This is a genomic window from Pseudidiomarina donghaiensis (assembly GCF_900116895.1).
In the GTDB taxonomy this organism is placed as follows: Bacteria; Pseudomonadota; Gammaproteobacteria; order Enterobacterales; family Alteromonadaceae; genus Pseudidiomarina; species Pseudidiomarina donghaiensis.
The window spans coordinates 1-57671 of sequence record NZ_FPCF01000003.1; the positions used below are offsets into that span (position 1 = coordinate 1).

54 protein-coding genes and 1 rRNA gene (1 of these 55 running past the window's edge) are annotated in these 57671 nt (G+C 47.7%); 26 read left to right on the plus strand and 29 right to left on the minus strand.

The window, feature by feature from the left end; genetic code table 11:
* Positions 1–169 precede the first annotated feature (169 nt).
* The 5 genes from rrf (at position 170) to BM334_RS07115 (ending at position 4747) form a co-directional block, all read left to right on the plus strand.
* A 5S ribosomal RNA gene (gene rrf / locus BM334_RS07095) occupies positions 170–283 on the plus strand.
* Positions 284–590: 307 nt separating this feature from the next.
* Complete coding sequence (locus BM334_RS07100) at positions 591–2999, plus strand: TonB-dependent receptor plug domain-containing protein (RefSeq protein WP_092840070.1); 2409 nt, start codon at positions 591–593, stop codon at positions 2997–2999.
* 186 nt (positions 3000–3185) lie between these two features.
* On the plus strand, positions 3186–3497 hold the full coding sequence (locus BM334_RS07105; protein WP_126801844.1) for a hypothetical protein: 312 nt from the start codon (positions 3186–3188) through the stop codon (positions 3495–3497).
* Between the two features lie 48 nt (positions 3498–3545).
* Entirely contained in the window at positions 3546–3986 is a 441-nt protein-coding gene (locus BM334_RS07110) for a copper chaperone PCu(A)C (RefSeq protein WP_092840076.1), read from the plus strand.
* Positions 3987–3997: 11 nt separating this feature from the next.
* Entirely contained in the window at positions 3998–4747 is a 750-nt protein-coding gene (locus BM334_RS07115; protein ID WP_092840078.1) for a TIGR04219 family outer membrane beta-barrel protein, read from the plus strand.
* A 16-nt stretch (positions 4748–4763) separates the two neighbouring features.
* On the opposite strand, the gene BM334_RS07120 is transcribed toward BM334_RS07115, so the two are convergent.
* The 5 genes from BM334_RS07120 to BM334_RS07140 are packed head-to-tail and all read right to left on the minus strand — an operon-like array spanning position 4764 to position 8789.
* Positions 4764–5255, minus strand: coding sequence for a DUF3299 domain-containing protein (locus BM334_RS07120; RefSeq protein ID WP_092840081.1), 492 nt, complete (start codon positions 5253–5255; stop codon positions 4764–4766).
* Entirely contained in the window at positions 5252–6514 is a 1263-nt protein-coding gene (locus BM334_RS07125) for an ABC transporter permease (RefSeq protein WP_092840084.1), read from the minus strand. Before BM334_RS07125 ends, BM334_RS07120 begins: the two co-directional genes overlap by 4 nt.
* Complete coding sequence (locus tag BM334_RS07130) at positions 6511–7218, minus strand: ABC transporter ATP-binding protein (RefSeq protein ID WP_092840087.1); 708 nt, start codon at positions 7216–7218, stop codon at positions 6511–6513. The genes BM334_RS07125 and BM334_RS07130 overlap by 4 nt, the downstream gene beginning before the upstream one ends.
* Positions 7219–7223: 5 nt before the next feature.
* A complete protein-coding gene (ppa, locus tag BM334_RS07135) occupies positions 7224–7754 on the minus strand; it encodes an inorganic diphosphatase (protein WP_092840090.1) in 531 nt (176 codons plus the stop codon).
* A gap of 42 nt (positions 7755–7796) precedes the next feature.
* Positions 7797–8789, minus strand: coding sequence for a class 1 fructose-bisphosphatase (locus BM334_RS07140; protein WP_092840093.1), 993 nt, complete (start codon positions 8787–8789; stop codon positions 7797–7799).
* A 149-nt stretch (positions 8790–8938) separates the two neighbouring features.
* On the opposite strand from BM334_RS07140, the gene mpl reads away from it, so the two are divergent.
* Genes mpl through panP form a run of 6 tightly spaced genes read left to right on the plus strand, consistent with a single transcriptional unit; the run spans position 8939 to position 15080 of the window.
* Positions 8939–10291: a UDP-N-acetylmuramate:L-alanyl-gamma-D-glutamyl-meso-diaminopimelate ligase gene (mpl, locus tag BM334_RS07145; protein ID WP_092840603.1), complete on the plus strand. Its 1353-nt coding sequence runs from the start codon at positions 8939–8941 to the stop codon at positions 10289–10291.
* A 36-nt stretch (positions 10292–10327) separates the two neighbouring features.
* The gene (locus BM334_RS07150; RefSeq protein WP_092840097.1) at positions 10328–10951 is read left to right on the plus strand and encodes a flavin prenyltransferase UbiX; all 624 of its coding nucleotides are present in this window, start codon (positions 10328–10330) and stop codon (positions 10949–10951) included.
* Between the two features lie 3 nt (positions 10952–10954).
* Positions 10955–11902 (plus strand): ABC transporter ATP-binding protein, encoded by a 948-nt coding sequence (locus BM334_RS07155; protein ID WP_092840100.1) that lies wholly within the window; start codon positions 10955–10957, stop codon positions 11900–11902.
* 4 nt (positions 11903–11906) lie between these two features.
* Complete coding sequence (locus BM334_RS07160) at positions 11907–12680, plus strand: ABC transporter permease (RefSeq protein WP_092840103.1); 774 nt, start codon at positions 11907–11909, stop codon at positions 12678–12680.
* Positions 12677–13381: a tRNA (guanine(46)-N(7))-methyltransferase TrmB gene (gene trmB / locus BM334_RS07165; protein WP_241970943.1), complete on the plus strand. Its 705-nt coding sequence runs from the start codon at positions 12677–12679 to the stop codon at positions 13379–13381. The genes BM334_RS07160 and trmB overlap by 4 nt, the downstream gene beginning before the upstream one ends.
* Positions 13382–13418: 37 nt before the next feature.
* Positions 13419–15080, plus strand: coding sequence for a pyridoxal-dependent aspartate 1-decarboxylase PanP (gene panP / locus BM334_RS07170; protein ID WP_092840107.1), 1662 nt, complete (start codon positions 13419–13421; stop codon positions 15078–15080).
* Here the strand turns inward: panP and panC are convergent.
* The 7 genes from panC to sfsA all read right to left on the minus strand — a co-directional run bounded on the left by panC (position 15077) and on the right by sfsA (position 20801).
* Positions 15077–15913 carry a pantoate--beta-alanine ligase gene (gene panC, locus BM334_RS07175; protein ID WP_092840110.1) on the minus strand — a complete coding sequence of 279 codons (837 nt, stop codon included), beginning with the start codon at positions 15911–15913 and terminating at the stop codon, positions 15077–15079. The genes panP and panC overlap by 4 nt on opposite strands.
* Positions 15914–15925: 12 nt before the next feature.
* Positions 15926–16720, minus strand: coding sequence for a 3-methyl-2-oxobutanoate hydroxymethyltransferase (gene panB, locus BM334_RS07180; RefSeq protein WP_092840114.1), 795 nt, complete (start codon positions 16718–16720; stop codon positions 15926–15928).
* 51 nt (positions 16721–16771) lie between these two features.
* On the minus strand, positions 16772–17251 hold the full coding sequence (gene folK / locus BM334_RS07185) for a 2-amino-4-hydroxy-6-hydroxymethyldihydropteridine diphosphokinase (protein WP_092840117.1): 480 nt from the start codon (positions 17249–17251) through the stop codon (positions 16772–16774).
* A complete protein-coding gene (pcnB, locus tag BM334_RS07190) occupies positions 17251–18615 on the minus strand; it encodes a polynucleotide adenylyltransferase PcnB (protein ID WP_241970944.1) in 1365 nt (454 codons plus the stop codon). The genes folK and pcnB overlap by 1 nt, the downstream gene beginning before the upstream one ends.
* 92 nt (positions 18616–18707) lie before the next feature.
* Positions 18708–19580: a tRNA glutamyl-Q(34) synthetase GluQRS gene (gene gluQRS, locus BM334_RS07195; protein WP_092840118.1), complete on the minus strand. Its 873-nt coding sequence runs from the start codon at positions 19578–19580 to the stop codon at positions 18708–18710.
* Between the two features lies 1 nt (position 19581).
* Positions 19582–20034: an RNA polymerase-binding protein DksA gene (gene dksA, locus BM334_RS07200; RefSeq protein ID WP_055439665.1), complete on the minus strand. Its 453-nt coding sequence runs from the start codon at positions 20032–20034 to the stop codon at positions 19582–19584.
* 74 nt (positions 20035–20108) lie between these two features.
* A complete protein-coding gene (gene sfsA, locus BM334_RS07205) occupies positions 20109–20801 on the minus strand; it encodes a DNA/RNA nuclease SfsA (RefSeq protein WP_092840121.1) in 693 nt (230 codons plus the stop codon).
* A gap of 67 nt (positions 20802–20868) precedes the next feature.
* Here sfsA and pepB point away from each other — a divergent pair, with 67 nt between their 5' ends.
* From pepB to mrcB, 3 genes are read left to right on the plus strand one after another with little or no spacing between them, the layout of a single operon-like run.
* Positions 20869–22155 (plus strand): aminopeptidase PepB, encoded by a 1287-nt coding sequence (pepB, locus tag BM334_RS07210; RefSeq protein ID WP_092840124.1) that lies wholly within the window; start codon positions 20869–20871, stop codon positions 22153–22155.
* Positions 22156–22159: 4 nt separating this feature from the next.
* A complete protein-coding gene (gene hrpB, locus BM334_RS07215) occupies positions 22160–24601 on the plus strand; it encodes an ATP-dependent helicase HrpB (protein WP_092840127.1) in 2442 nt (813 codons plus the stop codon).
* The gene (gene mrcB, locus BM334_RS07220) at positions 24598–26886 is read left to right on the plus strand and encodes a penicillin-binding protein 1B (protein WP_092840130.1); all 2289 of its coding nucleotides are present in this window, start codon (positions 24598–24600) and stop codon (positions 26884–26886) included. Before hrpB ends, mrcB begins: the two co-directional genes overlap by 4 nt.
* On the opposite strand, the gene hemL is transcribed toward mrcB, so the two are convergent.
* The 3 genes from hemL to hemJ form a co-directional block, all read right to left on the minus strand.
* Positions 26878–28161, minus strand: coding sequence for a glutamate-1-semialdehyde 2,1-aminomutase (gene hemL / locus BM334_RS07225; protein WP_092840133.1), 1284 nt, complete (start codon positions 28159–28161; stop codon positions 26878–26880). The genes mrcB and hemL overlap by 9 nt on opposite strands.
* Before the next feature lie 47 nt (positions 28162–28208).
* Complete coding sequence (locus tag BM334_RS07230; RefSeq protein WP_092840136.1) at positions 28209–29225, minus strand: aspartate carbamoyltransferase; 1017 nt, start codon at positions 29223–29225, stop codon at positions 28209–28211.
* Positions 29226–29304: 79 nt separating this feature from the next.
* Complete coding sequence (gene hemJ / locus BM334_RS07235; RefSeq protein ID WP_092840139.1) at positions 29305–29730, minus strand: protoporphyrinogen oxidase HemJ; 426 nt, start codon at positions 29728–29730, stop codon at positions 29305–29307.
* An 82-nt stretch (positions 29731–29812) separates the two neighbouring features.
* Here hemJ and BM334_RS07240 point away from each other — a divergent pair, with 82 nt between their 5' ends.
* From BM334_RS07240 to pepQ, 3 genes are read left to right on the plus strand one after another with little or no spacing between them, the layout of a single operon-like run.
* Entirely contained in the window at positions 29813–30547 is a 735-nt protein-coding gene (locus BM334_RS07240) for a DUF6776 family protein (protein WP_092840142.1), read from the plus strand.
* Positions 30548–30605: 58 nt separating this feature from the next.
* Entirely contained in the window at positions 30606–30950 is a 345-nt protein-coding gene (erpA, locus tag BM334_RS07245) for an iron-sulfur cluster insertion protein ErpA (RefSeq protein WP_055439657.1), read from the plus strand.
* 59 nt (positions 30951–31009) lie between these two features.
* Positions 31010–32320 (plus strand): Xaa-Pro dipeptidase, encoded by a 1311-nt coding sequence (gene pepQ / locus BM334_RS07250; protein WP_092840145.1) that lies wholly within the window; start codon positions 31010–31012, stop codon positions 32318–32320.
* Between the two features lie 12 nt (positions 32321–32332).
* Here the strand turns inward: pepQ and BM334_RS07255 are convergent, their stop codons facing one another.
* Positions 32333–33457: an anhydro-N-acetylmuramic acid kinase gene (locus BM334_RS07255; RefSeq protein ID WP_092840147.1), complete on the minus strand. Its 1125-nt coding sequence runs from the start codon at positions 33455–33457 to the stop codon at positions 32333–32335.
* Positions 33457–34764 (minus strand): peptidoglycan DD-metalloendopeptidase family protein, encoded by a 1308-nt coding sequence (locus BM334_RS07260; RefSeq protein ID WP_420849455.1) that lies wholly within the window; start codon positions 34762–34764, stop codon positions 33457–33459. Before BM334_RS07260 ends, BM334_RS07255 begins: the two co-directional genes overlap by 1 nt.
* A 202-nt stretch (positions 34765–34966) precedes the next feature.
* Here BM334_RS07260 and tyrS point away from each other — a divergent pair, with 202 nt between their 5' ends.
* Positions 34967–36169, plus strand: coding sequence for a tyrosine--tRNA ligase (gene tyrS, locus BM334_RS07265; protein WP_092840155.1), 1203 nt, complete (start codon positions 34967–34969; stop codon positions 36167–36169).
* Here the strand turns inward: tyrS and BM334_RS07270 are convergent.
* The 6 genes from BM334_RS07270 to BM334_RS07295 are packed head-to-tail and all read right to left on the minus strand — an operon-like array spanning position 36166 to position 42742.
* Positions 36166–36993, minus strand: a complete 828-nt coding sequence (locus BM334_RS07270; protein ID WP_092840158.1) for a symmetrical bis(5'-nucleosyl)-tetraphosphatase — start codon at positions 36991–36993, stop codon at positions 36166–36168. The two genes, tyrS and BM334_RS07270, sit on opposite strands and share 4 nt — an antisense overlap.
* A gap of 18 nt (positions 36994–37011) precedes the next feature.
* Positions 37012–37380, minus strand: a complete 369-nt coding sequence (gene apaG / locus BM334_RS07275; RefSeq protein ID WP_177215053.1) for a Co2+/Mg2+ efflux facilitator ApaG/CorD — start codon at positions 37378–37380, stop codon at positions 37012–37014.
* Entirely contained in the window at positions 37373–38182 is an 810-nt protein-coding gene (rsmA, locus tag BM334_RS07280; RefSeq protein WP_092840164.1) for a 16S rRNA (adenine(1518)-N(6)/adenine(1519)-N(6))-dimethyltransferase RsmA, read from the minus strand. Before rsmA ends, apaG begins: the two co-directional genes overlap by 8 nt.
* On the minus strand, positions 38179–39159 hold the full coding sequence (pdxA, locus tag BM334_RS07285; protein WP_092840611.1) for a 4-hydroxythreonine-4-phosphate dehydrogenase PdxA: 981 nt from the start codon (positions 39157–39159) through the stop codon (positions 38179–38181). The genes rsmA and pdxA overlap by 4 nt, the downstream gene beginning before the upstream one ends.
* Positions 39160–39172: 13 nt before the next feature.
* Entirely contained in the window at positions 39173–40459 is a 1287-nt protein-coding gene (gene surA / locus BM334_RS07290) for a peptidylprolyl isomerase SurA (RefSeq protein WP_092840167.1), read from the minus strand.
* Positions 40460–40468: 9 nt separating this feature from the next.
* Positions 40469–42742 carry an LPS-assembly protein LptD gene (locus tag BM334_RS07295; protein ID WP_092840170.1) on the minus strand — a complete coding sequence of 758 codons (2274 nt, stop codon included), beginning with the start codon at positions 42740–42742 and terminating at the stop codon, positions 40469–40471.
* Between the two features lie 110 nt (positions 42743–42852).
* Between BM334_RS07295 and BM334_RS07300 the strand changes: the two genes are divergently transcribed.
* Genes BM334_RS07300 through djlA form a run of 3 tightly spaced genes read left to right on the plus strand, consistent with a single transcriptional unit; the run spans position 42853 to position 45382 of the window.
* Positions 42853–43908 (plus strand): aminoglycoside phosphotransferase family protein, encoded by a 1056-nt coding sequence (locus tag BM334_RS07300; protein WP_241970945.1) that lies wholly within the window; start codon positions 42853–42855, stop codon positions 43906–43908.
* On the plus strand, positions 43908–44585 hold the full coding sequence (murU, locus tag BM334_RS07305; RefSeq protein WP_092840173.1) for an N-acetylmuramate alpha-1-phosphate uridylyltransferase MurU: 678 nt from the start codon (positions 43908–43910) through the stop codon (positions 44583–44585). Before BM334_RS07300 ends, murU begins: the two co-directional genes overlap by 1 nt.
* Positions 44582–45382 carry a co-chaperone DjlA gene (djlA, locus tag BM334_RS07310; protein ID WP_092840176.1) on the plus strand — a complete coding sequence of 267 codons (801 nt, stop codon included), beginning with the start codon at positions 44582–44584 and terminating at the stop codon, positions 45380–45382. The genes murU and djlA overlap by 4 nt, the downstream gene beginning before the upstream one ends.
* Here djlA and BM334_RS07315 read toward each other — a convergent pair.
* Together BM334_RS07315 and BM334_RS07320 are read right to left on the minus strand one after the other, a co-directional pair.
* Positions 45360–46016 carry a pseudouridine synthase gene (locus BM334_RS07315; protein WP_092840179.1) on the minus strand — a complete coding sequence of 219 codons (657 nt, stop codon included), beginning with the start codon at positions 46014–46016 and terminating at the stop codon, positions 45360–45362. The genes djlA and BM334_RS07315 overlap by 23 nt on opposite strands.
* Complete coding sequence (locus BM334_RS07320) at positions 46013–48691, minus strand: SNF2-related protein (protein ID WP_241970946.1); 2679 nt, start codon at positions 48689–48691, stop codon at positions 46013–46015. The genes BM334_RS07315 and BM334_RS07320 overlap by 4 nt, the downstream gene beginning before the upstream one ends.
* Before the next feature lie 157 nt (positions 48692–48848).
* Between BM334_RS07320 and BM334_RS07325 the strand changes: the two genes are divergently transcribed.
* Positions 48849–50234, plus strand: coding sequence for a PhoH family protein (locus BM334_RS07325; RefSeq protein WP_092840183.1), 1386 nt, complete (start codon positions 48849–48851; stop codon positions 50232–50234).
* A 21-nt stretch (positions 50235–50255) separates the two neighbouring features.
* Here BM334_RS07325 and ruvX read toward each other — a convergent pair whose 3' ends face one another.
* From ruvX to BM334_RS07345, 4 genes are read right to left on the minus strand one after another with little or no spacing between them, the layout of a single operon-like run.
* Complete coding sequence (gene ruvX / locus BM334_RS07330) at positions 50256–50666, minus strand: Holliday junction resolvase RuvX (protein WP_092840186.1); 411 nt, start codon at positions 50664–50666, stop codon at positions 50256–50258.
* Positions 50663–51229: a YqgE/AlgH family protein gene (locus BM334_RS07335; protein WP_092840189.1), complete on the minus strand. Its 567-nt coding sequence runs from the start codon at positions 51227–51229 to the stop codon at positions 50663–50665. The genes ruvX and BM334_RS07335 overlap by 4 nt, the downstream gene beginning before the upstream one ends.
* Positions 51229–52176 carry a glutathione synthase gene (gene gshB, locus BM334_RS07340; RefSeq protein WP_092840192.1) on the minus strand — a complete coding sequence of 316 codons (948 nt, stop codon included), beginning with the start codon at positions 52174–52176 and terminating at the stop codon, positions 51229–51231. The genes BM334_RS07335 and gshB overlap by 1 nt, the downstream gene beginning before the upstream one ends.
* Positions 52177–52185: 9 nt before the next feature.
* Entirely contained in the window at positions 52186–52926 is a 741-nt protein-coding gene (locus BM334_RS07345; RefSeq protein ID WP_092840195.1) for a 16S rRNA (uracil(1498)-N(3))-methyltransferase, read from the minus strand.
* Positions 52927–53071: 145 nt separating this feature from the next.
* On the opposite strand from BM334_RS07345, the gene BM334_RS07350 reads away from it, so the two are divergent.
* The 4 genes from BM334_RS07350 to tkt form a co-directional block, all read left to right on the plus strand.
* Positions 53072–54913 (plus strand): M1 family metallopeptidase, encoded by a 1842-nt coding sequence (locus BM334_RS07350; RefSeq protein ID WP_092840198.1) that lies wholly within the window; start codon positions 53072–53074, stop codon positions 54911–54913.
* Positions 54914–54967: 54 nt separating this feature from the next.
* Positions 54968–56023, plus strand: coding sequence for an NAD(P)-dependent alcohol dehydrogenase (locus tag BM334_RS07355; RefSeq protein ID WP_092840202.1), 1056 nt, complete (start codon positions 54968–54970; stop codon positions 56021–56023).
* 123 nt (positions 56024–56146) lie between these two features.
* Positions 56147–57295, plus strand: a complete 1149-nt coding sequence (metK, locus tag BM334_RS07360; protein ID WP_092840205.1) for a methionine adenosyltransferase — start codon at positions 56147–56149, stop codon at positions 57293–57295.
* Positions 57296–57362: 67 nt separating this feature from the next.
* Positions 57363–57671, plus strand: partial view of a transketolase gene (tkt, locus tag BM334_RS07365; RefSeq protein ID WP_092840209.1) — the start only. It continues 1704 nt past the right edge of the window; the window shows 309 of its 2013 coding nt (coding positions 1–309); its start codon is at positions 57363–57365; its stop codon lies beyond the right edge, outside the window.

Consider the following 57671-nt stretch of genomic DNA (forward strand, 5'->3'; position numbering starts at 1 on the left):
AGTGTTTAGGGCTGTAAGCCAGACACAAGTTCGAGCTTTTATTAAAATGGATGCTACGTCAGACGTAGCCCGGCGTTACACGCCGGGGAGCGATGCTCCAATCATGTAGAGTGGTCATCATTACCTTATACAGAATACAATCAGCCTTCATATTGTTTAACAGTTTATGCCTGGCGGCCATAGCGAAGTGGAACCACCTGATCCATTCCGAACTCAGCAGTGAAACGCTTCAGCGCCGATGGTAGTGTGGGAGTTCCCATGTGAGAGTAGGACACCGCCAGGCTTTAATTACGACGAGACCCCGAGCTAACGCTCGGGGTTTTTTCGTTTCTGAAGCGAGATTCGTTACTCGTTAATCGTTGTTCGTCCGCTGCGCTGCTCGCTAATATCCAATATCTAATATCTAATATCTAATATCTAATATCGCCTTTGCTCTTCGCTCTTCGCTCTTCGCTCTTCGCTCTTCGCTCTTCGCTATTCGCTATTCGCTCTTCGCCTTTTGATCTAAGCTATAACTAATTCGTGTATATAAAATGGGCCTAAGCCAAGTACTATGACTTATACAATCCAGAACGAATAAGAGGTGTGCCATGAAGCGTTCAACTTTAAGTTTAGCTTTAGCGACAGTTGTAATACCAAGTTTTTCATTAATATCTAACCAAGCTGTAGCGCAGGAAACCAACACAGCGTCGGTGGATGAAACGATTAACGTCATCGGCTCTCGTCTATCGTTGCGAACTGCAACGGACGGTACGGCACCGGTTGATATTATTACCGAAGACGAACTTACTGCCGGTGGGTTTACTGAAACAGCACAGGCATTACAGTACGCTGTGCCAAGCTTTAATTTTCCACGTTCTTCAATCACTGATGGTTCAGACGCCGTACGCCCGGCCTCTTTACGTGGCCTTTCGCCTGACCATACGCTAGTGCTCATTAATGGTAAACGTCGTCACAGTAGTGCCTTAGTACATCTGAATGGTACGACCGGCCGCGGTAGTTCTAATGCGGATTTAAATGCCATTCCCGTTTCCTCGATTAAGCGCATTGAAGTATTGCGTGATGGTGCCGCGGCACTATATGGATCCGATGCAATTGCTGGTGTAATTAATATCGTCTTAAAAGACCAAAGTGAAGGCGGCTCAATCACGGCAAATGCTGGACAAACGTTTGAAGGTGATGGTGAGCAATACAAAGTTCATGGCAATATCGGTTTTGGTTTAGGCGATGGTGGAAGTTTCACGTTGTCGGCCGAATACCATCATAAGAACAAAACAAATCGCGCAGGGTTAGATCCGCGCCAACAATATCCGTTGGTTAACGGTGCGCCTGACCCACGTGAGGCGACCTTTAATAGATTAAATCACCACGTTGGTGATGCGTCGTTTGAGAATAAAGCGGTATTTTTTAACGCAAACCTACCAGTAGGCCAGAATGGTGAGCTCTATGCTTTTGGTGGCATGAGCGATCGGACTTCACAGTCTGGAGCATTTTATCGTCGCGCCTTAGACAATCGAAATGTTATTGAAGTTTATCCAGATGGCTTTTTACCGCTATTGAGCCCTGAGACTTCGGATGCAAGTTTGTTAGGTGGCTACAAATTTATTTTAGGTAATTGGGATGTCGATGCGAGTGCCAGTTTTGGACAAAGCGAGTTTCAATACCGGTTAGAAAACTCACTTAACGCATCTTTTGGACCGAGCACGCCGACAAGCTTTAATGCCGGTACGCTAACGACAGATGAACTCAATGCAAATATTGATGTTTCGAGATTCATTCCGTTCGTTAATAACTCAGATCTCGCGGTTGCCTTTGGTATTAGCTATCGTGAAAACTCTTACCAAATAGAGGCAGGAGATCCAGCTTCTTATGAAGATGGTGGTTACGATGGTCGTCCTGCAGGTAGCCAAGGTTTTACAGGGTTTAAGCCTGAGTCAGAAGTCGACGACTCACGCGATAACGTTGGCGTTTATGTTGAACTAGAAAATCGATTGACGTCGCAATTCCAATGGGGGGCTGCGTTGCGTTATGAAGATTATTCAGATTTTGGTGACAACACGAGCTGGAAATTATCAGGCCGTTATGATGTGACTGATAATTTTGCGATTCGTGCAACCGCCAATACCGGCTTCCGTGCGCCAAGCGTGCAGCAAATTTACTTCACCAACATTTCAACTTTGTTTGTGAACCGAAACGGCGAGTTAGTGCCTGAACAATCAGGAACATTTAATAACGTAAGTACCGTCGCCCGTGAGCTGCAATTAGGTGCATTGCAGCCGGAAGAATCACAAAATTTAAGCTTGGGCTTCGTCTGGAGTGGCAATGATGGTCTGTCATTAACGGTCGATGCGTTTCAAATCAAAATTGATGATCGTGTAATTTTATCAAGCTCATTGGTCCCAAGTGATTCACAAGCTGTTGCTGATGCACTGGCAGCGGCCGGTGCAGATAATGCACGGTTTTTCATCAATGCCGTTGATACGACAACTAAAGGTTTAGATGTCGTATTAACTAAAGATTTTGCGGTCGGCGCTGGTGATCTTACAGCTCAGCTTGCTTATGGCTATAACGAAACTGAAATCGATGGTGTAAATTTGCCAACCATCATTGGTGATTTAGAAGCCAAATTATTCGATAGTGTGGAACGTACACGGATGACCCGTTCGGTGCCACGCCATAGTGGGAACATTTCCTTTACGCACAAGCTAGATCGATTAACGAGCCGTATCGCGTTCAATTATTTCGGCGACTATGTACTTGAGAACAATGCTGGGCTGCAAACCGAATTTGGCGGCAAGTGGATAACTGATATTTCAGCTGGATATCAAGTTTCGGACAGCTTGAAAGTAAATGCCGGCGTGCAAAACCTATTTGACGAATATCCGGATAAACAAGATCCATCGAACCAATTTAACGGCATCTTTATTTATCCAAATACGAACGCGCCATTCGGTTTCAACGGTGGTTATTACTACGCTGAATTAACGTATTCATTTTAATTGAAAGACCTGTCATTTTGACTAAAAAGTCATTAAAACCCCCATCACGGATATCCGTTATGGGGGTTTTGTTTTATAAAGTACTTATAAATCAACCACAAACGATTAGGCATGACTTTTGCATATCTACTAGACATCGAACCTATAAGTTGAACAAACCAAGCGTGTGTTACTGGGAGATATATCATGAAATCAAATCGAAACTGGATGTGGATTGTTGCTGGCCTAATTGCCGTCGTGTTTTTTGCTGATGAAGTATTTGCAATTATTGGCGCGGTGCTAGGCTTAATATTTAGTGTCGGATTCACCGGGTTACTTATTCTGGCAATTGCGGCGGTCGGCTTCTTTGTTGCCATGGCGATTGGGTTAAGTGTGGGGGCTGCGGTTCTTGTTAGTTTAGGGGTGCTCGTTTTTGCACTATTCGGTTGGTTGTGGCCTTATATTTTAGTTGGGGTAATCATTTATTTGTTAGTGCGAGATCGCCCAAAAACCGTGTAGACTGAACGCACAAACTCAGCTTAACGAGATTTCTTTGAGGGGATTAAAGTGCGTACCATTGTTATTTTATTAATGGCAGTTTTTACATACTCGTATGGTGTTTATGCTTCTAGCGCTGTAGCTGCGGAGATTGAAGTGTCTGCAGCTTGGGTAAAAGAGTCGATACCTGGAACCGAGAATGGTGCTGGCTACTTCACGATCACAAATGTCGGTACCAATAAAATTACGCTTATTGGTGCGTCCACGAATTCGGCGCGCGCTACGGAAGTTCATCAGCATATTCTGCGTGATGGTATGATGCGTATGAAGAGAGTACCGGAACTAGCGATAGCGCCCAGTGAAACCTTAGTATTTCAGCCTGGTGGCTATCATTTGATGCTATTTGGTGTAAAAAAACCGTTTAGAGAGGGTGAGCAAGTTGAATTTACGCTTAAATTCAGCGATGGTTACCAGAGAACCTTCACAGCAGAAGTTAAACCCATTCGTTAGGAATTATATTCATGAAGAAAATTGCCGTAGCGATTATCACTCCAACGTTATTATTTGCTGGTACTGCACAAGCAGATACTATTTTAGGCGTTTATGCTGGAGGCCAAATTTGGGATACTTCAAATTCAGGTAGCTTCGGTTCGGGCAATGGTAGCCAAGAATTCAGCTTTGATGATGAAAAGCAGCAGAGCTTTTATGTGGCGCTTGAGCATCCCATTCCTATTTTGCCAAACATCAAAATTCGTGAAAATGAATTAAGCAGCCAAGGCTTAGTGACTTTAACACAAGACTTTACCTATAACGGGCAAGGTTATGCTGCGGGCACGGCTCTGGGGAGTACCGTTGACCTAAGTCACACTGATTTTACGCTGTACTACGAAATATTCGACAACGACTTATTGACTGTTGATCTGGGTCTTACGGCAAAGAAAGTTGACGGTTTGCTAGCCGTGCGCGACGCTCAAAGCGAAAACCGTCTGCGAAGTGATGGTTGGATTCCAACGGGATATGCGCAGGTTCGTGTGGGTATTCCGGCTACCGATTTAACCGTGTACGGTTTGGCCAATGCTATTACTGTTGATGACAGTAGCATTCGTGATGTGGAAGCTGGTATTGAGTACCGTATGATTGAAAACCTAGCGATAGATTTGAATTTACAGCTCGGTTATCGCGATGTAAAAATTGAACTTGATGACCTTGATGGAATATATTCTGACTTACAATTCAAGGGGCCATACTTAGGCTTAGAAATCCATTTCTAAGCAAAGCTTAAGTTCTTTAGTAAAATGATTTAACTGTGGCGGCTGTCAGTCGATAGCCGACCACAGCTACGTCACCTTCCACGCGTTCGACGTTTATCACGCCCTCAACCCATACAGCATCAAAGGTATCCTCGTATTTTACGCCTTCAGGAAAGTCGACCAACACAATTTGGTTGGGGGGTGGCGGTGGCACATGCACACAAGCGCCATAGTAAGGTACTAGGAGAAATTGTGTGACTTTATCCGCATCGCCTTCAAGTTGCACAACATAGCCTGGAATTTTGATCTTTTTGCCGTCGAGTGCTTCAACCATAGGGGCGTCGAGTTCTGGCTGGTTGGCTAACTCCGGGTTAGCGTCATAGAAAGCTTGGCTACGAACCGGCGGTGGCTTGTAACCTTCCGGAACCAGTTCTTTCCATTGTGTTTCTACATATTCGTCTGCTTGAAGTGGCATGGTAACCAACATGGCACTGACAGCCCAAACAAGTGCATTAAACCATTTACTCATACGCGTATTGTTAACCCATCTGCTAAAGCATTGCGGTAAGCCCGCCATGCTGGAATAAAACTTAAAATTAATGCTGCTAGAATAATGGCAGCCAGAAATGACCATTCGGTGGTCGTCAATGGTGTTGCTCGCAGCAAAATTCCGGTATTCGCCAGTAGGGCGTCTCCGCCAACGCCGATGATAAGGTAGAGCATACCTATTCCTATGCCAACGCCAACCATGGCTAAAATAAGCGCTTCACTGACGAGTAGGCCAAATATCGTGACTGGCCCAGCACCAACAGCTCTTAAGACAGCCATTTCGCGGCGTCGTTCCCTTAAGCTAGATAGCAAAGCAGTTAACATACCAAGCAAACCGGTCGCAACAACTAAGGTCGATACGGCAAGCAAGGCCTTTTCAAACAGGTTCAATGTTCGCCATAGTTCGGTCAGCGCCATGCCGGGCATAATTGCTGTTAGAGGTTCACCCTGGTAGGTGTTAATGTCGCGCTGCATACGTAAAGCCAATGGTCGGCTGCTTAGACCAAGTAACACCGCGCTAAAGGTATAAACCGGCGGCTCATGGCTGTGTTCATGTGTATGTTCGTGATCATGGGCGTGCTCATTTTCGTGAGTCGTGTCACGAACTGACTCGCCGTGCACTTGGCCTAGCCCCGATAAAGGTATGTAAACCGCTTGATCGACGGGGGTACCTGTACGCTCTAAAATACCGCTTACTTTAAATGGATGCGCATCATGATCACTAAAGCTAATACCACCACTACCATGTGAAATAGTGAACTTATCTCCAAGTTTCAGCTGTCGTCGTTTCGCAACTTCCGCACCTAATACGGCAGTTTGAGCATCGTCAAAGCTATCACCTTGCGCAAATATTAAAGCCTGTCTGTCGGCATAGCGGAAGTACTCAAAAAAGTCGGTGGAAGTCGCAACAACGGGGAATTCGCCGAAGCTATCACCTAATGCAATTGGTATGTGCCACGCGACGCCTCGAAGCCCCTGCAAATGCTGGTAACTTTGCCAAGAGAGTGTGTTGCTGAGCGCACCAATGTGGAACACACTACTGAGCAATAACTGGGTATTCCCAGTGCGTGCACCAACAATGAGGTCTGTACCCGAAATGGTATTGGCAAAATTCTCTTGGGTTTGGTGCCGAACTCGTTCTACCCCTAGTAATAGCAGTGTACTTACAGCAATCGCAAGAATGGTAAGCCAAGCACTCGCTTTACGATTTAACAGGCTTGCTAGAGCTAAACGAATCATATGTGCCCCAGCGTTGCTTGGTTGATTTCGTTTAATTCAATACTGCGCTCAAAATGGTGCGCCAAACTGCCGTCGTGAGTCACAAACAGCAGCGTCGTGTTGTGTTGCTGGCAAGCATTGAATAGTACTTGGATAAAATTATCTCGATGATCCGCATCCAAAGCAGAGGTAGGTTCATCGGCAATAATCAAAGCCGGAGAGCCAAACAAAGCACGCGCAGCGGCAACACGTTGTTGTTGCCCGACACTGAGTTGATGAGCTGGCCGAGATAGATCGCCTTTGTCTAACCCAAGTTGTAAAAGTAGTTCTTTAGCGTGTTCGCTGTGATGAGGTGATATTTCATTGACTCTGCGGCGTCGCGCGGGTGAAAACTTTGCAGCGAGCGACACGTTCGCTACCGCAGTAAGGTATGGAAGTAGATTAAACTGCTGAAAAATATAACCAATTTCGTTGGCTCGTAGTTTGTCACGTTGACGTTGTGACAGTTTCCCCATGTCGTGCTCGAGCACATGTAACTGGTTTTTTGCAGGAGCATGGATGCCAGCAATGAGGCTAAGTAAAGTGGATTTACCTGAGCCGCTGGCACCACGGAGCAATACACGCTCCCCTTGTTGAACATTAAACTGCGGAATGCTCAGCAGGGGACGTGTGGCACCTGGCCACTGAAACTCAAGATTTTTGAGTTCAATACAGGTGCCAGTCATCGCACTTATTTCTGTTTGGCGCGCTCGAATGACGACATGATTTCTTCTTTTGCCGCTTCGATGTCACCCCAACCTTCAACTTTGACCCATTTGCCTTTTTCAAGCTCTTTATAGCGCTCAAAGAAATGCGTGATTTGTGCTTTAAGCAGTTCTGGCAGGTCTTCTACGTTTTGAATATGATCATATTCTTTGGTCAACTTACTTACTGGAACCGCGATAACTTTGGCGTCTTCACCAGACTCATCAGTCATTTTCAATACGCCGACAGGGCGACATTTGATGACTGAACCTGCTTGCAATGGGTACGGTGTTGGTACCAATACGTCAACTGGGTCGCCATCTAACGAAAGCGTTTCGTTCACAAAACCATAGTTGCATGGATAAAACATTGGCGTTGACATAAAACGGTCAACCCACAAGGTGCCAGTGTCTTTGTCGACTTCGTATTTAATTGGGTCAGCGTTCGCTGGAATTTCAATGATAACGTTGACTTCTTCTGGCAGGTTTTTACCTGCGCTAACGTGACTTAAGCTCATGTGTATTCCTGTTAAAGACTAAGTTAAATATATTGGCGCGTATTATACGGTCTTGTCGCCCGATTGCGAACCCTCTAGATAGCGCAAGCAGGTTTCTACTTCATGCTTGGCGCCAAGTATAATGCCGACGCGCTGATGAATATCAGTTGGCTGAATATCTAATATGCGTTCTTCGCCGCTATGGGCCAAGCCGCCGGCTTGTTCAACCAGCCATGCCATGGGGTTACCTTCATACATTAAGCGTAATTTATACGGTTTATTTGCTGAGCGGGCATCCCACGGATATGCAAATAAACCACCACGGCACAAAATACGGTGTACATCGGCTACCATTGCTGCAACCCAACGCATATTGAAGTTTTTCGCTCGAGGGCCACTAGTTCCGGCAAGCAAGTCATCTACATAGAGTTGCATGCCCTCTTGCCAGTGCCGGAAGTTTGACATGTTAATGGCAAATTCGGAGGTCTCAGCTTCTATCTGCAAGTCTTTTTTGGTGAGTAAGAACTCACCAACCGTTTGGTCAAGTGTGAACATTCGCAAGCCATTGCCAGTCGTGAAAGCTAGCATGATGGACGGGCCATAAAGAATATAGCCGGCAGCGACTTGATTACGGCCGGGCTGCAAAAACATATCGACATCGCCTGAATTGTTCTCAGGAACTGGCAGTATCGAGAAGATTGTGCCGACCATGCTGTTAATATCAATGTTTGAACTACCATCTAGCGGATCAAAAGCAACGAGATATTTTCCATTATCGTGACCCAGTACAATGCCCTCTTCTTCTTCCGAAGCGACAGCTCGCACGTGTTGGCACTCAAGCAAAATTTCTTTGATCAATTGATTGGATAAAATATCGAGTTTCTTCTGGGTTTCGCCTTGAATGTTTTCAGACAAAGTCGAACCGAGAACGCCCGCTAGCTCACCTTGCCCAACGCGGAATGAAATTTCCTTGGCGCAAATTTGCAGTGAATTGATAACGGAAATCAGAGCTTCGTCGACCTGATCGTTGCGTAAGGTCGGAATTAAGCGTTGCATGGAACCCTCGTGAAATTTGCTAGTGGTCGAATACGAGTTTTAAACGCGGCTAAGTTTACCGCAAATTTAAGCAAATTGCCTGCTCAGATTGTCGCGCAATGAAAGCTGCGTGATACACTGATGCACATTGCAATAATGTGAGTAAAACCATGCACATTCATATTCTTGGTATTTGTGGAACATTTATGGGGGGCATCGCCGCTTTGGCGAAGGGGCTTGGACACCACGTTACAGGTAGTGACGCCCAGGTTTATCCGCCAATGAGCGACCAACTACGAGCCATAGGTATTGAACTGATAGAGGGTTACGATGCCGAGCAGCTCTCGCCGCGCCCCGACCTGGTGATTATTGGTAATGCTTTAAGTCGTGGGAATTCAGCGGTTGAAGCGGTACTTAATCAACGCATTCCATATACATCAGGCGCGCAGTGGCTGCATGACGAGCTGTTGCAGCATAAGTGGGTTCTTGCAGTAGCAGGAACCCATGGCAAAACAACGACATCGAGCATGCTCACTTGGTTACTTGAATTTGCCGGGTTGAAACCAGGATTCTTAGTCGGTGGTGTACTGGCGAATTTTCAACAGTCGGCACGCTTGGGTGAGAGTGACTTTTTTGTCATTGAGGCCGATGAATACGACACGGCATTTTTTGATAAGCGCTCTAAGTTTGTTCATTACTGCCCAAGCACGTTAGTGCTGAACAATCTTGAGTTTGATCATGCCGATATTTTTGCCGATTTAGCAGCCATACAACGTCAGTTTCATCATTTGGTGCGGGTAGTGCCGGGTTATGGGCGTATTTTTTATCCTCAGCAAGAGGCTGCGCTTGAGCAGGTTATTGAGCAGGGCTGCTGGAGCGAAACCGTGAAAACTGGGCCACAGGGTGAATGGTCAACCCGCTTGGTTAAACAAGACGGCAGTGTATTCGATGTGCTTTACCATGGTGAACTGCAGGGGCAAGTACGTTGGGATCTTATTGGTGATCATAATGTGGCGAACGGCTTAATGGCTATTGCGGCAGCGCATCATGTTGGCGTTCCTGTTGATGTTAGCTGCGAGGCGCTGTTGTCGTACCAAAACACCAAGCGCCGTTTAGAGTTGCGCGCCAATATTGCCGATATCGCCATTTATGATGACTTTGCGCATCATCCGACAGCAATAACAACCACGCTAAAAGGGATGCGCGCTAAGCAACCCAAAGCACGTATTGTGGCAGTGCTAGAACCGCGTTCCAATACCATGAAACTTGGTACTATGGCTGATGTGCTAGACACCGCATTGTCTGAGGCAAATGAGATTTTTATGCTGCAGCCAGACGCGGTACAATGGCGAGTTACGGATAAGGTACCGCGCGCTCATGTGGGGGCGTCGGTCGATGAGCTGTTAGTGCTGTTAAGCCAAAAATTACAACCCGGTGATCAGGTTGTGATTATGAGCAATGGCGGATTTGGCAACATCCATAATCGCTTAATTGACGTATTACGTCGCCAGTACACAGACTAACAGTCATTCTTAGCAGACCCAGACAGAGGACATAACATGACGCAGCCGAGTCACATCACATTGGCGATTACCGGTGCTTCTGGCGCGCCTTATGCGGTGCGGTTACTTGAATGCTTGCTGGCGCAACATCAGCATGTGCATTTGTTACTGTCGAGTGCCGCACGTGTGGTGTTTGCCACAGAGCTTGATTGGCAATTGCCTGCTGCACCGAAAGCCATGGCAGATATGCTGCGTGAACACTTTGGTGTCAGTGAGTCGCAATTGCAGGTTTACGGCAAAGAAGAATGGTTTTCACCGGTCGCGTCAGGCTCTGCAGCGCCGAAAAAAATGATTGTGTGCCCGTGCTCTACTGGCACCTTGTCAGCTATCGCTCATGGTGCCAGCGATAACTTGATTGAGCGCGCAGCAGACGTCGTGATCAAAGAGCGTGGACAGTTAATTCTGGTGCCACGCGAAATGCCATTTTCGGCGATTCATTTAGAAAACATGCACAAATTGGCGCAGTTAGGTGTGACGATTATGCCAGCAGCGCCTGGCTTCTATCATAAACCACAGTCCATAGACGATTTGGTTGATTTCGTTGTTGCACGAATTCTTGACCATCTCGATTTAGACCAAACATTACAACCACGCTGGGGTTACGGCGAGGAGAAACAATAAATCATGAAAGCATTGTCTATTCGTGGCTTAAAGAAAACCTATAAGGGCGGACATGAAGCGCTTAAAGGTATTGATTTGGATGTTGAAGAAGGCGACTTTTTTGCCCTGTTGGGGCCAAATGGCGCTGGTAAATCAACCACCATCGGTATTATTTCGTCATTGGTGAATAAGAGCTCAGGCACGGTCAATGTGTTTGGCTATGATTTAGATACCCAATTGGTCGACTTGAAACGCCAAATTGGTTTGGTGCCGCAAGAGTTCAACTTCAATCAATTTGAAACGGTGCAACAAATTGTTGTTAACCAAGCTGGCTATTACGGCGTGCCACGTGAACTAGCCAAGCAACGTGCGGAAAAATACCTCAAGCAGTTAAGCCTGTGGGACAAGCGTGATAGTCCTGCACGTATGCTGTCGGGTGGTATGAAGCGCCGTCTGATGATTGCTCGCGCACTGCTACACGAGCCGAAATTACTGATTTTAGATGAACCAACCGCCGGTGTTGATATTGAACTGCGCCGCAGCATGTGGGATTACCTTGAAACCATTAACAAACAAGGTATTACCATTATTTTGACCACGCATTATTTGGAAGAAGCCGAAACGCTATGCCGCAATATTGCCATTATTGACCAAGGTACCATTATCGAGAACACGTCGATAAAACGACTGTTAGCGACGTTGAATATGGAAACTTTTGTCTTTGACTTGGCCGTGAATGAAGGGCAGTCGAGTACGGCAGAACTAACGCTGGAAGGCTTCAAGTGGCGTGCATTAGATGACCACACCATTGAAGTTGATGTGGAAAAAAGCCAAGGCTTAAACCGCGTGTTTGAACAACTAAGCGCGCAACATTTAACGGTATTGTCCATGCGCAATAAAGCCAACCGTTTAGAAGAGTTATTCGTGAATTTGGTCGAGAAAGGCCGCAAACCAACCGCAGCAGAGGCTTAATACGATGTCATCCATTAGCTTTATTGCGCTAAAAACCATTTGGATTAAAGAGTGCACACGCTTTTTGCGTATTTGGGTGCAAACCTTAGTGCCACCAGCTATCACTATGACGTTATATTTCGTAATTTTTGGTAGCATTGTTGGCGAGCGAATTGGTGACATGGGCGGTCGGCCTTATATGGAATTTATTGTGCCGGGCCTGATTATGATGTCGATTATTACCAATTCGTATTCGAATGTCGCGTCATCGTTTTTTAGTGCCAAATTTCAGCGCAACATTGAAGAAATGCTGGTGGCGCCAGTATCACCAGCGGTTATTATCGGTGGTTATGTTGGCGGTGGTTTAGCGCGTGCGATGATTGTCGCGGTTATTGTCACCTGTGTATCGTTTTTGTTTGTTGAAAACGTCAGTATTCATCATGCCGGTATCTTGGTGCTCACCGTTATTTTAACGTCTACGTTGTTTTCGCTTGGTGGCTTAATTAATGCCATACATGCAAAGACCTTTGATGACATTTCTATTGTGCCAACCTTTGTATTAACGCCACTGACTTATTTGGGCGGGGTGTTTTTTAGTATTCAATTGCTACCAGGTATTTGGGAGCAAGTGGCCCAAGCCAATCCTGTTCTTTATATGGTCAACGCATTTCGTTATGGCTTTTTGGGCGTGTCCGATGTCAATGTGGGCGTTGCGTTAGCCGTTATTATTGGTTTCAACCTGGTGCTATTTACTTTGGCTTATACACTCCTTAAACGCGGCGCAGGTATTCGCTCGTGAATCATGAATCTAGACCGGTAACGACCAACCAACACGGTAATCATGATGATTTAACTACTGTGGTGATGCGCCATTTGCGCTCACCATTTCGTAAGCCCATTCAGGCGCACAATCGCGAAGCGTTTGAGCAGGCGCAAAAGCTGGTCGCTGACTGGCAGGGCCCAATTATTTTGGACTCTTGTTGCGGGGTTGGTGAGAGTACAGCGTGGATCGCTGAGCAGAATCCTGATGCTTTAGTGATAGGTGTCGACAAATCTGCACATCGCTTAGCACGCCATGCCCAATATGAAAAAGCTGAAGCTGGCCAGCGCTATATTTTGGTCCGCGCCGACCTTCATGACTTTTGGCGATTAGCGGTTGAAGCACACTGGCAGCTACAGCAACATTATATTCTTTACCCGAATCCGTGGCCTAAAGCTGCACACCTTGGCCGTCGCTGGCATGGCAGCCCAGTGTGGCCTTATGTTCTGGGGTTGGGCGGTCAGTTGGTGATGCGTTCAAACTGGGCAATTTATCTAACAGAAGTGGCCAGTAGCTTGGCCTTAGTAAACTGTAGCGCAACCATTTCTCCACTGTTAGCACGCCACGAGCCAATGACCCCATTTGAACGGAAGTATCAGCGCAGTGGCCAACAGTTATGGGAGTTGCGAGCCGATTTGCCGGAAGATGGTCGCTATTTTTCCGCGATCGAGGCAGAATAAGCCATATTTTTAGACAAAGCATCACAAGGATATTTGCTTGAGCGACACAACTTTTGCTGAAGTTAGCCAAGAAGCGCTACTGAAGATTTTCACTATTCCGGAAGCGCCGGACTCAACTTTAGGTAAAATTGAAAAACACTTATCTGAAAACCTCATGGGTTTTTTGGGTGAGCATATTGTCGCGCGCGAAAAACCGCTGCACGAAATTGAGCAAAATTTTAATGTGAGCGAAATTCCAGAAGAGCCACGTTACGTCTCTGATCATACCGAGTTTCTGCTCAATAACTTAGTGGCCCATTCGGTTCATACCTCATCGCCTCGCTTTATTGGCCACATGACCTCTGCACTACCTTATTTTTTGTTGCCATTGGCAAAGCTCATGGTGGGTTTGAACCAAAACTTGGTAAAAATTGAGACCTCAAAAGCCTTTACCCCACTCGAGCGCAATGTGCTCGGTATGTTGCATCACTTGGTATATCAGCAAGATGCAGCGTTTTATCAGCGTTGGATGCATAGCGCGCAGCACTCGCTTGGAGCCATGTGTTCAGGCGGTACGGTTGCCAATATTACAGCGTTATGGGTAGCACGAAACTTACTACTAAAGCCTGATAACGGCTTTGCAGGCATTGCTGCCGAAGGTCTTGCAGCAGGGCTGGCCCATTATGGTTACAAACGCTTAACGGTTATGGTCTCTGAGCGAGGGCATTATTCATTAAGCAAAGCTGCCGATGTACTCGGCATAGGGCGACGTAACCTAATTGCTGTGCCAACCGATGACCACAACCGAATTCGCATTGACGCATTGCGCGAAGCTTGTGCAAAAGTTGCTGCAGAGGGTGGCAAAGTACTGGCATTGGTTGGGGTGGGCGGTACAACCGAAACCGGCCATATTGATCCGCTCGATGAAATGGCTGACGTGGCCGAAGAAATTGGCGCGCATTTTCATGTCGATGCGGCTTGGGGCGGCGCAACGTTGCTGTCTAAGCGTTTCCGCCACTTATTGCATGGCATTGAGCGGGCAGATAGCGTGACTATTGATGCCCATAAACAAATGTACGTGCCTATGGGCGCCGGAATTGTTCTGTTCCGTGACCCTAGTATGGTGCGTGCAATTGAGCATCATGCGGAATATATCATTCGACATGGCTCGAAAGACTTAGGTGCGCACACCATGGAAGGCTCACGCCCGGGCATGGCAATGCTGGTGTATTCAGCTATGCATGTGATGGGCCGCCGTGGTTATGAACTATTAATTGATCAAAGTATTGAAAAAGCCCGCGAATTTGCACGCTTGATAGAAGCACAAGACGACTTCGAATTAATTACCGAACCGGAGTTATGTTTGCTGACTTATCGGTTTGTACCGGCCAAGGTAAAGCCATTGCTGCAACAAGCAAACGCTGAGCAAGTACGCCGCATTACGCCACATTTAAATGCGCTAACGCGGTTTATTCAAAAGCGTCAACGCGAAACCGGCCGCTCGTTTGTGTCGCGTACTAAGTTAACGCCGGCGCAATATTTTCGCGAGCCAACCGTGGTTTTTCGTGTGGTACTAGCGAACCCATTAACTACGCGTGACATGCTTGAAGAAGTATTGCAGGAGCAGCGCGAAATTGCCGCCCAAGCGATGAGCTTGCGCGGTGCGTTATATACGGAGTTGCGAGAGCTAGGGTTGGTGCGCGAGTTAAACGGCCGTTAACGCTCAAACTGCAAGTTATCAATAAGCCGCGTTGTGCCAATAAACGCGGCAACCAACACCACGAGTTCTCGGTCTGATGCGGTTGCTGGCGCTAGGTCTTCACGGCGGCGCAACTCAAGATAATCAATGGTAAATCCCGCTTTTTCAATAACGGATGCGGCATTTTGCAACGCAGTTTCAGGCTTTTCTTCGGCTTTTATGTCATCGGCAATACGTTGCAACGAACGATACAAAATCGGCGCAGCAGTTCTGTGTTCTTGGCTTAAATAACCGTTGCGTGAACTTAGTGCAAGGCCATCGCTGGCACGCTCGGTTGGCATGCCAATTACATCGACCGGCAAGCTCAAATCTCGCGTCATTAAACGAATAACTTGTAACTGTTGAAAGTCTTTTTCACCAAATACGGCAACCTGTGGTTGAACCATATTGAATAACTTTGCAACAATGGTTGCAACCCCGCGAAAATGCCCGGGCCGGCTAGCGCCACACAAAATTTCTGAAATACCCGGCACTTCAATGTAAGTTTGCTGCTCTAGCCCTCGTGGATAGACATCGGCGACGGACGGCGCAAATACTGCGTGAGCACCGCGCTCGGCCAGCGCAATACAATCGGCATCAAAGGTGCGTGGGTAACTTGCTAAGTCTTCATTGGCGCCAAACTGCATTGGGTTCACAAATATACTAACAACCACATGGTCGGCTAGCTGCTTAGCTCTATCAACCAACTTTAGGTGCCCTTCATGCAGGTTGCCCATGGTTGGTACCAAAGCGACGGTGCCGGTTAATTGCGCTCGCCATGCGCGAAGCTCTTCTAAACTAGTCAGTTGTTGCATGCTGATACTTCGCTATTCAAACGTGTGTTCTGGACCAGGAAAACTACCATCTTTTACTTGGCGAATATAAAGTTCCACAGCACTTTGTAAGTCGTCAGCGTCGGCTAAAAAGTTCTTCACGAATTTTGGTAAGTAGTCGCTGTTTAAGCCAAACATGTCGTGCATGACCAGAATTTGCCCATCGGTTTGCGCCCCAGCGCCAATGCCTATGACCGGAATATCCAGTTTCTGACTAATCAACTGCCCAAGGCTAGTTGGCACGCACTCAAGCACGAGCATTTGTGCCCCAGCTTGTTGCAAGGCGAGTGCTTGGCGTACGGTATTCTCTGCAGCACTTTGTTCACGCCCTTGAATTTTGTAACCACCCAGCACATTGACCGATTGCGGTAGCAAACCTAAATGCGCACACACGGGCACGCTTCGGTCGACCAGGGTGCGAATGGTGTCTAACAACCAATCGCCCCCTTCAAGCTTAACCATGTTTGCGCCTGCGCGCATTAATTTAGCCGCCTCAACACAGGCTTGCTCCGGTGTCGCATACGACATAAATGGCATATCGGCCATAACAAATGCGTCAGGCGCGCCACGTCGCACCGCCTCGGTGTGGTAGGCAATTTGTTCTACCGTAACGGGCAAGGTACTGGATTGCCCCTGCACAACGTTACCCAACGAGTCGCCGACGAGCATGAAGTCGATACCGCACTGCGCAAACAACTTTGCAAAGGAAGCATCATACGCAGTTACTGAGACAATTTTATCGCCCGAGGCTTTCATTTTGCTCAGTTTTGAAATAGTCATGCCCGCCATTGCGAACTCCTTTCTTTGAACCATAACAACAACCGATAGCTTTTGATTGTATCAGGTAATTTTTTGCAGGTCATGATGCGTCATTGCTTGGTAAAGGCTAGCAATATCACGACCATCAGGTAATTGTAGGTTAGGGCTTAATTCGCACAATGGCACAATCACAAAATCACGTTCGCCAAGGCCGGGGTGTGGAATGGTTAGACGTGCTTCATTGATCACAGCTTGATCATATAACAAAATGTCCAAATCAAGTGTACGCGGGCCCCAGTGCACAAGCCGTTGCCGACCAAACTGCTGCTCAATAGACTGCAACAGGTCTAACAATTCCAAGGGCGACAACTGCGTCTCAGCGCAAGCGACGGCATTCACGTAATCAGGTTGTTCAACCGGACCCATGGGTGAGCTTGCATAAAGGGAGCTAGCACGCAGATGCGTAAGCTGGGGCAGTGCCGCTAAGGTATGCAGCGCGTCGCGCAGTGTTTGCTGCGGATTCCCTAAATTGGCGCCGAGGGCAATATACACCAATGCCATTAGTTGGTATTTCCGCCTGGCTTGGACTTGTTACTGCGACGGCGTTTACCACCACGTCGACCACGACGTTTTGGCGCATGCTCTTTGTCCGCAACATGTGCAGGCAGTGATGACATGTCCGTCGTTTGCTGAAGTTTGGTCCAGAAATCAGCTCGCTGTTGCAGTACTTTTTGCTCAAGCGGCGTGGCTGTTTTGGCACGCAGTAATAAAAAGTCGTAGGCCGCCCTGAATTTAGGGTGCGTTAATAATGACTGTACGCGTTTGCCTTTTGCTCGCTCCATACGCTGTTGCAGTTGCCAAATTTCGCGGGCAGGAATACTAAAGCGCTTCGGTATCGCAATGGTTTGCACTTGGCGACCAATCACGTCCGCTGCGGCAATATTCAGTGCATCTACCGGAGGCAGGCCGCTTTCCACACTCAATTGCTCCATGCGAGCTTGCAGCGGCCACCATAACAGGGCGGCAAACAAATACGCAGGTGTAATACGTTGATCGTTGCGAACCCGTGCATCGGTATCGGCAAAAGTTTGATGTATTAATTGATAGGGGGCTTCTGTCGGTGACTTCAAATAAACTTTTAGCAACGGGAATAACTGCTGAAACAAATGGTAATCGGCTAACATTTCAAAGTTAGCTAAGCCTTTGCCCGCAGTAAATAGCTTGAGAACTTCTTCAAACAAGCGCGCCGGCGGAATATTTTGCAGTAACGGGGCAAGCTCCCGAATCGGTTTAGCGACACTGTCGTCTAGACGCATATTGAGCTTGGTGGCAAAACGAACAGCGCGAAGCATACGCACTGGATCTTCACGGTAACGTGTCTCGGCATCGCCAATCATACGTAATACACCAGCTTCACAATCACGCACACCGTCAGCAAAATCGACAATACTGAAGTCAGCAATGTTGTAGTAAAGGGCATTTACTGTGAAGTCACGGCGTTGGGCATCTTCGTCAATGGTGCCATAAACATTGTCTCGAACCAGCATGCCTTCGGCATTTTGCTTGGCAACCTTGTCGGCCGTATCTTCATCATCGTGGCTTTCGTGATGTCCCCGAAATGTTGCAACTTCAATAATTTCTCGCCCAAATACCACATGCGCCAAGCGAAAGCGGCGACCGACTAAACGGCAATTGCGGAATAGCTTACGTACCTGCTCAGGCGTGGCATTGGTGGTGACGTCGAAGTCTTTTGGGTGCAAACCAAGTAACAAGTCACGCACACAGCCGCCTACCAAATAGGCCTCATAGCCGGCGTTATGTAACCGATACAGCACCTTAAGAGCGGGTTCGGAAATATCTTTGCGCGAAATATTGTGTTGATCGCGAGGTATGATCCGAGGCTTGGCAAGTATATTTTGCGGCAAGTTTTTTGCGTTTGGTCTGCGCTTTATAGCACGCTTTGCCAAGGCTTTAATGCGTTTGATAATAACGGGTTCTCCGAGAATGTTTAAAACGGTTATATTGTATCCTGCTGAACGGTTTTGGGGAAGTCACGCGTGCGCCATTGCATAACAGCATCGCTTAGTAATTCAGCGGCATTGGCTGTTAGCTTCGGTTGCAGGTGTAAAAAGCGCATGGCGGCAGCTAGTTGTTCAATAACCTGATCATCGCGAAGTGCCGGTGCATGATTCTGTTTACTTAGTTTGCGGCCGCGCGGATCAAGCGCAAGCGGAACGTGTTTGAAGTGCGGTACGCGCTTGGCGAAAATTTGCCACAGGTTTATTTGCCAGCTGGTCGCGGTAAGTAAGTCCTCACCTCTGACAATATCGGTAATGCCTTGCTCAATATCATCAACCACCACCGCCAACTGGTAGGTGAACAGCCCATCACGGCGAAATAACACAAAATCTTCAGCCGCAAACGCAGGATCAATAGCGACCTCACCTTGCAAATCATCGACAAAACTAAGCACTGGGTGGTCGTTTCTAAAGCGAATGGCGGTATTTTCAATAGCTAATTGCTTTTCACGGCAAACGCCAGTGTAGTAGGGACCGCGCGCTTTTATTTGCTTGCGGCTACACTCACAACGATAGGTTAGGTGTTGTGCAGTTAACTGCTCCAGCGCGCGTTGGTACGCGTCGGTGCGCTGGCTTTGGTAGACAATGTCACCGTCCCAATGCAGTTCATGTTGCTTAAGTTGTTCTAAGATAATTTGATCGGCGCCGGCCACGGCACGAGGTTGGTCAACATCTTCAATACGCACAAGCCATCGCCCATTGTTTGCTCGGGCATCTAAGTAACTCGCAAGTGCGGCAATCAATGAACCAAAATGAAGAGGCCCCGACGGGGTCGGGGCAAAACGTCCGCAATAATCAGACGAGGCTCCCATATTAGGCGCCAGTCATTTGCTTCTCTTTAATTTCAGCTAACGTTTTACAGTCGACGCAAAGGTCAGCTGTTGGGCGTGCTTCTAAGCGGCGAATACCGATTTCAATGCCGCATTGATCACAAAAACCAAAATCATCGGCTTCAATTTTCTGTAGCGTTTTTTCGATTTTCTTAATCAATTTACGCTCGCGGTCACGGGTACGTAACTCTAAGCTGAATTCTTCTTCTTGCGCAGCGCGGTCTACCGGATCTGGGAAGTTCGCTGCTTCATCTTTCATATGGTGTACGGTACGGTCAACTTCTTCGCGCAATTGCGCACGCCATACTTCTAATATTTTACGAAAATGCGCACGTTGCGCCTCATTCATATATTCTTCGTCTGGACCCAGCTCGTAAGGCTCCAAGCCAGCTTGTGCCAGAATGCCATGGGCTTTTTTCGGCGTTCCTTGAGGCATTATGGATCTCCTATATGAGACGTTGTTATTAAAAAGGTCGGTACATATACCAGAAAGCCAACAGCTGCGCAATTTTATTTGACGCAAATCATGGCGCTTGGTTTTATTTCCTCGGCCGATATCTGGCATTGAATGGCATTAAATTCAACCCCTGCTTGTTTGGCCATTATGCACGCTTCGGCGTATTTAGCGTCAATATGTTCTGCAGCGCTAACTTGGCGAATGGCAGAGTGTAAAACAACATATAACACCATGGCGCGGTGGCCCTCGCTCGCCATGGTTTGCAGGCTTGCTAAATGCTGGCGCGCTCGTTCGCTAACGGTATCGGGAAAATACCCTTGTTGTTGTACAGCTAAAGTGACGCTTTTTACTTCAATAAAGGTTAAGTTGCCGTTAGCGTCGATACCTTGCCAATCAATGCGGCGGTTATCATAGCCATATTTTTGTTCGGCCGTAAGTTCTGTAAAGGGTTCTAACATACCTTGTTGCAGTAGCTCGCCAGCAATTTGGTTGGCGCGTTGGGTATTGACACAAATCATATCGCCTTCAGTTGTTTCTGCGAGCTCCCAGGTATAACGGTACTTACGTTTTGGGTTACCCGAGTCGCTTATCCATACCTTCATACCGGGCCGTGCGCAGCCGGTCATTGCGCCGGTGTTTGGGCAATGAATGGTGATAACGTCGCCATTTGGTAATTGCACATCGGCTAAAAAGCGTTTGTAGCGTTTTATTAGCACCGCTGGGCGCAAAGGGTTGAGAAACTTCATTGTAAGCCCCACATAGCTCGGATAGGATAGTCACATCAAGCCGAAAACATACTGGGAGCGTATTCGCATGTCTAGCACTGTATCTGTATTTATTGCTAATCAACCTGCTGAGCAGGCCGCTTGGAAAGCTAGCTCAGCCGCAATTATGAGCGAGCAAGGGGCGACAATTTACTTAGGCACGAACGAGGCCGATAATCTGCGCAAAGTACAAAAGGCCGGGCGACAATTAGACACCATGGGTATTAAATCGGTGCAGCTAGCGGGCGAAGGTTGGGACTTAGAGCGCCAATGGGCTTTTTCTAATGGCTTTACTGACACGCTCACCAAAAATACCATTCAATGGGCTGACGATGCCGACAAACTAACCCAGATGCGTGACACCGCAGCTTGGGTGCGTGAACTCATTAACTTACCCCCCAATGAAATTTACCCAGAGTCACTGGCGCAAAAAGTGACTGATAAGCTAACTGCTGTGGCACCGAATGCCATCACAGTGACGCAAATTGTCGGCGATGAGCTGGTTAAGCACGGTCGTATGGGTATTCATACTGTGGGCCGTGCAAGTAAAAAACCGCCGGTTATGTTGGTGGTTGATTACAACCCAGGTCAAGACGCCAATGCCGCTATTGATGCGGTGTTAATCGGCAAAGGAATTACCTTTGATAGCGGTGGCTATAGCATCAAGTCAAGTGAAGGGATGCTGGCCATGAAGTGTGACATGGGTGGTGCTGCGACTGTTGCCGGAGCACTGGTACATGCAATACATCAGGGCCTCAATAAACGCGTGCAACTCGTGTTGTGCTGTGCCGAAAACCTAATTGACGGTAGCGCCTATAAACTGGGTGACATTATTACCTACAAAAACGGGCAAACCGTTGAAATTGTGAATACCGACGCCGAAGGCCGTTTGGTATTGGCTGACGGTTTGATTTATGCCGGTGAAGTGAACGCCAAGTTAATTATTGATGCGGCAACGCTTACTGGCGCTGCGCAAGTTGCAGTGGGTACTGACTACAATGCGCTATTTAGTGTTGATGATGAGCTCGCCCAAAAAACCTTGAACATTGCTCATGAGCAACGCGAATTATTGTGGCGTCTGCCGCTAAACAACTGGCACAAAGATAATTGTCCTTCGGCATTTGCTGACACCGCCAACAGTCGCCCGCAAAAAGGTGGTGGTTCGGGCGGGGCTAGCAATGCAGCGGGGTTCTTGTTACGCTTTGCACCGAATGAGGGTGCCGGTTGGTTGCATTTTGATATTGCTGGGGCCTATCACGGTAGTGCCAATGCGTTATGGCCAACGGGCGCAACGGCTTTAGGTTTCCGTACCATTGCGGCAAGCCTATTAAAGTAACAACATGACCACAGAACAGGTGCTGCCGGTAACGGCGTTAATTGATGACGTTATTGCTTGGTTGCCGCAAGCACCTGTTGTACTCGAAGCGCCGCCTGGCGCTGGCAAGTCAACCGCACTCCCACTGGCGCTGCTGCAGGCAAACATTTATGGCCAGCGCCGTATTTTGCTTTTACAACCGCGACGTTTGGCCGCCATTTCAATTGCGCATTACCTTGCTGAACAGTTAGGCCAGCAGGTTGGCGATGATGTTGGTTACCACATTCGTGGTGCAGCAAAGTTTCATGCAAATACCAAGCTTCTTATTTTAACCGAAGGCATGTTCACGCAATATATTCAGCGCGACCCTGAGCTTGCCGATGTAGGGTTAGTTATTTTTGATGAATTTCACGAACGTAACCTAGCTAGTGACTTAGGGCTGGCGATGGCTCTTGATGCGATAAGTTTGCGCAGTGATTTAGGCTTGCTGATTATGTCGGCAACCCTGCCCGCTCAGCAAATTGCAAACTGGCTTGGCCATTGCAAAGTGTTAACCAGTAGTGGGCGGCAGCACCCTGTCGAGGTGAGTTACCATCCACCGAGTGCGGCACAGACTTGGTTACAAGCTATGCCTGGGGTTATTCGTCAGGCCATGCAAAAAGCTCAGCAAGGCGTGTTGGTATTTGTGCCGGGGCAACGCGAAATTAACGCGCTCATGGCGCAGTTTAATCACCTCGAAGACTGGCAAGTAAGCGCTTTGCATCGCAACGTTCCGCAAGCTGAACAGCGCGCATTATTTACCGCCAAGGCAGATTCAAAGAAGCGCTTAGTGTTCGCAACCAACATTGCCGAAACCAGTGTCACTATTCCTCACATTGACGTGGTGGTTGATAGTGGGCGTGAACGCCAAGCGCAATTTTATCCGCAACATGGTATTACTAGATTGGTCACCCGACGCATTACCAAAGCTTCGGCAACGCAACGGGCGGGGCGAGCTGGCCGACTAGGGCCGGGGGCTTGTCTGCGAGTGTGGTCACAAAATGACGACCATGGGCTGCGCGACTATCAAGTTCCGGAGTTAGAAACAGCGGATTTAACGAGCTTTTTGCTTGAGTGCCGCAAATGGGGCGCGGAGCCCCAGCAAATGATGTTTTTAACGCCTCCGCAGTCGGCCCATTTGCGCGCCGCTCATACTTTGCTGACCGAGCTCACGATTTGTCAGCCAAGTGGCGCATTGACTAGCCAAGGGCGTGACATTAGCCAGTACCCCACAGAGCCACGGCTAGCGCGTATGCTCAATGCTGTCGCGCATGAGTCAACCGCGACAAAAGCGACGGCGGCTTGGCTTATGGCGCAAATTGAACAGGGCGCTGCGAGTGAACATTTTCCACAGCCTTTGGCGCACTTGTCGCCTGCGGCCAAACAGCGTTTTCAGTTTTGGTGTCGGCAGTTAAGTGTTACTACCGCGACGATTCAACCAGAACTAGCTGCAAGTTTGTTGCTATGGGCATTTCCTGATCGCGTGGCGCAGCGCCGTGGGCAGAGTGACCGCTATTTATTAAGCTATGGCGGCGGCGCTACTATTCATCGCGCAGACACGCGGCCGCGGTGGCCTTGGTTGTTAGCTGTCGACCTAATGCTTAGTGAAACGCAAGCGGATGCCATTATCGGCGCAGCACTGCCGTTAAGTGAGGCTGACCTTGAGCATCCAGCGTTAAACATTGAACAACGCACCGAAGTGCGTTGGCAGGGGCCACAACAACGGCTGCAGGCCGTGAATGTGACAGCGCTTGGTGCCATTCGACTGCGAGAGGCGCCCCTTAGCAATGCCATTTCAGCAGCACAGCGCTTGCAAGCGTTAAGTCAGTATGTGACGGAGCAAATGAGTGCTGCCGGACTAGCGTGGTTTAAGTTAAACGAGCAAGCAAAGCAGTGGCTAGCGCGTTACCAATTGTATTTGGACTGTGTGCGTCCCGAAGGTTGGCCAAGCCTTGCTACCGATGAGCTAGCAGACACTCTTAGTGAATGGGCCGAACCCTATTGGTTGCATATAGATAATTTACGTGACTTACAGCAATGGAATGTCGTTGAGGCGCTGCAAGGGCGACTAAGTTATGCGCAGCAACAAAGCTTAGCCCAAGCATGTCCAACCCACGTGGTGGCGCCTAGCGGTCGCAGTGTGGCGATTGACTATTGTGCTCAGCAACCGACGATAGCGATTAAGCTGCAAGAGATGTTTGGTGAGCCGGTATCGCCAACGATTTGTCATGGCAAGGTTATTCTTACCATAGATTTACTTTCTCCGGCCGGGCGATTATTGCAACGCACCGGAGATTTAGCTAGTTTCTGGGATAACGCGTATGAGCACGTCAAAAAGGAAATGAGAGGTCGCTATCCAAAGCACCCTTGGCCAGATGACCCGCGCCAAGCGCAGGCAACTCATAAAACAAAGAGACATTTAGCATGAGTAAAAAGCAGTCGGCTAAGCAACAAAAGCCAAGTTGGTGGCGTCGCGCTATTGTTTTGAGCCTAAAACTAGCACTCATTGGGCTGATTGTTCTTGTTGGTTATGTCATTTATCTGGATGCAACCTTAACCGATCGCTTCAGCAGTAATCGCTATCAAGCGCCGGCACTTATTTATGGCCGCAGTTTAGTCGTTGAGCCGCAAGCGTCGCTCACCAGGGCCACCCTGATTCATGAACTAAAACAGCTAAATTACGCCGCCGTGCAACGGGTGGATGACACAGGGCAATACCGAGTCACCCAATTTGGAGTCGAGTTTTATCGCCGACCTTTTGACTTTGCAACCGGCCCACAAATGGCGCAGCGGGTGCAAGTAAATTTTGCCGGCGACCAAGTGCAGTCGGTACAAAGCTTGCCCGATGGCAGGGCACTCAACCGTATTCAACTTGAACCACCTTATTTGGGCCGTTTATCGGGCGGTAGCCAAGAAGACCGCCTACTTATTGGTTTAGAGCGCGTTCCCAGTTTGCTGATTGAAACGCTGATACTGGTTGAAGACCGTGATTTTTATCATCATGCAGGTGTATCAGTAACGGCTATTGCGCGTGCAGCGCTTGCTAACTTATCAGCCATGCGTACGGTACAGGGGGGAAGCACCTTAACCCAGCAGCTTATTAAAAACTTGTACCTTACTCGTGATCGATCATTGTGGCGCAAAGCGAATGAAGCGCTAATGGCTTTGGTTATCGACTACCGGTTTAGTAAAAATGAAATTTTAGAAACCTATTTGAACGAAGTCTATTTTGGCCAAGACCGCGGTTCCGCCATTCATGGTGTTGGCCTTGCTAGTCGGCTGTACTTTGGCAAACAAGTTGAAGAGTTAGAGCCGGCGGAAATTGCATTGTTGGTGGGCATTGTGAAAGGCCCTTCTTATTATGACCCGCGTCGTTACCCAGAGCGAGCGCAACAGCGCCGCGACTTAATTTTGCAGTTGATGTTAGCGCAGAACCTGATTAGTCAAAAACAGTATGTGGCAGCCGTGGAAGCCCCTGTTATGGGCAGCACGAGCGGTCGCTTGGTAAGCGACAACATGCCTCATTTTATGGAGCTGGTTAAGTTTGAGCTTGGGCAAATGCGTTTGCCTGAAAATTGGCAGCAAGACGGCTTAAGAGTGTTCACTTATTTCGACCCTGCTATGCAACGTGCGGCGGAAAGCGCCCTAACCGGTGAATTGCCGAAGATTAGTCAAGACGCCGAGTTGCAAGGTGCGGTGGTGGTGGCGAACCACCAACAAGCTGGTGTTACTGCCGTGGTGGGTGACCGGAACCCACGTCAGGTTGGCTTCAATCGAGCTGTGGCGGCTATGCGCCCAGTAGGTTCACTAATCAAACCGCTAATCTACGCGGAAGCCTTCGAAGCAAACAACGAGTATGAATTGGGCTCATTAGTTGTTGATGAACCTTTAACGCTAGAGCAACCGGGCCAGGTTGCGTGGCAACCACAGAATTTTGATAAAAAATACAAGGGGCCCATGCTTGCCTATGATGCGTTGGCGCAATCACGTAACGTGCCGGCTGTGCGCTTAGGCTTGCACGTTGGCATTGACCGGTTGGCGGCTGTACTGCAACAAAGTGGCGTTGATACGCCGATTCCGGAAGTGCCGGCAGTGACGCTTGGCGCTGTAGCATTATCACCGGTTAATATTGCAGAAATATATAGCATGCTGGCGCAACAAGGTACCTATCGTCCGTTGCGCAGTATTCGCGCGGTGACCAATCATCAAGGTTTAACCTTGTACCAACGTGAATTTAAAACTGACGTTGAGGTGTTTTCAAAAAGTGCGGCCTATTTAGTCAACTACGGTTTGCGCGGTGTGATCAATGAAGGTACCGGCTCGCGCTTAGCTGACCGTTTTGGCATTAACAAATTGGCCGGTAAAAGCGGTACCACCAATGATTACCGTGACAGTTGGTTTGTGGCCTATGACCACCAGCACGTATTCACTGTTTGGCTTGGGCGCGACGATAATCAACCGGTACAGCTAACCGGTAGCAGCGGTGCTTTACGTATTGTCGAACAAGTTTTGCAACGTACACCCATTGCGCCGCTGCAGCTTCACGAACCGGTTGGCATTGAGGCCGCAGGTTTTCATCCAAACAAAGGCGTGCGCATTCCGGTTGATTGCCGAAATAGTCGTTTATTGCCTGCGCGCGAGAAAAAGCTGCCCGAGAACCTTGGTTGCTCGGGCGATATTGAAGAAAAGTCTTGGTGGCAGCGCTTATTTTAGCGCTGCAAAGGCCACTTTCGCGGCTGCGAGGGTAGCATCGATATCCGCGTCGGTGTGTGCTGCCGACATAAAACCAGCTTCAAATGCTGAAGGTGCTAAATAAACACCTTGTTTAAGCATGCTGTGGTAGAAGCTACGGAAATGCTCCATGTTGCACTGTGTGGCCTGTTGATAGCTGGTCACCGGGCCGTCGCCGGTAAAGAAAAAGCCAAACATAGAACCGGCACGGTTGGTGGTGAACGGAATACCAGCTTCGTCGGCCAACGCTTGCAGGCCATCAACCAAACGATCGACTTTGGCATATAAACTTGGGTACAAGTTTTCGTCTTCTAGCTGAGTTAACGCAGCTAAACCAGCGGCCATGGCAACTGGGTTGCCCGACAACGTACCCGCCTGATAAACAGGGCCAACCGGAGCGATATAGTCCATAATTTCACGTTTGCCGCCAAAGGCGCCTACCGGCATACCGCCGCCAATAACTTTACCCAAAGTGGTCAGGTCAGGGGTGACGTTGAAACGTTCTTGGGCACCACCACGAGCGACGCGGAAGCCTGTCATGACCTCATCAAAAATGAGCACACTTCCGTATTCGTCACAGATATCGCGTAGGCCTTCTAAGAAGCCTGGTGCTGGAGGTATACAGTTCATGTTACCTGCAACAGGTTCAACAATGATGGTTGCGATTTCGTTGCCACACTCAGCAAATACTTGGCGTACCGAATCGAGGTCATTAAAGGTCACCGTTAGGGTGTGCTTGGCGAAGTCTTCTGGAATACCAGGCGAGTTTGGTACGCCCAAAGTTAAAGCGCCAGAACCTGCTTTGACGAGCAACGCGTCTGCATGACCGTGATAGCAGCCTTCAAACTTCAAAATTTTATCGCGGCCGGTGTAACCACGCGCCAAACGAATGGCCGTCATGGTGGCTTCGGTACCTGAATTCACCATCCGTACTTTTTCAATTGAAGGCACCAGCGATTTGATTTTCTCCGCCATGGTAATTTCATTGGCGGTTGGCGTGCCAAAGCTTAAACCACGATCAACAGCTTGATGTGTGGCTTCGCGAATCACTGAATTATTATGGCCAAGAATCATTGGCCCCCATGAGCCGACATAGTCGATGTAGCGCTGCCCATCGGCGTCAAACATGTAGGCGCCGTCAGCGCTTTCAATAAATATGGGTGAGCCACCCACGCCGTTAAAAGCGCGTACAGGTGAGTTAACTCCACCTGGAATACTGTGTTGTGCTTGGGCAAATAACTCGTCAGAACGTGACATGGTAATCCTCTATAGTTCTATGCAATGTGTTGAAAAGGTCACTGGGCTTAGTAGCCAGAAGGCTTGCTGCTGTACCAATTCACGTCGCATTCATATTTTTCAACTTGCTCGGCCACACCCAAAGTAAGGGCAAATAATGCCATCCGTATTAAAACGCCGTTATCGGCTTGACGGAATATGGCCAAGTTCGGGTTTTGGTTCAAATCATTATCAAGTTCGTTGGCTTCAGCACGTGAATCGCGCGGCAACGGATGCATAATGACGGTATTAGGTTTGTAGTGCTTGGTATAAATTTCACTATTTAAGCGAAACTTTCCACGGTACAAGTCGGCTTCTTGAGGCGTGGTAAAGCGCTCTTGTTGAATACGGGTTTGATACACAATATCGGCGTCAGAACTGCCACTTACCTGATCGGTAATGGTGACGCGGTGCCCTGCCTTTGCTAAAACATCAAGCACGCTGTCTGGCATGGCAAGTTCACGTGGTGAGATCAGCGTAAAGCGGATGTCTTTGTACATGGCTAACAAGCGTGACAGCGAGTGTACGGTGCGGCCAAATTTTAAGTCGCCCATCATGCAAATATGCATGCCGTCTACGCCATGGCCATGATAAGCCAGTTCTTTTTTAATGGTGTATAAGTCAAGCAAGGCTTGGGTTGGATGCTCATTGGCACCATCCCCGCCGTTAATAACTGGTACTCGGCTACCTTCCGCAAACTCGGCCACGGCCCCCGATTTCGGGTGGCGCATGGCAATCACATCACTGTAGCTACTCAGCACGCGCGCGGTGTCGTACAACGATTCGCCCTTGGCTAGCGCAGAGCTTTCCATTCCGGTGGTTTCGCGAACTTCGCCGCCGAGTAAATTAAACGCAGTGCCAAAGCTTACTCGCGTACGGGTTGAAGGTTCAAAGAATAAGTTGCCTAAAATGGCACCGTCGAGAACTTTTGTACGCTTCTGCCGACGTGCATAGGGTTGCATGCGGTCGGCAATAGCAAATATTGTTTGAATACTGTCGATATCGAACTGGTCGACCGAGAGAATGTTGGAACCGGTAAAATTCATCAGAAAAGGCCCTACAGTGATGGGAAACACTGGACCGATACTCTATCAGAATTTCACCGTGAAAAGAATGCCGGGGCGATTAAAACGGTTTAACCACAGCTAAAATAATGATCGCAAACAACGCTAATACAGGCACTTCGTTGAACACCCGATAAAACTTATGGCTGCGCGTATTGCGGTTGTGTTTAAAGTCAGCAAGCAGCTTGAAGCAATAGCCGTGATACACATAGAGCAAAGTTACCAAAACCAACTTCACATGCAGCCAAACGCTCGCTTTAAGCCAGGCCGCGCCATAAATCCACATAAGAGCTAAGCCAAATGCCAGCGTAAGCACCGCAAAGGGGGTGACAAAATACAGTAACCGACGCTCCATGATCTTCAGTTGCTCGCTGGTGTTGTCATCGCTTACTTGGGCGTGATAAACAAATAAGCGCGGCAAATAAAAGATACCGGCAAACCAAGCCACCATGAATATAATATGCAAAGCCTTCAACCACAGAATCATATTGCTGCCTTTTTTGATTTATTGTTGCGCGCCGCGCCCCGTCTGCGTAGCATGTCGCTAATTCAGGTTAAGAAGTGAACCCATGACGCAGAAACAAAATATCATAATCGGCTTATTGGTACACCGTTTTGGTGGCTGGGGCTTGCTGTTACTCACGTTAATTATTGGCGTGCTAGGTGGTTATTACGGTGGCCACTGGCATGTACTCAAACTACAAGACGAGTTAGCCCAGCAACAGCAAAACATTGATCAATTATATCAGCGCGCCGAAACCTTCGATTACCAGCAACACATTGCCATGGTTGAACTGGGCATTGAGCGAGCCGCTAGCAAAAACTTGCAGCAAGAACTGCTTATTGCACAAGACGAAAACTTTGCCCTACGACGCGAAATAACCTTCTATCAGAAAATTATGGCACCAGAAATGGAAGCTAGTGGAGTGGTGATTGACTCGCTTGAGTTGCAGAAGAATATCACGCCGAATCACTATCACTTTCGTTTGGCCATTGTGCAAATGGAGCGCGTACGCAATTTAACCAAAGGCACATTAAGCGTCACCTTGCATGGCCGTAAGAATGATAAGCCGGCAAGCTTTGACCTACTCGACTTAGCCAATGTAGAAGCCAAAGATCGGCAATTTAGTATGCGTTACTTTACCGTGCAAGCGGGAGACTTTGTCTTGCCGGATGACTTTTTGCCAGAGCGACTTGATGTCGAAGTGAATATCAGCGGTTCTCGCCAATCACTGTCGCGCAGTTTCTTTTGGAGTCAATTATTACAACCAAGAGAAGTAGCGAACGAAGACGGCAATACTTGACCCTTTTAGTCAGGTAAGCGAAAATAGCGGATGAATTTTCAAGAGGTATTCAAATATTATGACCGACGCAGCAGCAATGCCTATTCAGTTTACTGAAGCCGCAGCCAACAAAGTGAAAAAATTGATTGCCGAAGAAGAAAATCCGGCGTTGAAACTGCGCGTGTACGTCACCGGTGGTGGCTGCTCTGGTTTTCAATATGGCTTTACGTTTGACGAAAAAGCCAACCCAGGCGATATGGAAATTGAAAAAAACGGTGTCACGCTGGTGGTTGACCCCATGAGTTTACAGTACTTAATGGGCGGCACAGTAAATTACGAAGAAGGCCTGCAGGGCGCGCGTTTCTTTGTTGATAACCCAAATGCGACGACCACCTGTGGTTGTGGGTCAAGCTTCTCGATCTAAACGTGAGTTAAACCTCGCTTTCCGCTAGAATAGCTTCACATTTTCTAAGCGAGGTTTTTATGAGCGCATACGCAGATCATATCGCCACGGTGCGTGCTCGTTTCGACGCAGCACTTGCCGCTACCGGCTACGAATCAGTTCTAATTTACGCAGGCCAGCCACGCGTGGCCTTTCTTGATGATAATCCCGCACCTTATAAAGTAAACCCGTTATTCAAATACTGGGTTCCTGTTATTGAAAGCCCGAAAAGCGCTATTTTTTATCAACCGGGCGAAAAGCCGGTTGTCTTTTTATTTCAGCCTCGTGATTTTTGGCATGCAGAAGTAAAAGTGCCTGAAGAAGAGTGGCAGCAATATGTCGAGCTGGTGGTTATTGACGAGCAAGACAAAATGACCGCATGGCTAGGCGATAAAATTAAGTCAGCTGCGTTTATTGGTGAAGATTTTGCTGAACCTGTTGCAAGTTGGCCTGTAAAAGCACGTAACCCTGCCAATTTAATCGACCATTTGCATTTTCACCGTGCCATTAAAACGGCGTGGGAAGTGGACAATATGCGCCACGCGAATCGCTTAGCTGCGAAAGCGCATTTGGCGGCGCGAGATGCCTTTGTGGCAGGCGCTAGTGAGTTGGAAATTCACCATGCGTACTTGGCGGCAATTAACTTCCGTGAAAGCCAAGTTCCGTATAACAGCATTGTGGCGCTCAACGAACATGGTGCCGTGCTGCATTATGATGTGTATGAAACGCAAGCGCCCGCGCAGTCGCGCTCGTTTTTGATTGATGCTGGCGCGCTTTATCGCGGCTATTGTGCTGATATCACCCGTACCTATGCGCGTGAATCTGGCTTTTTTGCTGAGCTTATCGAGTCGATGGATGAAGCGCAGCAGGCATTGCTTGCCGAAATTAAGCCAGGCATAAATTATTACGAGCTGCACGTCAGCCAACACTTAAAAATTGCCAAAATTTTGGCGGATTACGGCTTTGTTAACGGCACCGCAGAAAGTATTTATGAGCAAGGCTACACCAGTGCCTTTTTCCCGCACGGTTTAGGCCATTTTATTGGTCTGCAAGTTCATGATGTGGGTGGCTTCTTGGCAAATGACCGTGGCGACACCATCGCGCGCGATCCTCGTCATCCGTTCTTGCGTCTGTTGCGTGATGTTGAAATTGGACAAGCCTTTACCATTGAGCCTGGCTTATATGTGGTTGATCAACTGCTTGAGGCGCATCAAGGCAATGCTGACTTTAATTGGGACCGTATTGCGCAATTACGCCCATATGGTGGCATTCGTATTGAAGACAGTATTGTGGTTGGTGAAAATGGCCACAACGAAAACCTCACCCGCGACGCATTCGCTTCTTTAGCTTAAACGAAGCTGTCATTAGGGTAGGAATAGCCCACCTAAGATGGTCGGCCGGCTGGCGCCGGTCACCGCCGGCAAGTTGCCTGGTTTGCGATGTATATAACTATACGCCAGCCAGGCAAACGCCATAGCCTCAACATGCTGCGGGGCGACACCAAGTACCGATGTGGCATGCCACTGAGTGCTTGGTAACGCGGCTTTGAGGGCACTCATCAAAATAGGGTTATAAGCGCCGCCGCCGCAGACAAAAATGGTATCAGGCTGCTCTGGTAGCCATTGTTGAATTGCATCGGCGACGGTACGCGCGGTGAAAGCAACCAAGGTTGCTTGAATATCTGCACGACTGTAGTTATCAAGATCACCTATCCGCTCTTGCAACCAATCAAGATTAAACACGTCACGGCCAGTGCTTTTCGGTGGCGGTCGGCTAAAGTATGGATCCTCAAGTAGCAGCTCAAGCACTTCATGCTTCACTTCACCGTGAGCAGCAAAGGCTCCATGGCGATCAAAGTCGTCAGCATGATCGGGGTGGCAGGCTTTAAACCAACGGTCCATGAGTGTGTTTGCGGGGCCCGTATCAAAGCCGGTAACGCCTGTTGGGGTTCCCGGTAGCCAGGTGATGTTGGCAATGCCGCCTAGGTTTAGAATAACCCGAGACTCTTTTAAACTACTGAATACCGCGTGGTGAAACGCGGGTACTAGCGGCGCTCCTTGCCCGCCTAGGGCAATGTCTTTGCGGCGAAAATCGGCAACCACAGCAATGCCGGTAAGTGCAGCCAAAGTATTGGGGTCACCTAATTGCAGTGTGTAAGCGAAGTCCCCATCAGGCTGATGGCGCACGGTTTGACCATGACTACCAATGGCGGTGATCGCCGTGGCAGACAAATTGCGACGGTTAAGAAAGGCGAGTACACAATCGGCACAGAATATGGCGAACTCACGGTCTAATTCGCCCCAGCGATGAAGCTCATTGGGTTGCTCTTCGCACAAGTTGTGTAGCTTTTCTTGCAGGGGGTCAGGAAGTTCAAACTGTTGGTGGCTAACCAACTCTGGCATGTCGTCAGTAAACTCAACCAAGGCAATGTCTAGCCCATCCATGCTGGTGCCAGACATAAGCCCGAGGTACAAGTCACGCTGCGCCATTAACGCATCGCCAAATAGAACCGTTTACTGTCATTCAATACGGCAAGACGCTGTTGAGCGGCTTCTTTGAACATGGGAAGTTCATTTTTCGCTAGTGATTCCGCTTGGGGAAACTTCACTGTGCGCGGATTGCGATGGACGCCATCCACCAAAAATTCATAATGTAAGTGGGCCCCTGTTACACGGCCAGTGGCACCGACACGACCAATTAGCTCGCCTTGTTTAATACGTTGGCCTTTTTTCACGAGGCGCTTACTCAAGTGCAGATACTTGGTCACATAACGTTCGCCATGTTGGACAAAAACGTAATGGCCATTGAGGTTGTTATAGGCGCTCGCAATAACGCGGCCGGCACCCGATGACATGACCGGTGTACCAACACTCGCTGCATAATCAATACCGTTATGCGGGCGTACTTGGCCGGTTACTGGGTGCAAACGGCGAGGGTTGAAGCTAGAGCTGATGTAGGTGAACTTCACTGGTGAGCGCAGGAATGACTTACGCATTGCTCGGCCTTCGGCGTTATAGAATTCACCGTTGTCATGTAAAAACGCTTGATAGTGCTCGCCCCGGTTGACAAACTCAGCTGCTAATACACGGCCAAAGCCAACAAATTCACCATCGGCATATTTCTTTTCGAACATGACGCTAAATTCGTCGCCTTCGCGCAGATCGAGTGCAAAGTCGATATCCCAACCGAAAATATCTGCAATGCTCATGATTTGGCCTTCGGTAAGCCCCGCATCAATGCCTGCATTCCAAAAACTAGACTGAATGCGAGCATGCGCGGTCTCGGTGCGCACTTCAACCGCTTTGGCTTCAATTTCGCTGACATAACCGTTGTCAGTTTTACTGATAATCAGCGTTTGCGTAGGGTCAAGTTGAAACGCCAGTTGAATAAGCTCATCGTTTTCATCGCGCGCAAAACGAAGGGTATCGCCGGGGTGAATTTTACGCAGGTATTTGTCAGCTTGTTGGTCTTGTGTCACACGGTACAGCTGCTGAGGCGTTAAGCCCATTTGGTCAAAGATACGGGCGAGTGAGTCGCCTGAGCGAACCTCATAACCACTCCAACGAATGCTTGGCTGCTGTTGAACGCCTTGTTCGCTGGTATCATTTTTGACACTAATGTCCAGCTGATAACGCTGGCCAAGAATAAGTTCAGCGTTGCCGAGTTGCGGCTCGCTAACGTGCTTAGATGCTGTGGCTGGCTCTGATGGCAGCAGCACAACGAGTAATGTTGCCGCACAAACTGAGCTGAGCAGCACTTGATGTCGACGCGGCAATGCCGCAACGAAACGTGTCATATATTTTGGAATCGACTTCATAACCTTCCGATAAGTTAGCGCAATATTATTATTCGCGTATCGTTGGATCTAAATGCAGAATAATACGAAGTGTGGCGATTTTCCAGTCAATTTACCTTTAAATGAACTTAAAAGCCTTCAAGAAATAGCATACAATGCAAGGCTTGTGGCCAAATTGATCGAATTTAGGAGACTGTTGCATATGACATTATCAGCTGCGGATGCGTTCGCCGAAATAGCGCGTGGTACCGAAGAAATTCTTTTAGCGCAAGAGCTTAAAGAAAAATTAGCGAGTGGCAAGCCGCTCGTGATAAAAGCTGGTTTTGATCCGACAGCACCCGATTTACACCTTGGACATACCGTGTTGATCAATAAAATGCGAGTGTTTCAAGACTTAGGCCATGAGATTATATTTTTGATTGGCGATTTTACCGGCATGATCGGTGACCCAACCGGCAAAAACGTAACGCGCAAACCGCTTTCTCGTGAAGATGTATTGGCCAACGCACAGACTTATAAAGAGCAAGTGTTCAAAATTCTTGACCCAGCAAAAACCAAAATTCGCTTTAATTCAGAGTGGATGAACGAGCTTGGTGCCGCTGGCATGATTAAGTTGGCCGCACGCCAAACAGTTGCACGCATGCTCGAACGTGACGATTTCAAAAAACGTTATGGTACTGGTCAGCCAATTGCGATTCATGAATTTCTATATCCGTTAGTGCAGGGGTGGGACTCGGTTGCATTGCAGGCGGACGTTGAACTTGGTGGTACTGATCAACGCTTTAATCTATTGATGGGGCGCGAGCTACAAAAAGACGAGGGGCAAAAGCCTCAAACCGTGATCATGGTTCCTTTGCTAGAAGGTCTTGATGGCGTTCAAAAAATGTCCAAGTCACTAGGCAATTACATCGGCATTACAGAACCGGCCAACGAAATGTTTGGTAAAGTCATGTCTATTTCTGATGACTTAATGTGGCGTTACTACGAACTGTTAAGCTTCCGGCCGCTTGACGAAATTAATAGCTTCAAACAGGCCATTGCCGATGGTGCGAACCCGCGTGATTACAAAGTTTTGTTAGCCAAAGAAATTATTGCACGGTTTCACGATGAAGCTGCAGCAGATGCTGCAGAGCAGGATTTTATTCAGCGCTTTAGCAAGAATGCCATTCCGGATGATATGCCAGAATTAACTCTGAGCAGCGAGGGCGGTGAAATTGCCATAGGTAATTTGTTGCGCGAGGCGAGTTTGGTTGCTTCAACCTCTGAAGCCATGCGCATGATAAAGCAGAGTGCTGTGAAAATTGACGGTGAAAAGGTTAGCGATACTAAGTTAAGTATTGCTGCGGGAACCACTGCTGTCTTCCAAGTCGGTAAGCGAAAGTTTGCAAAAATTACCGTAAATTAAACTTTAGCAGCGACACTGCTGCGCTTGCCGCTCGGCCAATGCAGCAGTGTTAGACGGTTGCCCCATACACAGCCTGTATCTAAACCAATAACGTCTTCTCGATGAGTTTTCCCCATTAGCGCGGCCCAATGCCCAAAGACTAATGTAGCTCGGTCTATATCCCATAGTTCAAACCACGGAACTAAATCAGCGTCGGCTGTTTGCTCTGCTGGTGACGTTTTAGCAGAAAAATTTAAATGTCCCTCCTGGTCGCAAAACCGCATGCGTGTGAATGCATTGATGATAAAGCGTATTCGTTCAGGTCCACAGAGGTCATTTGACCATATGTTCGGCTCGTTACCGTACATGCTTTGTAAGAACTCACCGAGGGTGTTTTGTTGCCATGCTTGTTGCAAAGCTTGGGACACCTCATTGGCATAAGTTTGGGCTTGTGCAACTGTCCACCATGGATAAACACCTGCATGACTTATCACGACTTGGTCATCAATTTGTCGCATCAAAGGTTGTTGCACTAACCATGTAATTAGCTGCTGTTTTTCAAGATCGGGAAGAGCAATTATGGCATCTAATTTGTCACGCGGATCGGCTTCGCGTACGTTAAGTAACACCGATAATAGATTGAGATCATGGTTACCCAGTACAATTTTGACAGCGTCGCCTAGGCGTTGAAGAAATTGTATAGTTGCTAAGGAGTCAGGGCCGCGTCCAACTAGGTCTCCGACACACCAAAGTTGGTCGAATTGAGGTTTGAAGTTCACTTTTGCCAGAAGCTGTTTTAGCTCTAGTGCGCAACCTTGAATGTCACCAACTATATAATGTGCCATTATTCACCCTTCAGTTAGTTAGTGAATAATATTAGGAATAGCTAAGCGGAACGACGGAATTTCAACGTCAAAAGCGGTGCCATTGCTATCAACCATGGTGTAGAAGCCTTCCATGGTGCCAATTGGCGTCGCCAATACAGTGCCACTGGTATAACTGTAGCTTTCCCCAGGCGCTATATGAGGTTGCTCACCGACCACGCCGTCGCCTGCCACACGCGTTATTTTATGGTCAGCGTCAGTAATTTTCCAAGCGCGCTTGAGGAGTTGTACTGGCGTTTCTGAACGATTAGTTATGGTAATCGTATAGGCAAATGTATATTCACCAGATGACGCATCTGAGTGTGATGCAATGAAGTGTGTTTTAACCTCAATTTCAATGCTATGCATGTTCACCTTGCTGTTCGCTATACCAATCAGCGAGCCGACAATAGTCGGCTACTGAAAGAGTTTCTGGGCGTGCATTTGGGTCAATACCCAAGGCTTCAATTTGTTCGTCAGACATAAGCTGCTTAAGATTATTACGAATTGTCTTGCGGCGCTGATTAAACGCAATCAAACATACTTTGTGCAGAGCCTCACGACTTTTGACAGGGTAGGGTGATTCTTTGTAAGGCACAAGCCGCACCACTGCAGAGTCTACTTTCGGTGGTGGAGTAAAGGCACCCGGCGGTACCATAAGTACCGGCTCAACTTGGCACGCCTGCTGAATTCCCACGCTGATACGGCCATAGGCCTTGCTATTTGGTTCAGCGGCCAAGCGTTCGACCACTTCTTTTTGCAGCATAAAGTGCATATCTTCAATAACGTCTAGATGCTCGAGCAGGTGAAAAATAAGCGGTGTTGAAATGTTGTACGGAAGGTTACCGAAAACCCGTATTGGTTGTTCTTTGGCAAACTGCCGAAAATCTGTTTTTAATGCATCGCCGCGAAATACCGTTAGCTTACTACTTAAGAACGGATGCTGCTCTAGGCGATCGGCTAAATCACGATCAAGTTCGACAACGGTTAATCGTTCTGCACGGTCGGCAACGGGCTCGGTTAGGGCGGCAAGGCCCGGGCCTATTTCAATGAGGTTTTGCCCTGGTTGCGGATTAATTGCGTCGACAATATCGTTAATGACAAATTCATCATGAAGAAAGTTCTGTCCAAAACGTTTTCGTGCGCGGTGCCCTAAGTGTGTTTTTGTCATTTAGTTACCATGTCGATTGCAGTACGTAACGCGAGTATAGCACTGCGGTCATCTACATTATTTGTTGCTGCTTTGTCTAAGGCCGTACCATGATCAACCGAAGTGCGTATAAATGGTAAGCCCAGCGTAATATTAATTGCGTTACCAAAACCTTTGTATTTTAACACAGGTAACCCTTGGTCGTGATACATCGCGACTACCGTGTCGGCATGTTCTAGATAGTGTGGCTGAAACACCGTGTCAGCTGGATAAGGGCCACTGACATGAAGGCCTGCTTGCTGCAAGGCTTCAATTGCTGGACTAATATGGTCTAATTCTTCGCGGCCAAGATGCCCTTGCTCTCCAGCATGAGGGTTTAAACCACACACCAAAATACGAGGTTGTTGAATGCCCCATTTTTGCTCTAGATCGTGCGCGACAATTTCTACAACACGGGTTACTTTCGCTTGAGTAATTGCTTCCGGCACTTCAACTAAAGGTAAGTGAGTTGTTACTAACGCAACTCGCAAACCTTCCGTTGCGAGCATCATAACAACTTGCTCGGTGTGACTTATTTCTGCAAAAAATTCGGTATGACCGCTAAACTGGTGGCCAGCTTCATTAATGACGCCTTTGTGTACAGGGCCTGTGACGACACCTGCGAACTCTTTGGTTAAACAACCTTGCGCTGCTCGCTGTAATGTTTGCAAGACATAATTTGCGTTATCAGTATTTAGCTGCTGCGGAATGACGGCTGCACCAAGCGGAAGTTCACAAACGGTTAATGTGCCAGCCTGTTGGGCCTGTGGAGGCCGTTCGGAATGATACGGAATAATCTTTAACGGAAGCGAGAGCATCTTAGCGCGCTGTTGTAATAGCTCACTGTTCGCGATAACGACAAGTTCGATTGGCCAATCAAGTTGAGCAAGGCGCACAGCTAGGTCAGGGCCAATACCGGCTGGCTCACCTGGGGTAAATGCTATGCGCGCTATACTCATCAACATAACTCAGCTAATTGATGATTGTTTCAATGTAAGCTTCATCACGTATTTCTTGTTGCCAATTTTCAAGCTCTTCTTGATACTTTCGATTGAATAGTAACTGATATGCGCGATTTTCTTGGCTACGTTTTGTGGCATCTTGAACACGACGATCGAGCACCTGAGCAATGTGCCAACCGAACTGTGTTTTAAATGGCTGACTAATTTCACCAATTTCAGCCTGTTCTATGGTGCTTCTAAATTCAGGTGCATAAATGGATGGTTCGGCCCAACCTAGTTCGCCGCCATTGGCTGCAGAACCAGTATCCGCTGAATGTTCACGAGCTGCATCGGCAAAATCAATCTCGCCAGCAATAATACGCGCTCGAATTTCCTCAAGTTTTTCTTTGGCTCGGCGCTCTGACAAGATTACCGAAGGTGCCATGAGAATATGCCGGGCTTTTACTTCGCTAATTTCAACTTGCTCAATACCGCGTATTTCACTGACCTTTAGGATATGAAAACCAACGCCACTACGCAGTGGGCCAATAAGTTCGCCTTGGCTCTTACCACGCACCGCATCAGCAAATAGTGTTGGCATCGAGTTAATATTCATCCACCCTAAATCGCCACCATCAAGAGCGCGTGACCCCGATGACGAGGTAATTGCCGCTTTTTCAAAGTCAGCACCATCGCGAAGTTTAGCTAAAAGTTGCTCAGCACGTTCACGGGTTTCTTGCACTTCGTCAGCTGTTGCATTATCACGGAAGCCCATAAGTATGTGGCCAAGTCGATATTCAACCTCTTGCTCGGTAGCTTGATTCATAGCTTCAACAAGGTTTGTTACTTCTTGCGGTGCGATGTACACTCGGCGCCGAACAGCTGCGCGTTGCACCTCACCGGTAATTATTTCGTTGCGAATTGATTCTCGGTAACTACTCCAATTATTGCCGCTTGCGTTAATGCTGGCGCGCAATTCATCAACAGTCATGTTCTGCTCGTTTGCGATGCGTATTAACGTTTGCTCAAGCTGCGCATCGGAAATGCTTATGCCCATGCGCTCGGCCATTTGCTTTTGCAGCTCTGTAAGAATAAGACGGTCCATCGCTTGAATGCGCAGTACCTTATCCGCAGGCAGTTCAGCACCGGAGCGCGCCGCATTGGCCTTAACCTGTCTGAGCAATTGGTCAACTTCACTCTCAAGTACAACGCCTTCATTGACGATAACCGCAACGCGGTCGAGTACTTGCTGCCCCATAACGACAGAGCTTAAAAGAAGTGCCGAAATGGCGACAAAAAACTTTACGATATTACCCATGAATACTACCTAGTTGCTTAAATGGAACGGGTGGCGATAACCAAATAAACTTTGCTCTAATAAATCGAGCAAGCCATTGTTGTCGCTTCCCAAGCCTTTTATTATAAATTGAACACTGACACCATTATCAAATTCAGGCGCACCAGCTTGCGGTAGCCCAGTATTGAACTCAAGATTTCGGTTAATGCGTCGATAGCCACTGATACGCATGGCCCAACAACAATCGCTGTACTGTAACGCAATCAGCGCGTCGTTGGTACGACTGTTTGCTAAGTCATAGTACCAATTGGACGCGAGCTGCCAACGCGGACTGATTTCTACGACACCCAACATACCAACTTGTTCCACGTTGTTTTCAAGTAAATTACTGGCTGTGCGATGACTAAACTGAATGAGGTTAAATTCATCTTTGCGATACTCGAGCGTTGTTTGGCTTTTGCGTGTTGTATTTTGTTCTAAGTTGTATTGTATTGAGCTATTAAAATACATGTTGTTGCTAAGACGAAAACGCGTTTCGAGTGCTAAGTCAGAGCGGTCCTCTGTGGCGGTGTTTACCCCTTCAAACAATTGCGTACGACTATTTTCAAAATAATAAATTTGACCAAAGCTAAACCGTGCTAACTCTCGCGCCTGCCTATCAAAGAGGCTGGTAGATGCACCAACGGTTACTTGATTGGTGTCAGCGATGCGGTCTAAACCGGAAAAACGTCGTGCTCTAAATAAACCTTGATAGTCATCTTGCATTAACGTGGAGTCGTAAATGCCAATACCAGATTGGTCCCGATAGGGGGTATAGAGATACTGAATTTGCGGCTGCAACGTGTGGGTGTAAATAGTATCGTTCAATTCAACAAGACGCTCTAAATTAACACGAGCCCGCCACCGGAAACTTGGTAAGCCGCGGGTAGGGTTTTCTTCAAGATTACGCTCGGTTGATGCATCTTGGTTGTAATAAGTGTAGGCATAGCTCAATTCGGCCAGCCAATCATAACCCGGACGCTCTAGGTGGTAGGCTATTTGTGGTTGCATATGCAAGCGAGTTGCGCGTTCACTGCTATCGTCTTGGTTACTAAAATGGGAAAGTTCAGAAAATAATTTAAAATCCCAGTTTCCTAACGGGCTCATTGAGTAGTGACTAATAATTTGCGGCGTTGTGCGATAAGGCGAACGGTAGTTTCCTAAAATTTCAAAATCTTCGGTCCTTAGTGTTACGTTCCAGTTTTTGCTCAAGTAGTCAATTTGGGCATGACGGTATAGCTGCGCATCAGCGCGGCCAGCAAACTCACTGCCGATATCATTTAAATAATCGTCGTCACTAATAAAAGTACCGTTAATGTAGCCACGCCAGTTGTCGCTCCATGAGTGACGCTGTTCTATTCGCCACAAAAAGCGAGAGTTGTCGGCAACAGAGCTCTTATCATCATTCAAATAGGCAAGGTTATATTGCGCTTGGGTGGTTTCGGTTAAAAATCGGTATTCACCTTGCATTTGCAGGCCCCGTTCAGCCATGTAGCGAGGGGTAATAGTGGCATCCATGTTTGGCGCAATATTTATGTAATAGGGAATTTCGACTTCAAAGCCGTTTTTTTGCGAAGACCGAAATGTTGGAAATAAGAACCCCGATTTGCGCTCTTCTGTGACGGGAAAATTAATATACGGAATATACAATACGGGCACACCAAATAATTCGAATTTGGCATGCCATGCTTCGCCCCAAGCTTCATCTTCACTTAACGATATTTCTTCAGCACTCATTTGCCATGCAGGGTTCTCACTCGGACAGGTGGTGAAAGTTGAGCCCTCCAGCCGCACTTGCTGTGGCGAAATGGAGAGCATATCGGCTTTGCCATGCGCGCCTGATACAGCCAACTGATAACGTGCACCACTCAAAAAAGCTTGATTCTCGCCAGAATTTAGGCGGAAATTTTCGGAAGCAACTTGTACATAACCATTGGTGAATCGAGTTTCACCACTGGCATTAATATTACCTGTTAATTGGTTTATTTGTGCTTGTTCGGTTCTTAATTGTTGCTCATCAAGCTGCACTTCAACCGCGCCGAAAAATGAAGCCACCTGAGTGGTTGAGTCAATATCAGCACGATTAGCTCGCACGCCAATGGCGCCCGGGAGCAAATTGGGAAATGGGTTAATAGGTGCATTGAACAACGGCGCAGGTATCGGGCATACGGACATATCTGGCTGCACATTTTGTTGTGCTAAGGCCGTGTGCTGCCAAGCGCTAACGGCAAAAACACACACTGATGTCCAAAAAATTTTATGCATGAAACACGGTACCCAAGTTATCCTTCACAATGTGCAGGCTATGATAAAGCAATTTCTATTCTGCCGCCATTTGCTAAACTGGGCTTTTTTCACCAGTATGCAAACCAATAATGCCAAAAGTTAAGGTAAACAGGTTAATACGAGCAAGCCGTGAGGGCAACGTGAACGAACAACGAGAACTGCAATTACAAGCTTGGTGTGAAGCTATTACAGGTTATCGACAACAGCGCTTACAAAGCGTGTCTGGTGACGCAAGCTTTCGCCGTTACTTCCGCACTAGCGATGGTCATCGCAGTCTTATTGCGGTTGATGCGCCGCCCCCACAAGAATCGCTACAGCCTTTTATGGCGGTCGCTGAAGCTTATGCTGAAGCCGGCGTTAAGGTGCCGAAAATTATTGCCGCTGACGAAAAAAACGGTTTTATGTTGTTAACTGATCTTGGCTCTACTTTGTTGCTGAGCGAGCTAACCGAAAACACCATGTTGAATTGGTATCAACAGGCCTTGACTGACTTGCCGAAGCTAATGCAAGTAACAGCAACCAGCCAGGGGTCGCTTCCTGCGTATGACGAGGCTTTGTTGCGCCGCGAGTTGCACTTGTTTCACGAGTGGTTAGTTGCCAAGTATTTAAAGCTCGACATTAGTGAAGCTGAACAGGCCTTGTGGAATCAGGTTTGTGACACCTTGGTGCAGAATGCGTTAGAGCAGCCACAAGTAGGCGTTCATCGTGATTTTCATGCACGTAATATTATGGTGCTGGCTGATAGCCAACTGGCATACATAGATTTTCAAGATGCCGTCGTTGGGCCAATAACTTATGACGCGGTGAGCTTATTGAAAGACTGCTATGTACGTTGGCCGGAAGCTCAAGTTGAAGAGTTGGCGATTGGTTTTTTGAACGTTTTAAAACAGCAAAACTTGGTTTCTACACAAATCACAACTGAGCAATGGATGCGCTGGTTCGACTTAATGGGAATGCAGCGTCACACTAAAGCTGCAGGTATTTTTTCTCGTTTGTATTTGCGTGATGGGAAAGCAGGATATTTACAAGATATTCCGCGCACGCTTGGTTATTTATATGATGTTGCGGGGCGCTACCCGGAGTTCGAAGATTATCGAGTTTGGTTAGTAGAGCGCATTCAACCAGCGCTGCAGGGGCGTATGTAATGCGTGCAATGATTTTAGCCGCTGGCCGAGGTGAGCGCATGCGTCCATTGACGGATGTGACACCAAAGCCTTTGTTACCGGTCAATGGCAAGCCTTTACTGGTGTATCACCTTGAGAAATTAGCCCAGCAAGACGTCACTGATGTGGTTATTAATCATGCTTGGTTAGGCCAACAAATTGAGGCTACGTTAGGTGACGGAAGTCAATTCGGGTTGCGAATAAAATACTCAAGTGAACCTACTGGTGGGCTTGAAACTGCTGGCGGTATTATCCGAGCTTTACCCTTGTTGGGGGAGGAGCCTTTTTGGGTTATCAACGGCGATATATTTACCAACTTGGATTTTGCTGAGTTACCGCGGGAACTTGCGCCTGGAAAGCTTGCACATTTGCTGATGACAGAAAACCCAGGCCATAATCAAGCGGGTGACTTTTCCCTCAACAATGGTCAACTTATACCTGCCCAAAGTGGGCAAAAAACATATACGTACACTGGTATGGGGTTGTTTTCGCCCACATTATTCTCCATGTATAAGCCGGGACAAGAGCAATTTGTGCGTTTAAGACCAATACTTGATAACGCCATTGCGCAGGGGCAAGTTGCAGCGTCATTATTTACTGCTGCATGGACAGATGTTGGTACACCACAACGCCTTCAACAATTACAGGAGCACCCATGATCTGGGGGAAAATTCTCGGTGGCTTTTTTGGCTTTCTATTCGCCCGTTTTGTCGGTCTTTTATTGGGCCTGATGATTGGCCATTGGTTTGATCGAGCACTTAGCCGAGCCATGCACCAAGGCGCTGATCAGCCACAGCAATTTGTTAGCACGCTATTCGCGGTGCTTGGGCATTTAGCAAAGTCGAAAGGGCGAGTTACTGAACAAGATATTAATTATGTGACTCGGTTAATGGACCACTTGCGCTTAAGTGAGTCAGCACGAGCTGAAGCACAAGAGAGTTTTCGGCAAGGCAAAGAGCCTAATTTTCCGCTGGTCGAAAGGGTACAAAAATTACGCTCCCAGCTTGCATGGCGCCGTGATTTATTGCAGTTTTTTCTTGAGCAAGTACTTACCATTGCGCTGCATGACGGCCAAGTAGAGCAAAGTGAGTATGAGGTTTTACTGCGAGTTACAGAAGCGCTAGGATTTCGCCGAGCACAACTCGATATTCTGCTGCAGATGGCTCAAGCAAGTCAGCGCTTTGGCGGTGGCTACTCTGCTGGCGGACAGTCATCGGGCGGACGACAAGCGCCGCCAAGCAGAAACCAGCTTGATGACGCATATGCTGTATTGGGTGTAGCGCGTTCGGCGAGCTTTTCTGAGGTGAAAAAAGCATACCGAAAATTGATGAATAAACACCACCCAGACAAGCTTGCGGCCCAAGGGCTTCCGCCGGAAATGCGAGAGTCAGCCCAAGTGAAAGCTCAGCAAATACAGGCTGCCTACGAACTCATTAAAAGTCAGCAGAGCAACTAAATGATAGTGGCTGTTGGTTGATTGGCTGGTTAAATGCCAGATATTCGGCATGCAGTAATAGTCGCGGCGCCGCTGCGAAAGCAACAGGCGGGGCATAAAATTTATCACCCAAAATAGCGCATCCGACAGCCTGCATGTGAACCCGTAGCTGATGTGAGCGACCGGTGTAAGGTGTTAAAGCGACTATGGCGCCATGTTGGTGCTGTCCCGTAACCTCATACAAGGTTCGGGCTGCTTTCCCTAAGTTTAAATCCACCATTTGCCGTGGACGATTCGGCCAATCACAACGCAGCGCCAAGTTAATCTCACCCTTTGTTGATGGTGGTTGTCCCCACACATGGGCGCGATAACGTTTACCCACTAAACGCTGCTCAAATTGTCTTTGCAGTGCCGCTTGAGCTTGCTTGTGGCGGGCAAAAACCATGACCCCCGATGTTGCCATATCTAGCCGGTGCACCACCCGTAAGTCGGGTAGCACACGCTCTAATCGAGACCACGCAGAATCTCTATGTTCGGGGGCTTTTCCCGGTACGCTTAACAAGCCGCTTTGCTTATTAATCACGACAATATCCGCGTCTGCGTAGATGATGCTAATAAAGGGCTGCAGCGGTGGTTCATAGCTTAATAGTGTCATGCTGGAATATTCACAATTAAGCGCACCGAATCTAACTGCAATAGAGGAGATTTAAACGCCTGTTGTAATTCAGCTTTACGTAATTCAATAGCATCAAGTTCGGTTTGCCGCACCATTGGGTTGCGCTGCTTCAATTTTTCAAGGCGCGCGAACTGCTGATTAAGTTGTTGTTGCATTTTTTCTAGTGCTTGGTTAGTTACCACTTGCTGCTGTTGTTCAGCTGAATGCCACGCTTGCTGGATAGCCTGCTGACACTCACGCCGCAGTTGCTTGACCAGTAGTCTGCCCTGTTTTTTGTCAATAAACTGCAACTGTGAATCGAGAGCGTTTGCGGCTACTTTATCGGTTAAGTCGCGACCTTGGCTATCAAGCAAAACCCGGAAGGTTTGGCGTGGATAAAATTCGTTAGCCACCAACTGTTTTGGGGCCATCACTAAGCTACTAAACGTTAATTCAATAAACCAAGCACCAGCAGGCAGCGCACGGTTTTTTAAAATACCTAGAGCGGTACAGCCGTACGTGTCAAAACTAAGAAGTTCAAGCGCTTGTTGAACAAATGGATGATCCCAAGTTAGGTAGGCGACGTCTTCGTGAGTTAAAGCATGCTCACGAGAGAAAGTCACAGTAATACCTTCGTCAGCCAAACCTGCAACCGGTACACGCATTTGATCGGACGGCCTCAACCAACCGCTGTACTCATCAAGTCGATCGTAATCAACGCCAAATCTTGCCCAGAATGACTCCATGAAAGATTGTAACTCGTCAGCTTTTTCATTGAGTCGAATATGTTCCAACAAGGCTTCAATCTGATGTGGGCGAAATGCATTCAGCTCTTGCAGTCTATCGCGACCGGCTTCCACGCTATCTCTGAGCTCCGCCGCTGCTATTTCGGTGTCGCTAACTAACTGGGCTAATTCAAGCTCGTCAAGTTGGCCAATTTCGTTGACATCGATAAGCTCATGTACGCGTTCGGCAAATTGCCGGAATATGCTTTCACCAATGGCATTCGTTTGCGTAAATGCCTGCATCGCTTGGTACCAAGCAAACAGAACCTGTTCTGCGGTATTTTCAACCACCGGTACATGGATGAAAATATCGGCTTGTTGACCTATACGGTCGAGGCGCCCGATACGCTGTTCAAGCAAGTCTGGGTGATGCGGCAAATCAAATAAAATAAGGTGTTGCGAAAACTGGAAATTGCGGCCTTCACTACCAATTTCTGAGCATAATAAAATTGGGCAGCCATCTTCGGGGCTCGCAAAATAGGCGGCCGCGCGGTCACGTTCCAAGAGGCTTAGCCCTTCATGAAATACAGCCGCATGAACACCTTGCTGTACACGCAGCATTTCGTGTAACGCAAGTACGGTTTCGGTATGGCGACAAATAAGCACAAGCTTGTCATTTTTGTGTTGTTTTAGCAGCTCGACAAGCCAGTTAAATCGTACTGCAAGGGAATCACCGGCCGGCAACTCATAATTGCACAAGTGGCGGGTTGGAAAGCCACCGATGTGAGCTCGGCTATTTCGAAACATAACGCGGCCAGTGCCGTAGTTATCGAGCAGTTCATCAAGCTCAGCCGTTTTTCTAGCTTGCGCTAAAGCTTCTGCTTGTGGCGCCAGTTCGCGGTAGTTGGCTTGCTCCTCGGTAAAGCGCTCAAAACTATTAAAACGATCTGGGTCCAGTAATTGTAGCCGTGAAAAATGTGCGGCAATGCCGGCCTGCTCTGGTGTTGCCGTCAGCATCAGTAAACTTGAAACATGCTCGGTAAGCCGTTTCAGCACTTGAAAACGCTTGTCTTCAGGGGCAACTTGATGGGCTTCATCAATGACTAATAAATCCCATTCCACTTCGAATAACTCACCGGACCACATTGGATGTGAAAGCAGTGACTGCGGCACCAATACTAACTGTTCGCTGGCAAACACAGCACCGCCATCAATTGCAGCTTGTTCGCAGCGTTCAATATCAAACAAGCTAAATTGCAAATTAAAACGTCGTAACAGTTCGACCAGCCATTGATGCGCGAGGCTGTCGGGCACAACAACCAAAATGCGTTCGCTGCGACCTGTAAGTAGACGACGGTGCATAATCAAGCCCGCTTCAATGGTTTTCCCTAAACCAACTTCGTCCGCCAAAAGCACACGTGGTTGATGACGATCAGCAACCGTTGCGGCAATATAGAGTTGATGGGGTAGTAGCTCTGCCCGCGCACCCATGAGGCCTGCAGCTGGATTTCCTTGCCACGTTTGTAAATGGCGCTGCGCGCGTAACCGTAGGTTATACATATCGAGACGGTCAAGTTTACCGGCTAAAATACGAGTTAACGGTTGATTGGTTGCGACTTGCGCTGCTAACTGTGACTCGGGTACAAGTACCTTCTCTTCATTATCTTCACGAATACCATGATAGGTAAGTACACCACTGTCATCGTCTACCTGAGTTACACGAAAAGACCAGCCATCGCCGTGTTGGCCCACTTCGTCAACAAATAGTTGATAGCGAGCTAATGGTGCTTCGCTGATAGCGTATTGGCGCATTTCTCCGGTAACCGGAAATAACACCGAAACCATACGGCCTTGAAGCTGAGTAACCATACCCAACCCTTGCTCCATTTCGGTTTCACTTAACCAGCGTTGCCCCGGAATAAATTGCATTGCGTTTACTTTCGCTACCATTCAATAAGACCTTTACAGCATAGTCGATAAAAAGGGCGCACATGGTAGCGAAAAATATTTCAATATTCACACCATTTTCATAAAAGTTGGGCTAGTCTTAATAATTAGTAGCGCGTTATCACAATCAATAAAATATCAACGTAGCTTGAGGTCCCGCATGACTGAAACCACACCGAAGTATTATCTGCTTGATACCAACATCTTACTGCACGAACCCCTCGCATTTTTGAATTTTGAAGAACATAACGTCGTAATTCCGATGGTTGTTTTAGAAGAGCTCGATAACATAAAAGACCGACACAAAGATGTCAGTCGTGAAGCTCGATTAGCCATACGCTCATTGGAAGACGCTTTAAAAGATGCAACCCCCGACGAAATTCTTGCCGGCGTGCCTTTAGCAAACATGCATGGCGCGCATCATGCACAGGGAACATTAGCGATTTATCCCGATTATCAGCTTAAGCAACAAGATGCCGTGCTGAACCTATCAGAAAACGATCATCGAATTATTCAATCCGCACTCGAAATTCAGAAGAAATATAGCGACACAAAAGTAGTGCTGGTGACCAAAGACATCAACATGCGACTGAAAGCCAAGGGGGCTGGGGTTAAGCACGTTGAAGATTATCGTACCGACCAACTTATTGACGATATTAAATATTTGTCCAAGGGGTTTGTTGAAATTGAGGGTGACTTCTGGACTAATGTCGGTGATGTGACAAGCGCTCAAGAAGGCCGCGAAACCTTTCATGAAATTGCGCGAGAGATATTACCTACTGTATTTCGAAATCAATATATTATTGATGACAGCGAGCATTTTGCCGCCAAAGTTGTTGGTTACGATCAACACCATGTGCGGCTGCACGATATTGGCTTTGAACGAATGATGAGCTATCGGGCGTGGGGCATTCAACCAAAAAATATTTATCAAGCCATGGCAATGAACGCGTTGCTAGACCCCGCTATAGATTTAGTTATTTTGACGGGGCCCGCCGGTAGCGGTAAAACCCTACTAGCACTCGCTGCTGCACTTGAGTTGGTTATTGAGCAGGGAATATATGAAAAAATTATTGTGACCCGCAACACGCCTGAAATAGCCGAGTCTATTGGTTACTTGCCCGGTACCGAAGAAGAGAAAATGGCACCTTGGTTAGCCGCAATTACAGACTCGCTTGAAGTGCTTCACAAGCATGATGAAAGCATGGAATCTAGCCTAAATTACATCATGAACAAGGCGAATATTCAGTTTAAGTCGCTCAACTTTATGCGTGGCCGCAGTATTCAAAATGCCATTGTTATTCTTGACGAGTCACAAAACCTAACTGCTTCGCAATTAAAAACGATTATTACCCGTTGTGGTACCGGTACTAAAATAATTTGTTCAGGCAACTTAGCGCAAATTGATAGTTATTATCTAACAGCGGTAACTTCCGGTTTAACTTATATTGTAGAGCGTTTTAAAGACTACCCAGGTAGTGCAACGGTCAATTTGAACGGTGTCGTAAGAAGTTCGCTGGCGCAATATGCCGAAGAAAATTTGTAACCGGTATAGGTGTGGTTGGGCTTAAATTTGGCTTAAGTAATCTTCAACAATGAGTTGTGCGGCGGCACTATCAATTTTGCCTTTTTGCAATTGCTTGTAACCGCCGCGACTAAACAAGTCCTCTTTGGCCGCTACCGTGGTTAAGCGCTCGTCTTGCAAAACTACCTGCACGCCGAACCGACCATGCACTCTGTTAGCAAATTTGCGAGCTAAGTCAGTAAGGGGTTGGTCAGTACCATCCATATTCAAAGGAAGCCCAACAACAACGATATCGGGCTGCCATTCCGCGAATAATTTTGCGACTAAATCCCAGTTGGGTTGGCCATCTTTGGCTTTTAAGGCCGGCAGCGGTGAGGCTGTGCCGGTTAGTGATTGCCCGACCGCAACACCAATGCTGTGTGTGCCAAAGTCAAAGCCGATTACTTGACTCATGCATGACCTACGTCTGGGCCAAGTTGCCACGTTTGAATACCTAACTTTTTCACTGCTTTTTGCCAGCGTTCGTTGCTAGGTGTATGAAAAAGAATGTCATTGTCGGCAGGAATAGTTAGCCAGCTATTTTCAGCTAGTTCTCGCTCTAATTGACCAGCTTCCCAACCCGCATAACCTAGGGTTAAAAGATAATCGTTTGGTTTATTGCCTTGGCCAAGAGCCTCAAGAATATCTTTTGATGTGGTTATTGTCACGTCATCACTGAGTTTGACAGAGCTGCGCCATATATGATCATTCGAATGCAGCACAAAGCCCCGATCACGTGCCAACGGGCCGCCAGAATAAACCGGAGTATCTAGACCTCGGGTTTCATCGGGTATAACGATTTCCAGTTTTTCGAGCAAGTCTTCAACATTTAGTTCTACCGGTTGATTGATAATCAACCCCATGGCTCCTTCGTTATTGTGCTCACAAATATAGGTCACTGTGCGCGCAAAATAAGGATCATCCATGCTCGGCATGGCAATCAAAAAGTGATTTTGTAGACTACTTAATGTTTCCATCAACACAAACCCAATTGTCTTTCTACGGCTTCAAAAACTTTAGCGGCTATATTGATATCATATGCGGCCTCTATTTCGCGCATGCAAGTAGGGCTAGTGACATTAATTTCGGTCACCCGGTCACCAATAACATCTAATCCGACAATGGTAAGGCCGCGACGTTTTAATTCTGGGCCCACCTGACGCGCTAGTTCCCAATCGCTTTCGCTTAAAGGTTGAGGGCGACCACTGCCGCCAGCAGCAAGGTTACCACGAGTTTCGCCGGCCGAAGGAACACGAGCTAATGCATAGGGCATCGGTTCACCGTCAATAATTAAAATGCGTTTATCGCCGTCTTTAATTTCAGGCAAATAACGCTGCACCATCGCGAAGCGCTGGCCATGTTCGGTTAAGGTTTCAATAATAACACCAAGGTTGGTGCCGTCTTCGCGAACACGGAATATTGACGCGCCGCCCATACCGTCAAGTGGCTTTAGAATAATATCCTGATGCTCGGCATGAAACGCTCGAATTTGTTCAGCTCGACGCGTCACAATGGTCGCAGGAGTAAGCTCAGGGAACCAAGCAGTGAACAGTTTTTCATTACAGTCGCGCAGACTTTGTGGCTTGTTGACCACTAAAGCACCACGACGCTCTGCAAGTTCCAAAATATGGGTTGCGTAGACAAACTCAGTATCAAATGGCGGGTCTTTGCGCATCATAATTACATCAAATGAGCCAAGTGACATCTCAGTCGGCTCGCCTAATGTATAAAAATCTGTGGCCTGGTCGACGACTTGCAGCGAGCGCGCGTTAGCCATTGGTTCACTGGCCACAATGGATAAGTCATTCATGGTTAAATAGTACAACTCATAATTACGCGCCTGCGCTTCGAGCAACAAGCGAAAACTTGTGTCTTTATAGGTTTTTACCGACTCAATCGGGTCCATAATCATGGCAAGTTTCATCGAATATCCTTAGGCAAGGTCGCCAAATTGGTATTGAATAACGCTGAGTGCAGTTAGCGCCGCTGTTTCAGTTCTTAAAATACGTGGGCCCAAACGTACTGGCAAAAACTCATGTGACGCTGTTGCCTGAACTTCAGTTTCGGTTAAGCCGCCTTCGGGGCCAATAAACAAGGTGACCTGCTGCGGGCTATCCGCTAAATCACGTAGCGGCTTCGCAGCATAGGGGTCAAGAGTCAGTTTTAGCCCAGACGGTGCGCCAGCAGTAAGCCACTGCTGTAAATGCATCGGCGTGTGCACCTGAGGCACCACACTGCGGCCACTCTGCTCACACGCGGCAATGACGATTTTTTGCCATTGTTGTTGCTTTTTAAGCAACCGCTCGCCCGTTAACTTAACCCCGCAGCGTTCGGTAAATAACGGCGTAATTTCAGTAACGCCAAGTTCAACTGACTTTTGCAATACAAAGTCCATCCGCTCGCCACGTGAAATACCCTGTGCTAAGTGAATAGCTAAAGGTGCCTCAGATTGGTTCGTTGCAACGTGCTCAATAGTCACTGTTACCGAGCGCTTTGTTGCTTCAACAATGGTTGCGGCATAATTGTTGCCGTCACCATTAAATAGTTCGAGCTGCTGCCCAGCTGTCATACGTAAGACACGGCCAACATGATTTGCGGCATCTTCAGAAAGATGGATGTTTGCACCGATCTGCCACGGTTGACCGGCAGCCTCATAAATACGTGGAACTCGCATTTGCAGCGGATTTCCTTATGCTGTTCACCAAGAGTATGTCGCATCTTACCACCGCTAAAGTCTATTTGGCATCTGCAAAACATTTGATTTTGTCGAACATCCGTCCGATCATGAGCGACAGCAAGCTCACAAGGAGAAATTATCAATGTCCGTATTGCGAAAGCTTTTTACCAGTGTTATCGGGGTGACCCTCTGGCTAGCTACGGGGGTAGCCAAGGCGGAAGATGTGCACAGTTATGCGCGCCTGAACGAAGTTTCAACGCCACACCTTGAGTTGGCTCTTGACGTTGACTTTGCCAACCGAAAATTACAAGGCCATGCAACCTACACGTTACAACGTCATGATGACAGCACCCAAGTGTATTTGGACACCAGTCATTTGACGATAAAACGGACAGAGCTGTGGCTTAACGAGCAATGGCAGCCGACTAAATTCACGTTAGGCGATGTGCACCCAAGTTTAGGCAGTGAGCTAATTGTTGATATCGGCAGTGTAGCTAAAAAACTACGCATTCATTATGAAACTGTACCTAGCGCAAGTGGCTTGCAGTGGCTTACGCCGGAGCAAACAGCGGGTAAAAAACATCCATTTATGTTCAGTCAATCACAGCCGATACATGCACGGAGCTGGATTCCAATACAGGATACGCCAGCGCTGCGTTTGACATATAACGCGACAGTGACAACTCCCAAGGGGCTGTTGGCAGTCATGAGTGCTGATAATAGCCTCAGTGATAATCGCGATGGCGAATATCAGTTCAGTATGCCGCAAGCCATTCCGCCATATTTGATTGCCATAGCAGCGGGTGATCTCGCAATAAAATCAATCAGTGATAACGTTGCTGTGTTTGCTGAGCAATACATCCTTGATGATGCGGCGTGGGAGTTTGCGGATACTCCTCGCATGATTGAAGTCACCGAAGCTATGTATGGTCCTTATCGCTGGGACCGTTATGACCTGCTTATTCTGCCGCCTAGCTTTCCATTCGGTGGCATGGAAAACCCACGTTTATCTTTTATTACGCCGACAGTAGTTTCTGGCGACCGCAGTTTGATTAATCTCATTGCGCATGAATTGGCACATTCTTGGTCGGGTAATTTAGTTACTAACGCGAGCTGGCGCGACTTGTGGATCAACGAGGGGTTCACTAGCTACGTTGAAAATCGCATTATGGAGGCGTTGTTTGGAAAAGAACGCGCACAAATGGAGTTTGCTTTAGGCTATCAAGACCTCTTGGACAATTTAGAACGCCTTGAACCGAACGATACCGTACTCAATATTCAGCTAGGAACGCGTCATCCAGATGATGTTTTCTCACAAGTTCCATATGTCAAAGGCCAGTTGTTTTTAGCTTATTTAGAAAACAAGTTTGGTCGCGACGTATTCGATAAGTTCTTACGTAAATACTTTGACGATTTTGCGTTTCAAAGTATTTCCACGGACCAATTTAAGATTTACTTGCAGCGTGAACTGCTGTCCCAAAAACCAGATGTTGTGAGCATGAGCAAAATTAACGAATGGTTGCACGAGCCCGGTTTACCAGCCGATGCGCCGAAGCCAACCTCGGATGCTTTTGCAAAAGTTGAGCAGCAAACCCAGCGCTGGTTAAAGGGCGCTCAGTTGCAAACTGAGCAATGGACCACACATGAATGGTTGCATTTTATCAATAATTTACCGTTAGATATTTCAGCTGAAAATATGGCGCGGTTAGATCGTGAGTTTGGCTTGACTGACATTCAGAATAGCGAAATTGCACACGCCTGGTTGAAATTATCGATTGTGAAAAAATATGAACCAGCACGCGACCGGTTGCGTAACTACTTGCTAACCATTGGTCGTAATAAATTAGTGAGTCCGTTGTACCGAGAGTTGGCCAAAACACCAGATAATTTAAAATGGGCTCGTGAGGTTTACGAACAAGCAAAACCTGGGTATCACCCACTGACACAAACGGTCAATGAGGCTTTGTTATACTCAGAACATTAATTGCGACCAGTTAATGCGAACACATTTTTAGCGCGACTAAAAGGGGAGTACGTTATGCCAAAAGCAATTGGATACGCCGCGCAAGCAGCGGATAAACCGTTACAGTATTTTGAGTTTGATCGCCGTGAACCCACAGCAAGCGATGTTGAAATTGAAATTTTATACTGTGGAGTTTGTCACTCTGACTTGCACCAAGCTCGTAACGAATGGGGCGGCACGGTGTTTCCATGTGTTCCTGGCCACGAAATTGTGGGTAAAGTAACTCGTGTTGGAAGCAATGTTAGCAAGTACAAAGTGGGCGACACCGTGGGTGTTGGCTGCATGGTTGACTCCTGCCGTACCTGTGCGAACTGTGAAGACGGTTATGAGCAGTACTGCGACAATGGCTTTGTTGGAACTTACAACGGTGAAGACAAACATTCTGGTGGCGTCACCTTCGGTGGCTATTCAAATCGCATTACCGTGACCGAAGACTTTGTTCTAAAAGTATCAGACAAGCTTGACTTAGCTGGCGTTGCGCCATTGCTTTGTGCCGGTATTACCACCTACTCACCGCTACGCCATTGGGGCGTGACCAAGGGGCATAAAGTTGGCGTGGTAGGCCTTGGTGGTCTTGGCCATATGGCGGTGAAGTTAGCTAAAGCGATGGGCGCAGAAGTGGTGTTATTCACCACGTCGCCAAGTAAAGTGGACGATGCAAAACGCCTTGGCGCTGATCATGTCGTGATTTCAAAAGACGAAGAGCAAATGAAAACGTGGCGCAATAGCCTCGACTTTATTTTGAACACGGTGGCCGCACCCCATGACCTTGATGCCTATTTAAGTTTACTGCGTTTGAATGGCACCATGACTTTAGTTGGTGTGCCGGCTGAGTCACACCCATCGCCCGCAGTGTATAACTTGATTGCGAAACGTCGGAGCCTTGCCGGCTCGCTGATTGGTGGCATTGCCGAAACTCAGGAAATGCTCGACTTCTGTGCTGAGCACGGCATTACTTCGGACATTGAAATGATTGCCATGGATGACATTAATGACGCGTACGAACGGATGCTAAAAAGCGATGTGAAATATCGTTTTGTCATTGATATGGCAACACTAAAACAGAAATAAAGACTTTTAGACGTCTAAATGTAGAAAAGTGGGCGTAGTTTCGATAAACTACGCCCACTTTTTTAGTTCTTAATTGTATTGGCAAGACGTTTGCCCGAAATAACCAACATGAGATTGCAACGCATGGCAAAGCATTTATTTACTTCTGAGTCAGTTTCAGAAGGGCACCCTGATAAAATCGCCGACCAAATTTCAGATGCGGTACTTGATGCCATTTTGGCGCAAGACCCTAAAGCTCGTGTGGCGTGTGAAACCTTTGTGAAAACCGGGATGGTGTTAGTTGGTGGTGAAATCAACACCAACGCCTGGGTAGATATTGAAGAAATTACGCGTAATACCGTACGTGAAATTGGCTATGTGCATTCGGATATGGGCTTCGATGCAGATTCCTGTGCCGTGTTAAATGCCATTGGTAAGCAGTCACCCGATATTAATCAAGGCGTTGACCGAGCAAGCCCAGAAGAACAAGGGGCTGGCGACCAAGGTCTGATGTTTGGTTACGCATCTAATGAAACCGATGTGCTGATGCCGGCGCCTATTACCTATGCTCATCGTTTAGTGCAGCGCCAAGCGGAAGTACGTAAAAACGGTACTTTGCCATGGTTACGCCCAGATGCTAAATCACAGCTGACGTTTGTATACCAAGACGGTAAGCCAGTAGGTATTGATGCGGTTGTATTATCAACTCAGCATCATGAAGACATTAGTCAGAAAGACCTCCGTGAAGCTGTTATTGAAACTATTATCAAGCCAGTACTTCCTGCTGAATGGTTCCCACCAAGCCAAGATCGTATTTTTATTAACCCAACCGGAAAATTTGTGATCGGTGGCCCTATGGGCGATTGCGGTTTAACTGGGCGTAAAATCATCGTTGATACATACGGTGGTATGGCTCGCCATGGTGGTGGCGCGTTCTCAGGCAAAGACCCATCGAAAGTTGACCGCAGCGCGGCTTATGCGGCTCGTTATGTTGCCAAGAACTTGGTTGCTGCCGGCCTTGCTGATCGTGTGGAAATTCAGGTGTCGTATGCCATTGGTGTGGCAGAGCCAACGTCAATTAGTATTGAAACCTTTGGCACCAGTGCGCACAGCGAAGAAAAACTGATTGCTTTGGTGCGTAAGCATTTTGATTTACGCCCCTATGGCTTGATTCAAATGCTAGACCTAGAGCGTCCGATTTATCTGCCTACAGCCGCTTATGGTCATTTTGGCCGCGACGAGTTCCCGTGGGAGAAAACCGATAAGGTTGAAGCACTGTTAGCTGATATCTAATTTGCGTCAAGGCCCCGAATTGTGGAGAATACGCGCATCTTTTATGCAATAGATTCGGGGTTTTGTTATGACGACTGCAGTAACTGAGCGAAAATATCTAGCTAACGCTATCCGCGCACTGAGCATGGATGCCGTACAACAGGCTAATTCTGGGCATCCTGGTGCACCAATGGGTATGGCTGATATTGCCGAAGTACTGTGGCGCGATTACCTGAAACACAACCCCGCTAACCCGAATTGGGCTGACCGTGACCGCTTTGTATTATCAAACGGTCACGGTTCTATGTTGATTTATTCATTGCTGCATTTAACCGGCTATGATTTAGATATCAGCGAACTGAAAAACTTCCGCCAGTTGCATTCAAAAACCCCAGGT

What these genes read in the sequence shown, in the direction of transcription:
- rsmA (WP_092840164.1), bottom strand. Translation starts at nt 38,182, where the DNA reads ATGACAAAAACACACTTAGGGCACCGCGCACGAAAACGTTTTGGACAG.
- dksA (WP_055439665.1), bottom strand. Translation starts at nt 20,034, where the DNA reads ATGCCTCAAGGAACGCCGAAAAAAGCCCATGGCATTCTGGCACAAGCT.
- erpA (WP_055439657.1), top strand. Translation starts at nt 30,606, where the DNA reads ATGACCGACGCAGCAGCAATGCCTATTCAGTTTACTGAAGCCGCAGCC.
- surA (WP_092840167.1), bottom strand. Translation starts at nt 40,459, where the DNA reads ATGGGTAATATCGTAAAGTTTTTTGTCGCCATTTCGGCACTTCTTTTA.
- BM334_RS07160 (WP_092840103.1), top strand. Translation starts at nt 11,907, where the DNA reads ATGTCATCCATTAGCTTTATTGCGCTAAAAACCATTTGGATTAAAGAG.
- hemL (WP_092840133.1), bottom strand. Translation starts at nt 28,161, where the DNA reads ATGTCACGTTCTGACGAGTTATTTGCCCAAGCACAACACAGTATTCCA.
- BM334_RS07115 (WP_092840078.1), top strand. Translation starts at nt 3,998, where the DNA reads ATGAAGAAAATTGCCGTAGCGATTATCACTCCAACGTTATTATTTGCT.
- BM334_RS07325 (WP_092840183.1), top strand. Translation starts at nt 48,849, where the DNA reads ATGACTGAAACCACACCGAAGTATTATCTGCTTGATACCAACATCTTA.
- BM334_RS07260 (WP_420849455.1), bottom strand. Translation starts at nt 34,764, where the DNA reads ATGACACGTTTCGTTGCGGCATTGCCGCGTCGACATCAAGTGCTGCTC.
- BM334_RS07120 (WP_092840081.1), bottom strand. Translation starts at nt 5,255, where the DNA reads ATGAGTAAATGGTTTAATGCACTTGTTTGGGCTGTCAGTGCCATGTTG.
- BM334_RS07125 (WP_092840084.1), bottom strand. Translation starts at nt 6,514, where the DNA reads ATGATTCGTTTAGCTCTAGCAAGCCTGTTAAATCGTAAAGCGAGTGCT.
- BM334_RS07350 (WP_092840198.1), top strand. Translation starts at nt 53,072, where the DNA reads ATGTCCGTATTGCGAAAGCTTTTTACCAGTGTTATCGGGGTGACCCTC.
- sfsA (WP_092840121.1), bottom strand. Translation starts at nt 20,801, where the DNA reads ATGAAGTTTCTCAACCCTTTGCGCCCAGCGGTGCTAATAAAACGCTAC.
- hrpB (WP_092840127.1), top strand. Translation starts at nt 22,160, where the DNA reads ATGACCACAGAACAGGTGCTGCCGGTAACGGCGTTAATTGATGACGTT.
- BM334_RS07230 (WP_092840136.1), bottom strand. Translation starts at nt 29,225, where the DNA reads ATGAATTTTACCGGTTCCAACATTCTCTCGGTCGACCAGTTCGATATC.
- BM334_RS07320 (WP_241970946.1), bottom strand. Translation starts at nt 48,691, where the DNA reads ATGGTAGCGAAAGTAAACGCAATGCAATTTATTCCGGGGCAACGCTGG.
- BM334_RS07155 (WP_092840100.1), top strand. Translation starts at nt 10,955, where the DNA reads ATGAAAGCATTGTCTATTCGTGGCTTAAAGAAAACCTATAAGGGCGGA.
- mpl (WP_092840603.1), top strand. Translation starts at nt 8,939, where the DNA reads ATGCACATTCATATTCTTGGTATTTGTGGAACATTTATGGGGGGCATC.
- mrcB (WP_092840130.1), top strand. Translation starts at nt 24,598, where the DNA reads ATGAGTAAAAAGCAGTCGGCTAAGCAACAAAAGCCAAGTTGGTGGCGT.
- BM334_RS07150 (WP_092840097.1), top strand. Translation starts at nt 10,328, where the DNA reads ATGACGCAGCCGAGTCACATCACATTGGCGATTACCGGTGCTTCTGGC.
- BM334_RS07335 (WP_092840189.1), bottom strand. Translation starts at nt 51,229, where the DNA reads ATGGAAACATTAAGTAGTCTACAAAATCACTTTTTGATTGCCATGCCG.
- gluQRS (WP_092840118.1), bottom strand. Translation starts at nt 19,580, where the DNA reads ATGGGAGCCTCGTCTGATTATTGCGGACGTTTTGCCCCGACCCCGTCG.
- djlA (WP_092840176.1), top strand. Translation starts at nt 44,582, where the DNA reads ATGATCTGGGGGAAAATTCTCGGTGGCTTTTTTGGCTTTCTATTCGCC.
- panB (WP_092840114.1), bottom strand. Translation starts at nt 16,720, where the DNA reads ATGGCGGGCATGACTATTTCAAAACTGAGCAAAATGAAAGCCTCGGGC.
- BM334_RS07295 (WP_092840170.1), bottom strand. Translation starts at nt 42,742, where the DNA reads ATGCATAAAATTTTTTGGACATCAGTGTGTGTTTTTGCCGTTAGCGCT.
- ruvX (WP_092840186.1), bottom strand. Translation starts at nt 50,666, where the DNA reads ATGAGTCAAGTAATCGGCTTTGACTTTGGCACACACAGCATTGGTGTT.
- BM334_RS07355 (WP_092840202.1), top strand. Translation starts at nt 54,968, where the DNA reads ATGCCAAAAGCAATTGGATACGCCGCGCAAGCAGCGGATAAACCGTTA.
- pdxA (WP_092840611.1), bottom strand. Translation starts at nt 39,159, where the DNA reads ATGAGTATAGCGCGCATAGCATTTACCCCAGGTGAGCCAGCCGGTATT.
- gshB (WP_092840192.1), bottom strand. Translation starts at nt 52,176, where the DNA reads ATGAAACTTGCCATGATTATGGACCCGATTGAGTCGGTAAAAACCTAT.
- folK (WP_092840117.1), bottom strand. Translation starts at nt 17,251, where the DNA reads ATGGCATTGGTGTATATTGCCCTCGGCGCCAATTTAGGGAATCCGCAG.
- BM334_RS07345 (WP_092840195.1), bottom strand. Translation starts at nt 52,926, where the DNA reads ATGCGAGTTCCACGTATTTATGAGGCTGCCGGTCAACCGTGGCAGATC.
- pepQ (WP_092840145.1), top strand. Translation starts at nt 31,010, where the DNA reads ATGAGCGCATACGCAGATCATATCGCCACGGTGCGTGCTCGTTTCGAC.
- BM334_RS07100 (WP_092840070.1), top strand. Translation starts at nt 591, where the DNA reads ATGAAGCGTTCAACTTTAAGTTTAGCTTTAGCGACAGTTGTAATACCA.
- hemJ (WP_092840139.1), bottom strand. Translation starts at nt 29,730, where the DNA reads ATGATTCTGTGGTTGAAGGCTTTGCATATTATATTCATGGTGGCTTGG.
- pepB (WP_092840124.1), top strand. Translation starts at nt 20,869, where the DNA reads ATGTCTAGCACTGTATCTGTATTTATTGCTAATCAACCTGCTGAGCAG.
- murU (WP_092840173.1), top strand. Translation starts at nt 43,908, where the DNA reads ATGCGTGCAATGATTTTAGCCGCTGGCCGAGGTGAGCGCATGCGTCCA.
- BM334_RS07255 (WP_092840147.1), bottom strand. Translation starts at nt 33,457, where the DNA reads ATGGCGCAGCGTGACTTGTACCTCGGGCTTATGTCTGGCACCAGCATG.
- BM334_RS07130 (WP_092840087.1), bottom strand. Translation starts at nt 7,218, where the DNA reads ATGACTGGCACCTGTATTGAACTCAAAAATCTTGAGTTTCAGTGGCCA.
- ppa (WP_092840090.1), bottom strand. Translation starts at nt 7,754, where the DNA reads ATGAGCTTAAGTCACGTTAGCGCAGGTAAAAACCTGCCAGAAGAAGTC.
- BM334_RS07315 (WP_092840179.1), bottom strand. Translation starts at nt 46,016, where the DNA reads ATGACACTATTAAGCTATGAACCACCGCTGCAGCCCTTTATTAGCATC.
- BM334_RS07140 (WP_092840093.1), bottom strand. Translation starts at nt 8,789, where the DNA reads ATGCAACGCTTAATTCCGACCTTACGCAACGATCAGGTCGACGAAGCT.
- BM334_RS07105 (WP_126801844.1), top strand. Translation starts at nt 3,186, where the DNA reads ATGAAATCAAATCGAAACTGGATGTGGATTGTTGCTGGCCTAATTGCC.
- BM334_RS07240 (WP_092840142.1), top strand. Translation starts at nt 29,813, where the DNA reads ATGACGCAGAAACAAAATATCATAATCGGCTTATTGGTACACCGTTTT.
- BM334_RS07270 (WP_092840158.1), bottom strand. Translation starts at nt 36,993, where the DNA reads ATGGCACATTATATAGTTGGTGACATTCAAGGTTGCGCACTAGAGCTA.
- tyrS (WP_092840155.1), top strand. Translation starts at nt 34,967, where the DNA reads ATGACATTATCAGCTGCGGATGCGTTCGCCGAAATAGCGCGTGGTACC.
- apaG (WP_177215053.1), bottom strand. Translation starts at nt 37,380, where the DNA reads ATGCATAGCATTGAAATTGAGGTTAAAACACACTTCATTGCATCACAC.
- panC (WP_092840110.1), bottom strand. Translation starts at nt 15,913, where the DNA reads ATGCAACAACTGACTAGTTTAGAAGAGCTTCGCGCATGGCGAGCGCAA.
- BM334_RS07300 (WP_241970945.1), top strand. Translation starts at nt 42,853, where the DNA reads ATGCCAAAAGTTAAGGTAAACAGGTTAATACGAGCAAGCCGTGAGGGC.
- metK (WP_092840205.1), top strand. Translation starts at nt 56,147, where the DNA reads ATGGCAAAGCATTTATTTACTTCTGAGTCAGTTTCAGAAGGGCACCCT.